This window comes from Roseospira visakhapatnamensis (assembly GCF_014197915.1).
Taxonomy (GTDB): Bacteria; Pseudomonadota; Alphaproteobacteria; order Rhodospirillales; family Rhodospirillaceae; genus Rhodospira; species Rhodospira visakhapatnamensis.
Genome location: NZ_JACIGK010000009.1, coordinates 1 through 57,671, shown reverse-complemented (window position 1 = coordinate 57,671; position 57,671 = coordinate 1). Strand labels below are relative to the sequence as shown.

Annotated in this window: 45 protein-coding genes and 1 tRNA gene; 31 read left to right on the top strand and 15 right to left on the bottom strand. The window is 70.4% G+C overall.

What is annotated here, in order from left to right; genetic code table 11:
• Window positions 1-717 precede the first annotated feature (717 nt).
• From uvrC to GGD89_RS07340, 7 genes are all read left to right on the top strand, one after another.
• Window positions 718-2,637: an excinuclease ABC subunit UvrC gene (gene uvrC / locus GGD89_RS07370; protein WP_184043659.1), complete on the top strand. Its 1,920-nt coding sequence runs from the start codon at window positions 718-720 to the stop codon at window positions 2,635-2,637.
• 33 nt (window positions 2,638-2,670) lie between these two features.
• A complete protein-coding gene (gene pgsA / locus GGD89_RS07365) occupies window positions 2,671-3,234 on the top strand; it encodes a CDP-diacylglycerol--glycerol-3-phosphate 3-phosphatidyltransferase (protein WP_184043657.1) in 564 nt (187 codons plus the stop codon).
• Window positions 3,231-4,490, top strand: a complete 1,260-nt coding sequence (locus tag GGD89_RS07360) for a molybdopterin molybdotransferase MoeA (RefSeq protein WP_184043655.1) — start codon at window positions 3,231-3,233, stop codon at window positions 4,488-4,490. Before pgsA ends, GGD89_RS07360 begins: the two co-directional genes overlap by 4 nt.
• The gene (gene moaD / locus GGD89_RS07355) at window positions 4,487-4,738 is read left to right on the top strand and encodes a molybdopterin converting factor subunit 1 (protein WP_184043653.1); all 252 of its coding nucleotides are present in this window, start codon (window positions 4,487-4,489) and stop codon (window positions 4,736-4,738) included. The genes GGD89_RS07360 and moaD overlap by 4 nt, the downstream gene beginning before the upstream one ends.
• 3 nt (window positions 4,739-4,741) lie before the next feature.
• Window positions 4,742-5,233 (top strand): molybdenum cofactor biosynthesis protein MoaE, encoded by a 492-nt coding sequence (locus GGD89_RS07350; protein ID WP_184043651.1) that lies wholly within the window; start codon window positions 4,742-4,744, stop codon window positions 5,231-5,233.
• Between the two features lie 447 nt (window positions 5,234-5,680).
• Window positions 5,681-5,770, top strand: a tRNA-Ser gene (locus tag GGD89_RS07345).
• A 328-nt stretch (window positions 5,771-6,098) separates the two neighbouring features.
• Entirely contained in the window at window positions 6,099-7,127 is a 1,029-nt protein-coding gene (locus GGD89_RS07340; RefSeq protein WP_184043649.1) for a sodium:calcium antiporter, read from the top strand.
• A gap of 70 nt (window positions 7,128-7,197) precedes the next feature.
• Here GGD89_RS07340 and GGD89_RS07335 read toward each other — a convergent pair whose 3' ends face one another.
• From GGD89_RS07335 to GGD89_RS07320, 4 genes are all read right to left on the bottom strand, one after another.
• Complete coding sequence (locus GGD89_RS07335) at window positions 7,198-8,397, bottom strand: EAL domain-containing response regulator (protein ID WP_184043647.1); 1,200 nt, start codon at window positions 8,395-8,397, stop codon at window positions 7,198-7,200.
• Between the two features lie 68 nt (window positions 8,398-8,465).
• Window positions 8,466-13,859 carry a PAS domain S-box protein gene (locus GGD89_RS07330; RefSeq protein WP_184043645.1) on the bottom strand — a complete coding sequence of 1,798 codons (5,394 nt, stop codon included), beginning with the start codon at window positions 13,857-13,859 and terminating at the stop codon, window positions 8,466-8,468.
• A 26-nt stretch (window positions 13,860-13,885) separates the two neighbouring features.
• Window positions 13,886-16,678, bottom strand: coding sequence for a PAS domain S-box protein (locus GGD89_RS07325; protein ID WP_184043643.1), 2,793 nt, complete (start codon window positions 16,676-16,678; stop codon window positions 13,886-13,888).
• A 31-nt stretch (window positions 16,679-16,709) separates the two neighbouring features.
• Window positions 16,710-17,792 (bottom strand): BMP family lipoprotein, encoded by a 1,083-nt coding sequence (locus GGD89_RS07320; protein WP_184043641.1) that lies wholly within the window; start codon window positions 17,790-17,792, stop codon window positions 16,710-16,712.
• A 215-nt stretch (window positions 17,793-18,007) separates the two neighbouring features.
• Between GGD89_RS07320 and GGD89_RS07315 the strand changes: the two genes are divergently transcribed.
• The 19 genes from GGD89_RS07315 to GGD89_RS07225 all read left to right on the top strand — a co-directional run bounded on the left by GGD89_RS07315 (window position 18,008) and on the right by GGD89_RS07225 (window position 41,831).
• Window positions 18,008-19,255 carry a protein arginine N-methyltransferase gene (locus GGD89_RS07315; RefSeq protein WP_184043639.1) on the top strand — a complete coding sequence of 416 codons (1,248 nt, stop codon included), beginning with the start codon at window positions 18,008-18,010 and terminating at the stop codon, window positions 19,253-19,255.
• A 244-nt stretch (window positions 19,256-19,499) separates the two neighbouring features.
• Window positions 19,500-20,342, top strand: a complete 843-nt coding sequence (gene rpsB / locus GGD89_RS07310) for a 30S ribosomal protein S2 (RefSeq protein ID WP_184043637.1) — start codon at window positions 19,500-19,502, stop codon at window positions 20,340-20,342.
• 175 nt (window positions 20,343-20,517) lie between these two features.
• Window positions 20,518-21,444, top strand: a complete 927-nt coding sequence (gene tsf / locus GGD89_RS07305) for a translation elongation factor Ts (protein ID WP_184043635.1) — start codon at window positions 20,518-20,520, stop codon at window positions 21,442-21,444.
• Between the two features lie 379 nt (window positions 21,445-21,823).
• Entirely contained in the window at window positions 21,824-22,585 is a 762-nt protein-coding gene (gene pyrH / locus GGD89_RS07300) for a UMP kinase (RefSeq protein ID WP_184043633.1), read from the top strand.
• Between the two features lie 55 nt (window positions 22,586-22,640).
• Window positions 22,641-23,162, top strand: a complete 522-nt coding sequence (gene frr, locus GGD89_RS07295) for a ribosome recycling factor (protein WP_221238374.1) — start codon at window positions 22,641-22,643, stop codon at window positions 23,160-23,162.
• A 461-nt stretch (window positions 23,163-23,623) separates the two neighbouring features.
• Window positions 23,624-24,361 carry an undecaprenyl pyrophosphate synthase gene (gene uppS, locus GGD89_RS07290; protein WP_184043629.1) on the top strand — a complete coding sequence of 246 codons (738 nt, stop codon included), beginning with the start codon at window positions 23,624-23,626 and terminating at the stop codon, window positions 24,359-24,361.
• A 337-nt stretch (window positions 24,362-24,698) separates the two neighbouring features.
• The gene (locus GGD89_RS07285; protein ID WP_246422860.1) at window positions 24,699-25,571 is read left to right on the top strand and encodes a phosphatidate cytidylyltransferase; all 873 of its coding nucleotides are present in this window, start codon (window positions 24,699-24,701) and stop codon (window positions 25,569-25,571) included.
• Between the two features lie 41 nt (window positions 25,572-25,612).
• A complete protein-coding gene (locus GGD89_RS07280; RefSeq protein WP_184043627.1) occupies window positions 25,613-26,842 on the top strand; it encodes a 1-deoxy-D-xylulose-5-phosphate reductoisomerase in 1,230 nt (409 codons plus the stop codon).
• Between the two features lie 53 nt (window positions 26,843-26,895).
• Window positions 26,896-28,035 carry an RIP metalloprotease RseP gene (gene rseP, locus GGD89_RS07275; RefSeq protein WP_184043625.1) on the top strand — a complete coding sequence of 380 codons (1,140 nt, stop codon included), beginning with the start codon at window positions 26,896-26,898 and terminating at the stop codon, window positions 28,033-28,035.
• 55 nt (window positions 28,036-28,090) lie between these two features.
• A complete protein-coding gene (gene bamA / locus GGD89_RS07270) occupies window positions 28,091-30,442 on the top strand; it encodes an outer membrane protein assembly factor BamA (protein WP_246422856.1) in 2,352 nt (783 codons plus the stop codon).
• 498 nt (window positions 30,443-30,940) lie between these two features.
• A complete protein-coding gene (locus GGD89_RS07265) occupies window positions 30,941-31,588 on the top strand; it encodes an OmpH/Skp family outer membrane protein (RefSeq protein WP_246422889.1) in 648 nt (215 codons plus the stop codon).
• Window positions 31,589-31,914: 326 nt separating this feature from the next.
• The gene (fabZ, locus tag GGD89_RS07260; protein WP_184043621.1) at window positions 31,915-32,385 is read left to right on the top strand and encodes a 3-hydroxyacyl-ACP dehydratase FabZ; all 471 of its coding nucleotides are present in this window, start codon (window positions 31,915-31,917) and stop codon (window positions 32,383-32,385) included.
• A gap of 160 nt (window positions 32,386-32,545) precedes the next feature.
• Window positions 32,546-33,352: an acyl-ACP--UDP-N-acetylglucosamine O-acyltransferase gene (lpxA, locus tag GGD89_RS07255; protein WP_184043618.1), complete on the top strand. Its 807-nt coding sequence runs from the start codon at window positions 32,546-32,548 to the stop codon at window positions 33,350-33,352.
• A 12-nt stretch (window positions 33,353-33,364) separates the two neighbouring features.
• On the top strand, window positions 33,365-35,491 hold the full coding sequence (gene lpxB / locus GGD89_RS20520; protein WP_343058555.1) for a lipid-A-disaccharide synthase: 2,127 nt from the start codon (window positions 33,365-33,367) through the stop codon (window positions 35,489-35,491).
• 353 nt (window positions 35,492-35,844) lie between these two features.
• Window positions 35,845-36,327, top strand: a complete 483-nt coding sequence (locus tag GGD89_RS07245) for a response regulator (RefSeq protein ID WP_184043616.1) — start codon at window positions 35,845-35,847, stop codon at window positions 36,325-36,327.
• 170 nt (window positions 36,328-36,497) lie between these two features.
• A complete protein-coding gene (locus tag GGD89_RS07240) occupies window positions 36,498-39,698 on the top strand; it encodes an ATP-binding protein (RefSeq protein WP_184043614.1) in 3,201 nt (1,066 codons plus the stop codon).
• 152 nt (window positions 39,699-39,850) lie between these two features.
• Window positions 39,851-40,279 (top strand): response regulator, encoded by a 429-nt coding sequence (locus GGD89_RS07235; protein ID WP_246422853.1) that lies wholly within the window; start codon window positions 39,851-39,853, stop codon window positions 40,277-40,279.
• On the top strand, window positions 40,276-41,496 hold the full coding sequence (locus GGD89_RS07230) for an EAL domain-containing response regulator (RefSeq protein ID WP_184043612.1): 1,221 nt from the start codon (window positions 40,276-40,278) through the stop codon (window positions 41,494-41,496). Before GGD89_RS07235 ends, GGD89_RS07230 begins: the two co-directional genes overlap by 4 nt.
• An 8-nt stretch (window positions 41,497-41,504) precedes the next feature.
• The gene (locus GGD89_RS07225; RefSeq protein ID WP_184043610.1) at window positions 41,505-41,831 is read left to right on the top strand and encodes a hypothetical protein; all 327 of its coding nucleotides are present in this window, start codon (window positions 41,505-41,507) and stop codon (window positions 41,829-41,831) included.
• Window positions 41,832-41,846: 15 nt separating this feature from the next.
• Here GGD89_RS07225 and GGD89_RS07220 read toward each other — a convergent pair whose 3' ends face one another.
• Together GGD89_RS07220 and GGD89_RS07215 are read right to left on the bottom strand one after the other, a co-directional pair.
• Entirely contained in the window at window positions 41,847-42,533 is a 687-nt protein-coding gene (locus GGD89_RS07220; RefSeq protein ID WP_184043608.1) for a ChrR family anti-sigma-E factor, read from the bottom strand.
• Window positions 42,530-43,096 (bottom strand): sigma-70 family RNA polymerase sigma factor, encoded by a 567-nt coding sequence (locus tag GGD89_RS07215; RefSeq protein WP_184043606.1) that lies wholly within the window; start codon window positions 43,094-43,096, stop codon window positions 42,530-42,532. Before GGD89_RS07215 ends, GGD89_RS07220 begins: the two co-directional genes overlap by 4 nt.
• 503 nt (window positions 43,097-43,599) lie before the next feature.
• Between GGD89_RS07215 and GGD89_RS07210 the strand changes: the two genes are divergently transcribed.
• The 5 genes from GGD89_RS07210 to GGD89_RS07190 all read left to right on the top strand — a co-directional run bounded on the left by GGD89_RS07210 (window position 43,600) and on the right by GGD89_RS07190 (window position 49,355).
• On the top strand, window positions 43,600-45,024 hold the full coding sequence (locus GGD89_RS07210) for an NAD(P)/FAD-dependent oxidoreductase (protein ID WP_184043604.1): 1,425 nt from the start codon (window positions 43,600-43,602) through the stop codon (window positions 45,022-45,024).
• Window positions 45,021-45,851: a DUF1365 domain-containing protein gene (locus GGD89_RS07205; RefSeq protein ID WP_184043602.1), complete on the top strand. Its 831-nt coding sequence runs from the start codon at window positions 45,021-45,023 to the stop codon at window positions 45,849-45,851. The genes GGD89_RS07210 and GGD89_RS07205 overlap by 4 nt, the downstream gene beginning before the upstream one ends.
• A 77-nt stretch (window positions 45,852-45,928) precedes the next feature.
• Complete coding sequence (locus tag GGD89_RS07200) at window positions 45,929-47,314, top strand: SAM-dependent methyltransferase (RefSeq protein ID WP_184043600.1); 1,386 nt, start codon at window positions 45,929-45,931, stop codon at window positions 47,312-47,314.
• Window positions 47,311-48,705 (top strand): MFS transporter, encoded by a 1,395-nt coding sequence (locus GGD89_RS07195; RefSeq protein WP_343058554.1) that lies wholly within the window; start codon window positions 47,311-47,313, stop codon window positions 48,703-48,705. The genes GGD89_RS07200 and GGD89_RS07195 overlap by 4 nt, the downstream gene beginning before the upstream one ends.
• Window positions 48,699-49,355 (top strand): DUF3833 domain-containing protein, encoded by a 657-nt coding sequence (locus GGD89_RS07190; protein ID WP_343058553.1) that lies wholly within the window; start codon window positions 48,699-48,701, stop codon window positions 49,353-49,355. Before GGD89_RS07195 ends, GGD89_RS07190 begins: the two co-directional genes overlap by 7 nt.
• Window positions 49,356-49,370: 15 nt before the next feature.
• Here the strand turns inward: GGD89_RS07190 and GGD89_RS07185 are convergent, their stop codons facing one another.
• The 9 genes from GGD89_RS07185 to GGD89_RS07145 are packed head-to-tail and all read right to left on the bottom strand — an operon-like array spanning window position 49,371 to window position 57,522.
• The gene (locus tag GGD89_RS07185) at window positions 49,371-49,733 is read right to left on the bottom strand and encodes a type II toxin-antitoxin system RelE/ParE family toxin (protein ID WP_184043598.1); all 363 of its coding nucleotides are present in this window, start codon (window positions 49,731-49,733) and stop codon (window positions 49,371-49,373) included.
• Entirely contained in the window at window positions 49,730-50,032 is a 303-nt protein-coding gene (locus GGD89_RS07180) for a type II toxin-antitoxin system ParD family antitoxin (protein ID WP_184043596.1), read from the bottom strand. Before GGD89_RS07180 ends, GGD89_RS07185 begins: the two co-directional genes overlap by 4 nt.
• Before the next feature lie 59 nt (window positions 50,033-50,091).
• On the bottom strand, window positions 50,092-50,763 hold the full coding sequence (gene scpB, locus GGD89_RS07175) for an SMC-Scp complex subunit ScpB (protein WP_184043594.1): 672 nt from the start codon (window positions 50,761-50,763) through the stop codon (window positions 50,092-50,094).
• A gap of 6 nt (window positions 50,764-50,769) precedes the next feature.
• Window positions 50,770-51,585 carry a segregation and condensation protein A gene (locus tag GGD89_RS07170; protein ID WP_184043592.1) on the bottom strand — a complete coding sequence of 272 codons (816 nt, stop codon included), beginning with the start codon at window positions 51,583-51,585 and terminating at the stop codon, window positions 50,770-50,772.
• A gap of 44 nt (window positions 51,586-51,629) precedes the next feature.
• Window positions 51,630-52,319, bottom strand: a complete 690-nt coding sequence (locus GGD89_RS07165) for a site-2 protease family protein (RefSeq protein ID WP_184043590.1) — start codon at window positions 52,317-52,319, stop codon at window positions 51,630-51,632.
• Window positions 52,316-53,344 (bottom strand): beta-N-acetylhexosaminidase, encoded by a 1,029-nt coding sequence (nagZ, locus tag GGD89_RS07160; protein ID WP_184043588.1) that lies wholly within the window; start codon window positions 53,342-53,344, stop codon window positions 52,316-52,318. The genes GGD89_RS07165 and nagZ overlap by 4 nt, the downstream gene beginning before the upstream one ends.
• Complete coding sequence (locus tag GGD89_RS07155; RefSeq protein WP_184043586.1) at window positions 53,337-54,440, bottom strand: SPOR domain-containing protein; 1,104 nt, start codon at window positions 54,438-54,440, stop codon at window positions 53,337-53,339. The genes nagZ and GGD89_RS07155 overlap by 8 nt, the downstream gene beginning before the upstream one ends.
• Entirely contained in the window at window positions 54,440-56,215 is a 1,776-nt protein-coding gene (argS, locus tag GGD89_RS07150) for an arginine--tRNA ligase (protein ID WP_184043584.1), read from the bottom strand. The genes GGD89_RS07155 and argS overlap by 1 nt, the downstream gene beginning before the upstream one ends.
• Before the next feature lie 41 nt (window positions 56,216-56,256).
• Window positions 56,257-57,522 (bottom strand): deoxyguanosinetriphosphate triphosphohydrolase, encoded by a 1,266-nt coding sequence (locus GGD89_RS07145; protein WP_184043582.1) that lies wholly within the window; start codon window positions 57,520-57,522, stop codon window positions 56,257-56,259.
• Window positions 57,523-57,671 lie beyond the last annotated feature (149 nt).

Below are 57,671 nucleotides of genomic sequence, written 5' to 3'. Positions count from 1 at the left end.
GCTGGCGGCCGTGGCGGCCATGACGAGTCGGTCCCGTCCAGGTCCCGGGGCGGTGCCGCTTTCCCAGGTCGGGCATCCGGTCATTCCATCGGATTCGTTCTTTCGACACGATGGGACACACCCAAAGCAATAGGGCGAAATACCAGGACTTTTCCGGATGCGTCATCGTCCGGGGTGCCCAGGCGCCACTGTCTCGTGGAACTTGTGCACAGGCGCGCCCCTGTCACGAATGGGTCTTTCGACTGTCAAGAACCGAATCGGCATGTCCCCCGCAATCTTGGTTCAAAAAATTTTTTCTTTTTATATCAACACCTTAACAAGCCTGCACATTTTGTGGGCAAGGGGATGAAAACGGCGGAATCCCTTGTGATCGGGACATCGCCTCACGCTCCGTCCACAAAGTTATCCACATGTTCCGTGGATAGATTTTGGCTTGATCTGGCGCGCGCATCGGCCCTTGGGGGTGATTCGGGGCGCCGGTGGCGCGGGACAAAACGCAGGGTTTCAGAACCGCCGGCCGCATGTGCGGTGCGATGCGGGGCGCGAATGATACGCTCTCCGCCCTTCGGCGTGGCCAACCCCTTGCCGCCATGCCCCAGGCGGTCGCTTGGGGCCGGTCCTTCGGGGCCCGGCATTCAGGGGGTGGCATCCCCGGGGGCCGCGCCCCATTGTCCTCGGCAGGCCCTCACTCCACGACCAGACCGATCGACCGCTCCGATGACCCAGTCTCTCCCCCAGCCCGCCGAGGCCACGCCCGACCCCACCCCCAACCCGGGGGATCCGGCGCCGGACGATGGCGTCGCGGTGATCCTGGCCACCTGGCGCACCCTGCCCAACGTGCCTGGGGTCTATCGCATGCTCGACCGCCACGGCGACGCCCTCTACGTCGGCAAGGCGCGGGACTTGCGCAAGCGGGTGGTGACCTATACGCGGCCGGAGCGCCTGCCCCCCCGGTTGCGGCGCATGGTGGCGACCACCGCGCGGATGGAGATCGTCACCACGCACACCGAGGCCGAGGCGCTGTTGCTGGAAAGCAACCTCATCAAGAAGCTGAAGCCCCGGTTCAACATCCTGCTGCGCGACGACAAGTCGTTCCCGTTCATCCTGCTGACCGGCGACCACGCCTATCCGCAAGTGGTCAAGCATCGCGGGCCGCGCAGCCGGCCGGGTCGGTACCATGGGCCGTTCGCCTCCGCCGGGGCCGTCAACCGCACCCTGGTGGCGCTTCAGAAAGCCTTCCTGCTGCGCAGTTGCTCCGACACGGTGTTCGCCAACCGGTCCCGTCCCTGCCTGCTGTTCCAGATCAAGCGCTGCTGCGCGCCCTGCGTCGACCGCATCGACCGCCCCGCCTACGACGCCCTGGTGGACCAGGCCCGCGCCTTCCTGGAGGGCCGCAGCCAGGACCTGCAACGCGACCTGGCCCGGCGCATGGAGGAGGCCAGCGCCCGCCTGGCCTTCGAGGAGGCCGCCGACTACCGCGATCGCATCCGCGCCCTGACCACCGTGCAGGCCCACCAGGATATCGCCCTGCCGGGCCTGGGCGAGGCCGATGTGATCGGCCTGCATCAGGCGGGCGGCCAGACCTGCGTGCAGGTGTTCTTCTTCCGCGCCGGCGCCAACCACGGCAACCGCGCCTACTTTCCGACCCATGCCCGGGACGACGCGCCGGGGACCGTGCTGGAGGCGTTCCTGGGCCAGTTCTACGCCCGCCAGCAGCCGCCCAAGGCGGTGCTGCTGTCCGAACCGGTGCCCAACGCCGCCCTGGTGGAGGAGGCCCTGTGCATCCGCGCCGACCGCCGGGTGCGCCTGCTGGTGCCGCAACGGGGCGACCGCCGCAAGGTGGTGGACCACGCGGTGACCAACGCCCGCGAGGCCCTGGCCCGGCGCCTGGCCGAGACCGGCGCCCAGCGGACGTTGCTGGAGGGGCTGGCCGAGGTGCTGGGGCTGGAGGCGCCGCCGGAGCGGGTGGAGGTCTACGACAACTCGCACATCTCCGGCACCAACCCGGTGGGCGGCATGATCGTCGCCGGCCCCGAGGGCTTCCAGAAGAACGCCTACCGCACCTTCAACATCCGCCAGGCCGAGACCACCGCCGACGACTACGCCATGATGCGCGAGGTCATGGAACGCCGCTTCGGCCGCGCCCTGAAGGAGGACCCGGAGCGCGCGCGCGGCCAGTGGCCCGACCTGGTGTTGATCGACGGCGGCCAGGGGCAGCTTTCGGCCGCCCTGGGGGTACTGGCCGACCTGGGCATCGAGGATCTGCCCCTGGTGGGCATCGCCAAGGGGCCGGATCGCGATGCCGGGCGGGAGCGCTTCTTCATGTCCGGCAAGCCCTCGTTCCTGCTGCCGCCCAACCATCCCGTCCTGTACTTCGTTCAGCGGTTGCGCGACGAGGCCCACCGCTTCGCCATCGGCACCCACCGGGCGCGCCGCAAGAAGTCCGCCGGCGCCAACCCCCTGGACGGCATTCCCGGCATCGGCGCCACCCGCAAGCGGGCCTTGATGCACCATTTCGGGTCGGCCAAGGCGGTCTCCCAGGCCGGCCTCGCCGACCTGGAGGCGGTCGACGGCATCAGCGCGGCGCTGGCGAGGACGATCTATGAGAGCTTCCACGGGGCGGGCGACAGGCGGTAGGATCGGCGCGCCTGCCATCGCAAGGGACCTCCGATGCACCGCCAGATTCCGAATGTCATGACCCTCGGGCGGATCGTGTTGATCCCGCTGATCATGGTCACCTTCTTCGTTCCCGGGCCGGAAGCCCGCTGGGTGGCCGCCGGCCTGTTCGCCCTGGCGGCGGCGACCGACTGGGTCGACGGCTGGCTGGCGCGGCGCTGGCGGGTGCTGTCCGACTTCGGGCGGGTGCTGGATCCCATCGCCGACAAGCTGCTGGTGGCCGCCGTGCTGCTTCTGCTGGCCGGTTTCGACCGGTTGTCCGACCCGGGGCTGGTGGCCGCCGTGATCATCCTGGTCCGCGAGATCCTGGTCTCCGGCCTGCGCGAGTTCATGGCCGAGCGCGGCGTGGGCATGCCGGTGACCACCTTGGCCAAGTGGAAGACCACCACTCAACTGGTGGCGCTGCCGCTGCTGCTGGTCGGCGACGCGGTGTCGATCGGCGGTCTGTCGCTGGCCTGGGTGGGGGAGGCTTTCCTTTGGCTGGCGGCCGTCCTCACGGCGCAGACGGGGTATCTCTATACCCGCCAGGCCCTGGCCCACATGGGGCGTCCCTCATGAGCGCCGCCGCCGGAACCGACTGCTTCGCCGTGGGGGACCACCTGATGCCGCTGGATGAGGCGCTGGCCCTGCTGGCCGGGCGCCTGGCGCCGGTGGTGACGCCCGAACCGGTGCCGCTGCGGGCCGCCACCGGCCGGGTGCTGGCCCAGGACGTGGCGGCGCTGTGCGCCCATCCGGCCGAGGACCGCTCGGCCATGGACGGCTATGCGGCGCGCCACGCCGACCTGTCCGCCGACGCGCCGGTGACCCTGCCGGTGGCCGCGCGGGTGGCGGCCGGCCATCCCCTCGCCGCGCCCGTCCCGCCGGGCGCGGTCGTGCGCATCTTCACCGGCGGCGTGGTGCCCGGGGACCTGGACACCGTGGTCATGCAGGAGGACTGCACCGGCCATCCGGACGGCCGGGTGACCCTGCCCGCCGGGGTTCCCGCCGGCCGCCATGTGCGCGCCGCCGGTGGCGACTTCCGCGCGGGCGATCCGATCCTGCCCGCCGGCCGCCGCCTGCGGGCGCCCGACATCGCGCTGGCCGCCTCGGCCGGGCATGCGACCCTGCCGGTGTTCCAGCGGGTGCGGGTGGGCGTGTTCTCCACCGGCGACGAGGTGCGCGAACCGGGCGAGCCCCTGGGCGCGGGCGGGGTCTATGACGGCAACCGGCATGGCATCATGGCCGCCCTGGAGACCCTGGGCGCGGCGGTCACCGACCTGGGCCGCGTGCCGGACGATCCCTCGGTCCTGCGGACCGCCCTGGACGCCGCCGCCGACGGCCACCACCTGCTGGTGACCTCCGGCGGCGTCTCGGTGGGTGGCGAGGACCATGTGCGCGATGTGGTGGCCGACCTGGGCGCGCTGCATTTCTGGCGGCTGGCCATCAAGCCGGGCAAGCCGGCGGCGCTTGGGCATGTGGGCGACGCGGCCTTCGTGGGCCTGCCGGGCAACCCGGTGTCGGCCATGGTCACCCTGCTGCTGATCGCCCGCCCGGTGCTGCAACGGCTGTCCGGCGAGACCGTCACGCCGCCGCGCCGGTATCCATTGCCGGCCGGCTTTCATCATCGCGAGTCCGGGGGCCGGCGGACCTTCCTGCGGGCCTGGGTGGAGGATACGCTCGACGGCCCGGTGGTGCGCCTGTTCCGCTCCCAGGACAGCGCCATGGTCTCGTCCCTGGGCGCCGCCGGCGGTCTCGTGGACCTGCCCGCCGAGGCCGGGACGATCGCGCCCGGCGACCCGGTCGCCTACCTGCCGTTTCACGAGGTGCTGGCATGAGGGTCTTGTACTTCGCGTGGGTGCGCGACCGCGTGGGCACGGGCGAGGAGACGGTGGAGCCCCCCCAGGACGTCGCCACGGTGGCCGACCTGATGGCCTGGCTGGCGGGGCGCGGCCCCGGCCATGCCGCCGCCTTCGCCGATCCGGGCCGGGTGCGCTGCGCCCTGGACCAGGACTACGCCACCGCCGATGCCCCGCTGGGAACGGCCCGCGAGGTGGCCTTCTTCCCGCCCGTGACCGGGGGCTGACCCGTGATCCGGGTGCAGGCCGAGCCCTTCGATCCCGGCGCCGAGATCGCCGCCTTCACGGACACCAGCGGCCGGGTGGGGGCCGTGGCGACCTTCCTGGGGCTGGTGCGGGATCATCAGGGCGCGCCCGGCGAGGATCCGGCCCGGGTCCAGGCCCGGATCCAGACGATGACCCTGGAGCACTACCCGGGCATGACCGAACGCCAGCTTCGGACGCTGGAGGACGAGGCCCGCGCGCGCTGGCCGGCGCTGGCCGACGTGCTGGTCATCCACCGCCACGGTCGCATGGCCCCGGGCGAACCCATCGTGCTGGTCTGTGCCGCCTCGGCGCATCGGGCGGCGGCGCTGGATGCCTGTGCCTTCCTGATCGACTGGCTGAAGACCAGGGCGCCGTTCTGGAAGCGGGAGGACACCGCCGAGGGCGGGCGCTGGGTCGAGGCCCGGGACAGCGATGACGCGGCCGCCGCGCGCTGGACGCGACCCGAGTCGGACTGATCCGCGCGCGAGTCGGGGGTTCACGGCGCCGCGCGACCGCCGGGAGCGCGGCCGTTTGCGCACAATGTGCGCTTTCTGGAGGCGGCGAGCCCCTTGCCATGCGATTTCTGCATTGCAATAACGATTTTTGTTGCTGTTTCTGCATGGCTCGTGGCATCACAAGGCCACCACGCAAGTGGACCGGGGAGGACCGTCTAGGGCGCAGCGAAGCAACAAAGCCGGCGCGTCTGACGAGAGGGGCTGCACGCGAGGGCGTGCGGCCCCTTGGCATGATGGGGGACATGGTCCGGGTCATGGTCCTGGGGCCGCCCGTCCGACCCCGATGATCGCGGATACCTTGGTTGACGGGTCGGCCCGGGAGCGTGTAGAACCTCGTCCCACGCCGCCTGATCCGGGGCCGCGCGCGGCGGTTTCCGGCACGAGTCCGGCGCCGCATCCCCCTCTTGCGGAGGGCGGGCAGGACGGTAATGCAGCGGATTGCTAATCCGTACACCTGGGAAACTGGGTGACAGGGTTCGACTCCCTGGCCCTCCGCCACTGATGCCCAAGGCCTTGCGATTCCAATAAGGCCTTGGGCCTTCAGCCCAGAATCTTCTCGATGCGCCGTCCGCCTGCTACAGTGGACGCGGGCAGAAGAGGGCTGGATACCCCCCAACGCTGCCGCCGAGGCGCCGTCCCCCAGCATCGCGGCCGTGACCGTCGACAGGACGGGCACCGATCCCAGAAACACCGCGTCGCGTCGCGTCCTGGACCAGCGTCGGGCCATGATGCGCGGTCGCGTCGCGCGGGCGGAGGGGCGCTCCCGGGACAGCGCGTCGCCGGCCATCGGTCCCGCCGCCGTCCCGTCCCGCGCCAGAGGTCGCCCATGATCGACTCGTTGTCCCTGCCCATGGTGCTGGCGCTGTTCGTGGTGGCGGGCCTGTTCATTGGCGTGCTGGGCGTGCGCATGACCGCCTTGGCGGATCGACTGGGGGATTGCACCGGCCTTGGCGAGGCGGTCGTCGGCGGCGTCCTGCTGGGCCTGGCCACGTCGCTCTCCGGGGTGGTCGTGTCCGTCACGGCGGCGCTGGATGGGCGGGCCTCCCTCGCGTTCGCCAACGGCGTCGGGGGCATCGCCGCGCAGACGGCGTTCCTGGTCCTGGCCGACCTGATGTTCCGGCGCGCCAACATGGAGCACGCGGCCGCCGAACTGGCCAGCATCGTGCAGGCGGCGCTGCTGTCCCTGATGCTGGCGGTGGCGCTGTTGGCGGCGACCGGGCCGGACATCGCGCTGTGGGGCGTCCATCCGGCGTCGGTGGCGCTGGTGGTGATCTATGGACTGGGCGTGCGGACCACCGCGCGGGTCCGCCAGACGCCCATGTGGCACCCCGAGACGACCCCGGAGACACGCACCGACACGCCCGATGACGAGGCCGGCGAGGGCGAGCGGCTGTGGCTGCTGCTGGTCCAGTTCGCGGCGCTGGCGGTGATGCTCGGCGTCGCGGGGTGGGCCATCTCCAAGGCTGGCGGGCGTCTGTCGGATATGCTGGGCATCTCCGAGACCACCGTCGGTGCCCTGATGACGGCGGTGACCACCTCGCTGCCCGAGCTGATCACGACGCTGGCGGCGGTGCGGCGGGGTGCCCTGCAACTGGCCCTGGGTGGCATCATCGGTGGCAACACCTTCGACGTCCTGTTCCTGACCGTCTCCGATGTGGCCTACCGGGACGGGTCGCTCTATCACGCCGTGGGCAGGGGGGATCTGTTCTGGCTGACGATCGGTCTGGCGATGACCGCCGTTCTGCTGCTGGGCCTGGTGGTGCGCGAACGTCGGGGGATCGCCGGCATCGGCTTCGAAAGCGTGACGGTGCTTGGACTGTACGGACTGGCGATCCTGGTGCAGGCGATGCAGTGATGCCGACGGCGGCGGCATCGGGCTCGTCCGCCGGGCCGAAGAACCGGCCGTCGTCCGGACGCGTCGATGCCTACGCCTCCCACGCGGTCAGCCAGGCGTCGAACTGGTCCGCCGGCATCGGTTTGGCGACGACGTAGCCCTGCACCATGTCCACGCCGAGGGACTCCACCAGATCCCAGTCTTCCTGGGTTTCCGCGCCCTCGGCCACCGTGCTCATGCCCAGGCTGCGGGCCAGGCCGACGCTGGAGTCCAGGATGGCGCGCGCGGCCGGGTCGCGGGCGGCGCCGAACACGAAGGCGCGGTCGATCTTCAGTTCTGTGAACGGGATGCGCTTGAGCTGGTGCAATGAGGAGTGGCCGGTGCCGAAGTCGTCGATGGACAGGCCCACGCCCTTCAGCCGCAGCCGCGTGAGGATTTCCAACGAACTGCGGATGTCGTGCATCAGGCGGCTTTCGGTGACCTCCAGGACGATGTGCGAGGGGTCCAGGCCCTCGGCCGCCGCCGTGGCGACGATCATCTCGGGCAGGTCGAAGCGGGTCAGCGAGTCCACCGAGATGTTCACCGCCACCTTGATGTCGTGGCCGGCGGTCAGCCAGCGCCCCCCCTGGCGCACCGCCTTGGCGTAGACGGAATCGGTCAGGGCGTCGATCAGCCCCAGGTCCTCGGCGACCGGGATGAAGGCCATGGGCGGGACCAGGCCCCGCGTCTGGTGTTGCCAGCGCACCAGGCTTTCCACCCCCACCACCTTGCGATCGCGCACCCGGACCTTGGGCTGGAAGAACACCACCAGGTCGTCGTTCTCGATGCCCCGTCGCAGGTCGTCCTCGGTGATGCGGTCCACGGGCCCCTGGCGCCGCCGCCCCGCGAGCCCGTCATCGCCAAGCTTCGCCAGCAGGTCCGACAGTCCGGCCGGGGTGATCGGCTTCGACAGCGCCCCCAGGACGTTGAGATCATGGGCCTTGGCCAGGTTCTCGGCGGTGCTCAGGACCCGCTGATCCTCGCCGCTGATCAGCACCACGGCGCCCATGAAGGGCGTCTGGGTCAGGTGCCGCAGGAACTCCACGCCATCCATGCCCGGCATGTTGAGATCGCACAGGATCACGTCGGCTCCGGTGGGCACGATGTCCAGCGCCGCGCGGCCGTCCTCGCAGGGGATCACGGTGGCGGCGCCCAGTCCCTTGAGGACGCGGCTGATGAGGGTGCGCATGAAGGCCTCGTCATCGACCACCAGGAATGTCAACGGGGCCAGGGCGTCGGGGGCAAGGGGCATGAAGGCGTCTCCAGGGCCGGGGGGCGGGGCGGGGCAGGTCGGGCGGCACGGCGGGGCCACGGGTGGTGTCATGGACGGGGCGGGGCGCGATGCTCCTGAATCTGGGCCTCGACGGCGGCGAAGGCGGGGCCGAGGCGGGCGTGCAGACCGTCGAGCACACCCCAGTCCCGGGCCGCGCCGGCCTGCTCCAGGCCCTGGCACAGGTCGGCCAGGACCTCGGCGCCAACGGTCCGGGCCGAGGCCTGCAGCCTGCGGGCGGCCCGCACGACGTCGGTGGGGATACGCTCGGCCATGGCCCGGTCGATGTCGGCGACGACGGTTCGGGAGGGCTCCAGGAAGTCGGCGAGCACGGCGCCCACCGCCTCGCTGTCGTCACCCAGCACCGTCGCCAGGGCCGCCGGATCGATAGCCGGCCTTGAGCCCGGTTTTGGGGCCGGTGTTGGGGTCGCCCGTGGCGTGAGAACGGCGGGACCGGGCGCGGGGGGTGGGGCGGCGGATGGTGGCGCGGCGGGTGTCTCGGCGGGCGTCCCCGCCGCCGTGTCGACGACCTTGCCGGGATCGCGGACAAACGCCTCGACCGCCGCGAAGGCGGGGGCCAGTTGGGGGGCGAGGTCGGCCACGCGGCGGATGTCCCCGGCCTTGCCGGCCTGCTCCAGGTCCTGGCAGAGGTCGGCCAGGCGATGGGCGCCGATGGCGCGGGCCGCCGACTTCAGTTTATGGGCGGCCTGGGCGGCGGCCTGGGCCTGCCCATGGGCCACGGCGGTCTGCACCTCGGTGACGATGGTGCCGGCCGGCGCCACGAAGTCGGCCAGCACCTCCTTGATGGTGTCCGTGTCGTCGCCGAACACGGCCGCCAGGGTGGAGCGGTCGACCGCCGGCGCCGTGATCCGGGCCCCGGCGCGGTCGTCATCCATGGGCGGGGGCTTGGCCGCCGCCGTGCCCGGGGCGGTCGCCGGCGCCCCGGCGGCCAGGTCGCCCTTGGCGCCGCGCGGCATCCATTTGGACAGCATGGCCTTCAGTTTGCCCATCTCCAGGGGCTTGGACAGGTAGTCGTCCATGCCCGCCGCCAGGCATCGATCGGCCTCGCCCTGCAAGGCATTGGCGGTGATGGCGATGATGGGCAGGCGCCGGGCCGGGCCGTCGTCGCGCCGGTCGTGTTCCAGCGCTCGCACGGCGGCGGTGAGCGCGAAGCCGTCCATGCGGGGCATGTGGCAGTCGCTCAGAAGCAGGGCATGGTGGCCTGTCCGGATGAGCGCCAGGGCCTCGACGCCGTCCTGGGCGACCTCGCAGGCGAACCCCAGCAGGGCCAACTGGCGGCGGATGACATCCTGATTGGTGACGTTGTCCTCGGCCACCAGGATCAGGTGCCCGGCCGCCCGGGCCGCTTCCAGCGAGGGCGCGCGCCGCGTTCCCGCGCTGGCCTGCTGGGTCTCGTCGTCCATGTCCGGGCTGGCGCGCCCGGCGGCCACGGCGACCGCGCGCAGGAAGGTGGAGCGCCGGATCGGTCCGGTCTCGACCGTGACGGCATCGGTGCGCGCCGGACCCCCGCTCACCCCGCGACCGCCGGTCAGCACCACGAACCGGGTGGCCGGCGCGCGCTCCTGGACCGTGGTCATGACGTTCCGGCGCGCGGCCTGGCCCCAGGCATCCGACAGCACCAGGATATCGATCGGCTCCGTCATCCTGGCGGCGTCGGCCAGGGACGCGAGGGGGAAGGCCGTGGCCCCCCGGGCCGTGCAGTACCGGGACACGGCCTCGGCGTCGTCCTCGTCGCGCACCAGGCAGCCGATGTGCAGGCCGGAGAGGTCGGGATCCTCGGCGGGGGCGTCGGCGACCGCGGGCATGGGCAGGGTGACGGTGAAGGTGGAGCCCGTGCCCTCGACGCTCTCCACGTCGATGGTGCCGTCCATCATGTCCGTCAGGGTGCGGCAGATGGACAGGCCCAGGCCGGTGCCGCCAAACCGTCGCGTGGTGGACTGGTCGGCCTGGGAGAAGGGCTGGAACAGCTTGGAGACCGTGTCCGGCGACATGCCGATGCCGTTGTCCCGGATGACGAAAGCCAGGCGGATGCGGCCGTCCTCGGCGTCGTCCAGGCGGTCCGCGCGCAGGCGCACCTCTCCCCGGCGCTCGGGCGAGGTCTGGGTGAACTTGATGGCGTTGCCGGCCAGGTTGAACAGGATCTGGCGCAGGCGCACATGGTCGGACAGCACCCGGGGCGGGATCGCCGGGTCGACGAACAGGAACAGCCGCACCTCGGTCTTGGCGGCGTCGGCCAGCAGTGTTTCGGTCACGCCTTCCAGGATGTCGCGCACCGAGACGGGGATGGACTCGAGCGTCAGGCGGCCGGCCTCGATCTTCGAATGATCGAGGATATCGTTGATGATCTGAAGCAGCGAGAAGGCCGATTCCCGCACGGTGTTCATCATGGACCGCTGGTCGGCGCTCAGCGGGGTTTCCCGCAGCAGGTCGATCATGCCGACCACGCCGTTCATGGGCGTGCGGATTTCGTGGCTCATGGCGGCCAGGAAGTTGGACTTGGACCGGTTGGCCGCCTCCGCCCGCACGCGTAGGTCGTCGGCGCGTTTGCGCTCCTCGGCGAGGTCGAACATCATGTTGAGGGAGGCCCGGCGCGCTTCCGCGAGATCCTCCACGCGGGCCGACAGTTCCTCCTCCATGGCCTTGCGGTCGGTGATGTCGGTAGAGATGCCGCAAATGCCTTCCGCCTGACCGCTGGGGTCGGGCAGGGGCACCTTGCGGGCCAGCAGCACGGCTTCGACTTCCGTCTCGCCGTCGCCGTCGCGGAACAGTTCCTCCTGCTCCAACGGCTGGTTGCTGGCCATCACGATGAGATCGTTGTCCCGATACTGGCGCGCCAGATCCTCGGGGAACAGGTCCATGTCGGTATGGCCGATGACCTGGTCTCGCGAGCGGTTGAAGCGTCTCTCCCACTGCCGGTTGACGAAGATGTAGCGGCCCTGGCGATCCTTGGCATAGATCAGCGCGGGGCTGTTCTCCAGCACGCCCTCCAGAAGCTGCCGGTTGCGGCGCAGTTGTTCTTCGGACTGGCGGCGGTCGGTGATGTCGCGACAGATGCCGAACAGGCCGACGATCTGGCCACTGCCGTCGCGGATGGGCTGCTTCTTGGTGTCCATCCAGCGGACCGCGCCGTCGGCGCCGATCCAGGGCTGCACCACGTCCAGCGTCGACAGGTCGCCGGCCAGCAACAGGCGGTCCTCGGCGACGGTGATCTCCGCCCGCTCGGCGGGCATCAGGTCGCGATCGGTGCGGCCCAGCAGGTCCCGCCAGGAGGCATGCCCGGTGAACTGGGCCAGCGTCTGGCTGGCCGCCTGGTAGCGGTGCCGGGTGTCCTTGATGAGCACGAAATCGCGGGTGTTTTCCAGCAGGGCCACGAAGTTGCGGGTCTGGGCGGCCAGGGCGCTGACGTCGCGCGTCCAGACCATCAGCAGGTCCACGTCGCCGTAGCGGGCCGGGGACATGGTGATCTCCACGTCCAGCCAGGTTCCGTCCCGGGTTCGCTGGCGGCGCTCCTGGGTGGTCGGCGGGGTCGTGGCCAGGGAGGCGTGGATATCGCGCAGGTGGTCGGGCGTCAGGGTGTCGTCCAGATCGGCGGCGCACAGGCGCACCATCTCGTCGCGGCTGTAGCCCAGGCGCCGGCAGACAGAGTTGTTGGCGTATTCCAGGCGCCCGGTGTCGATGCGGACCCAGAGGATGCCGTCGATGGCGTTGTCCATGGCCTCCTGGGTGAACCGCAGGCGGTCCTCGGCCTGCTTGCGTTCCGTGACGTCGGAGGTGGAGCCCCCGGTGCTGATGGCGCAGCCCTCCGCGTCGCGCACGGATCCCGCGCGGCTTCGCATCCAGAGATAGGACCCGTCCTTGCCCAGCACCCGGTATTCGATGTCGTAGGGGACGTCGGACTGAAGGTGGGCGTAGAAGGCGTCGCGCACCCTGTCTCGGTCGTCCGGGTGCGTCAGGCTGTCGACGGTCTCGAACGTTTCGGGCAACTCGCCCGGACTGTAGCCCAGCATTTCCAGGTACCGGGGCGAAAGCCAGTTGTCGCGCGTTCTGGAATCATAGAGCCACAAGGCGTCGCCGCTGCCGCGCACGGCCAGTTCGAAGCGGTCCTGGCTTTCGCGCAGGTTGGCCTGGGTCCGGCCCAGGGCCTCGATCATGGCGTTGGCCGAGTGGGCGAGGGCGGCGAATTCCGAGAACGAGACGCGGGACAGGTCGATGGCGCTGGCGGTCCGGGACGCATCCTGGAAGAACCGCAGGAACAGGTCCAGGTTGCGCCGCATCAGGGTCTGGCCGCGCCTGACGAGGAGGGCGGCGGCCGCCGACATGAGCAGCATCAGCAGCAGGATCTGAAGGATCGTGGCCCGCACCGTGGCGCTGGTGGCCTCGCGGATGGCGTCCAACTGGCCCTGGACCGCGTCCATGCCGACGGTCGCCTCCACCGACCAGCCCCAGTCCGGGACACCCGCCACGTAGGACAGGCGCTTGCCGCCGTTGACGGCCGATCGCGGGTCCTGTTCGTAGAGCAGGAAGCCGCCGCCATGCTTGGAGACGCGAATCGATTCCTCGATGATTCGAAAGCCGTTGACGTCCTCCAGGTCGAGGATGTTGGTGCCCGGGGTCCGTCCGATCAGGGCCTGCCCGTCCCACTGGGTGACCAGGACGGCATCGACATCGGGCCGGGGGAAGCGGCGGATGTCGTCCAGGATCCGGGCCTGCGTGTCGGTCTCCATGTCGACAAGGTATTCGCTGCTGCCGATGACCCAGTCGAAGGGCTCGAACAGGTGGACGTAGGTGATCTTCTCGAAGCGTTCGGTCGGGTCCTTGTCGGGATGGGGCCAGATGTACCTGTAGAAATCCGCGCCCTTGCGTCTGCCGACATCAATGATGTCCCCGATCGGCAAATCCGGCCGCTCGCCGTCCGCGTCTCCTTGCGTGGTCGCGGCGGGCGCGCCGTCCAGCCCGGCCGGCGGCGGTCCAAGCTGGTCGACGCCATCGGTGGTCGCGGCGAAAAGATACCCGCGTCCATCGGCGGCGCGGATCGGGCGCAGGGTCTCGCGCACCAGGTCCTTGATCTCGTCAAGGGGCATCCGATCGCCGTAGGTGGCGTGAAGATGACGCGCCATGGCCACCGCTTCCTCGGTGCGGGCGCGCACCAGGGTTCTGACACGCGGCACGGTCTGGTCGCGATGAACCTGGATGGTGCGGACGATCTCCTGCACGGTGTCGCGGACGCGCCCGCGCTGGCGATCCAGGAACGCGGCCTGGGCGCGCACGATCTCCCGGTCCTGTTCGGCCAGTTCGGTGACGATCGTCATGGAGCCGGTGACCAGGATGCCGACCAGCGCCACGCCCAGCAGGGCCGCCGAGGCGAGCCCGATGATCGAGGGGCGGGTGCGCGCCGGCACCGTCACTCTCGCACGATCGTTCATGCCCAGATGCCCATGACGCGGTCCCCTTACTCGGCGATCTCGTACGGGGGACCCTCACCCAGGCGGGTGCGCAGGGCGTTGATCTCCCGCTTCAGGCCGATCATGCGCAGTTCCCGGCCGACGGCGATGCGGCTGAACTGCTCCAGTTCCTCCATCTTTGCTTTGACAGCGTCCTCGGCCATCTTGCGTTCGGTGATGTCATAGATCCAGCCGAAGAACCCCTCGCCCTCGGGTGTCGGCACCAGGGTCAGCAGGGCGTTGATGGGTCGGCCGTCGCGGCGCTTCAGGACCACGTCCTCGTCATGGATGGGCTGGCCGTTCACCAGGCGCTCGACGATCGCGTCGCGGTCGGCGGGGCGCATGTAGATGTCGCGGGCGGTCGTGTTGAGCATCGCCTCCCGGCTCAGGCCGAGCATGGCCGCCGCCGCGCCGTTGGCGAACAGGAACTGGCCGTCGCGGGTGACCACGGTGGCCCCCACCGGCGACGTCTCCAGGATGGCGCGCAGGCGTTCCTCCTGCGCGCGCACCACCTGCTCGGCCGCCTTGCGTTCGGTGATGTCGTAGACCCAGCCGAAATGGCTGCCCCATTCGCCCGCCGGGATCAGGGTCAGCAGCACGTGCGCCGGCGTGCCGTCGCCGCGCTGGATGGTGATTTCCTCCTCAAGGATCACCTCGCCCGACCGCAGCCGCTCCAGCAGGCCCTGGTCATCGACCGTGTCCCCGGTGTTGTCGGTGCCGGCCGGCAGCGCCATCAGGTCCGCCGGGCTGAGCCCCAGAAGGGAGGCCATGGCGGGATTGGCGAAGGACAGGCGCCCGTCGGACTGCACGATGCCGGCGCCGACCGGCGAGGAGTCCAGGATCGCCCGAAGGGTCTCCTCGGTGCGCCGCAGCGCGTCTTCCGCCAGCGTGCGCTGGGTGACGTCGAGCAGCATGCCGTCCCACAGCCACCGGCCCTCGGGCGACCGGTAGGCGCGCGCGGCCGCCTCCAGCCAGCGAACGCGGCCGTCGGCGTCATGCACCCGGAAGGTCTGGTGCAGGTCCTCGCGGCTGGCCAGGCGGGCGCGGAACGCGTCCTCCAGCGCCGGCAGGTCCTCGGCGTGGACCCGGTCGAGGAGCGGGCGCGTGCGGTCGTCTTCCAGCTCCTGGCTGTCGCCCGAGAAGCCGAACACGGCCAGCATGTCGGGGCTGGCGTACAGAACATGCGGGCGGCCATCGTCGCGCATCTCGAACTGCACCACCATGGCCGGCAGGTTGGCGGTCAGGTTGCGGAAGCGGTCCGTCTGGCGCTGGTTGTCCTCCAGGGCGCGGGTCAGGGCCTCCTCGGTCCGCTTGCGGGCGGTGATGTCGGCGAACAGCGAGACGAAGCCACCGCCCGCGATGGCACCCCGCCGGATCTCGATGTAGGTGCCGTCGGGCCGCCGGCGTTCCGAGGCATGGGGCGCGAAGCGGCGGGCCTCGGCCAGCTTGCTCTCCAGGATGACCGCCGGATCGCCGTCGCCGAACTCCCGGCGGGCGACGTCGTGGGCCATGAAGGCGGCATAGGGCGTGCCGTCGCGGGCCAGGTCGGCCGGATAGTCGCGGATGTCCAGGTACTGCTGGTTCCAGGCGATGAGCCTCAGGTCCTTGTCGAAGGCCGCGACGCCGACGGTCATGCTGTCCAGCACGGCCTTGATCAGGTCGCGCTGGCGCTGCACCTTCCCGGTCTGTTCGTCCACGGCCTCCACGAAGTGCCGGAAGCTGCGCGCCATGTCGGCGATCTCGTCGCCGCCGCCCACGTCCAGCGGCGGCCGGTTGCCCCTGACGTGGTCCTGCATCACCTTGCGGACCCGGCGCATGCGTCCCACGACCCGCGAGTTGACGTAGCCCAGGGCGATGACCGCCAGCAGGATCGACAGCAGCGCGGCGATCAGCAGCACCGGCGAGCGGGTCATCGCCGTGCGTTCGACGCGATCGATGGCCTCGCGGGTATGATCGCCGATGCGGTCGGTGAGCGCGTTGACGTGGATGATCAGGCGGTCCAGGGCGACCAGCCTCTCCACCGCGACCCGGATCCGCAGGTCCAGGCGAAGCGCATCCAGGCGCATCTCGAACACCGGCCCCAGGCGCGCGTGCGTCGTGCGCAGCGCCGTGCCGATGGCATGCGGCAGACCGGGGTTGGCGAGGAACTGGTTCACGGTCCGATCGAACTGACGGCGGTGCAGGACCACCCGCGTCGGATTGGGGTCGAGCAAGGCCATCTCGGCCAGGTCCGCCACATGCAGCAGCGCGATCAGGCGGGACTGGCCCGGCGCGTCGGGCGGACGCGCCGCCGGTCCGACCAGGGACTGGCGGCCGGCCTCGGCCATGACGGCGCGGCGCAGGCGCGCGCGGGCGTCATCCAGGGCACTCATCGCCAGGCGCATGGTGGCGCGCTGGGCCTCCCGGGCGACCATCAGGCCGTGCAGGTGATCGATGGCCGTCTTCACGAGGGTCAGGTCGTGCCGCGCGGCCTCCTTCTCGGTGGGCTCGACCAGCACGCCGTCCAGGGCATCGATGGCGGCGTGCAGCTCCGCGGTCAGGGCGCCGATCCGGAACATCAGCGCCTCCAGTTCGAAGGCGCTGGCGGTGTTGGGAATCCGGTGCGCGATCCGGTCGATGTCGCGGGCCAGATCCTTGATGATGTCCGCCTGCTTGAAGGTCGGCAGCACGTCGTGGGTCACCACCGTGACCCGGGACGCCATCTGCTGGAACGACAGCGCCGACAGGCCGGACGACACCAGGATGAGGACGAGCATTCCCACCATCGAGATCCGAAGCGAGTTGGAAACCGTCGTGCGCATGAGCCGTGTCCCGCCGTTCCGTCCGCTCCGGTCATTCCCCGGGGGCGTAGAGCCCGAAGTCGTGCTCCGGGCATCCGGTTGCGTCGTCGTACGCGGCGACCCGCGTCCGACCGATGCGGATGTCGAATTCGGCATCCTCCACGGCGCGATAGGTGTCCTCCGACAGGAGGTGGACGTTGTGCTCGTCCAGCGCCCAGCCGACGCCGCCCGTGGCCAGGCCAAGAAATTGCGTGCCGGGAGTCCAGGTTCCGGCCGCCAGCGCCTTGAGCGCCGCGAACACGGCGATATCCATGCGCTTGAGCATGGACGTCAGGACATGCCCCGGGGCCGCTCCATTCTGATTGTAGTCCACGCCGATTGCCAGCGACCCCTCGCGTTCGGCCGCCGCCCGGATCACGCCGGCGCCGGTGGCCCCGGCGGCCTGGAAAACGATGTCGGCCCCTCGGGCGAACTGTTCGTTGGCCAGGCGATAGCCGATCTCCGGTGCATTGAAGGCCGACGGATCCCACCCGGCCATCGACACGTCGATGGTCAGGTCGGGGGTCACCGAGCGGGCCCCCTGGATGTAGCCGCAGGCGAAACGGCGGATGAGCGGCGAATCCCAGCCGCCGACGAAGCCGATATGGTCGTGCCGGGTGGTGGTGGCGGCCATGACCCCCATGAGGTAGGCGCCTTCCTCCTCGCGGAACACCATCGATTGCACGTTGGCGCCGGCCACCACGGAGTCGATGAGGACGAAGCGGACCTCGGGATGCCGGGGGGCCAGGGCGGCGAACACCGGGGCGAAGGAGAAGCCGACGCCGACCAGCGCGGTATAGCCCTCGGCCAGGGCGAACCGAGTCGTCGCCTCGGCGACGTCCAGGTCGGGACGATCGGCGGTCGCGCCGACGATCTCGGCCACGGGCTGGCCGCTCAGCGAGGCGAACGCCCGCGCGCCCCCGGCGGCGACCGCCTGGAAGCTCATGCCCGAGTCCGGAATTGGCTGATCCACGTCGAACAACAAGGCTGGCCGGAAGCCGGAGGGAGACTCGGCCGCCTGGACCGGCCCTCCAGACGACATGAGCAGCACGGCCGTCACCAGGATGACGGTCGGCGGGAACAGGAACACGCGCATGGATCGGGGGTCCTCCCGCGCTGGCCTGGCCGGCCGGTTGCCCTGACCGACAGGCCGGGCGACCGCCGACCAAGGGGTCTCCCAAGAAGACCATGATGCACGGGTGTGGCGCAGCCCCTAAAAGGACTATTCAGATAACTTCATGGTGCGCAGGGCGGCCCACGGGTCGGGCGGGTGGCCCGGGCGGACGCCACGAGACGGAGGAGACGAGGGTCATGCCATCCCCGGCGGCTCTGTCCACGGCCGATCGACTGACGGCGGCGCTGGAGGCCCATCGGCGCGGCGACATCGCCACGGCCGCGGCGGGATACCGCGCGGTCCTGGCGCGGGCGCCGGCCGAGGCCGACGCCCTGAACTTCCTGGGTCTGACCCATTATCAGGCCGGCCGCGTCGACCCGGCGCGCCGGTGGCTGGAACGCGCCTGCCATGCCCGTCCGGGGGCGGCGCCGGCCCGGATCAACCTGGCGACCCTGTGCCAGGATCTCGGTGACCTGGAGACCGCCGAGCGGCACTATCGGCGCGCGCTGGCGCTGGCGCCGGCGGCGGTGGCGGCGTTGAACAACCTGGGCAACGCCTTGACCGACATGGACCGGCCCGGCGAGGCCCTGGCCCTGTTCGACCGGGCGCTGGCGCTGGCCGGCGGCGCCGAACGGGGGGCGGTGCAGTACAACCGGCACGCCTTGCTGCTGGACCGGGACGGCCTGGCGGCGGCCGAGGCCGCGCTTGCCGATGCCCTGCGGGCCGACCCCGGGCATGCCCTGGCGCGTGGACTGGCGGCGGCGCTGGCGCTGGCGCGCGGGGCCGGGGCGGTGGCCGACGCGCATCTGGAGCGGCTGGCGGCGTGTCCCGACGCGGCGCCGGTGCTGGACAGCCTGGCGTGGATCCGCCCGGCCCTGGCGGACGGCGCGCGTCTGCTGGGGACCACCATCGCCGGCCTGGCCTTCGCCCTTGATCAGGCCCGCCGCCCGGGACTGGTGCTGGAGTTCGGCGTGCGGTTCGGGCATTCGCTGCGGGCCATCGCCGCCCGCGCCGGCCAACCCGTGCACGGCTTCGATACCTTCACCGGCCTGCCCGGGGCCTGGCACGGCCACGCGCCGGGCCTGTATTCCACCGGCGGCCGGCTTCCGGCCATGCCGCCGGGCGTGACCCTGCATCCGGGCCTGTTCGCCGACACCCTGCCGGCGGTCCTGGCCGCCCACCCGGACCGCGCGGTGCGCTTCGCCAACATCGACTGCGACCTGTACGACTCGACGGTGGATGTGCTGCGGGCGCTGGCCCCGCGCGTGGGTCCCGGAACGGTTCTGGCCTTCGACGAGTTCCTGATGAACCCCGGCTGGCGGGAGGACGAGTTCCGTGCCTTCCACGAGGCGGCGGACCGTCATGGCTGGCGGGTCTCGGTCCTGGGGGTCAGTCCCTTCGCCAAGCAGGCTGTGCTGCGGATCGACGGCGTGGCCGGCGCCTGAGGGCGCCGGCCATCATTCTTCTTTGTCCTTGTCAAGGCCCCTGTGAGCGGGTAGAACCCGGCCGCCAACCCTCACGCGGGACTCGCGGCCCCGGCACCGGTTCGTCTTCGGACGGCGCGGTGCGGCGCGGGGTCGTTCCGGTGTCGATGGCGTGTGACGGAACCCGAGCCGATCGGGGGCCGGCGCATGCCCCGGCTCACATGCCTGCGGCGGATCAACCGGAAAACACAGGGATCACTGCATCATGGTCATGCCGACCTTCACCATGCGCCAAATGATTGAGGCGGGCTGCCACTTCGGGCACAACACGCGCCGCTGGAACCCGCGCATGGAGTCCTACCTCTTCGGGGTGCGGGACAACGTCCACATCATCGACCTCCAGCAGACCGTGCCGCTCATGCATCGCGCCATGGAGGCCGTGCGCGACGTGGTGGCGGGCGGCGGCCGCGTGCTGTTCGTCGGCACCAAGCGCCAGGCCCAGGAGATCGTGGCCGAATCCGCCAAGCGCTGTGGCCAGTACTACGTGAACCACCGCTGGCTGGGCGGCATGCTCACCAACTGGAAGACCATCAGCCACTCCATCCGCCGCCTGCGCGAGCTGGAGCAGAAGCTGGACTCCGGAGAGCTGTCGGCCCTCACCAAGAAAGAGCTGCTCAACCTGACCCGCGAGAAGGACAAGCTGGAACTGGCCCTGGGCGGCATCAAGGAGATGGGCGGCCTGCCGGACATCCTGTTCATCATCGACACGGTGAAGGAAAGCCTGGCGGTCAACGAGGCCAACAAGCTCGGCATCCCCGTGGTGGCGGTGCTGGACAGCAACAGCGATCCCGACGGCGTGACCCATCCGGTGCCCGGCAACGATGACGCCATCCGCGCCATCCAGCTGTACTGTGAACTGGTCGGTGGCGCCGCGCTGGCCGGCATTCAGGCCGAAATGACCGCGCAGGGCGTGGACCTGGGCGCCATGGAGCACGTCGGCGACGAGATGCTGGAAGACCACGACGGCGCCGAAGCCGAACCCGAGGAACCCGCGGCCGCCGCCGCTCCCCCGGCTGATGGAGACGCGCCGACCGCGCCCGCCTCCTGATCGTGCCGGATCGGGGATGACGATGGCGGCGACCCCGGTTGCCGCCATTGTTTTGCGTCCATGCCGCGTCCCGCCACCCCCACTTTCACTCCCACCGTTGTTCCCAGAGTTGCTTCCGGTGTCGCCCGCCCCAGGGTGGCCCCGAGACGACCATCGCCAAGAAAGAGGAAGAGTCATGGCCGAGATCACCGCCTCCATGGTCAAGGACCTGCGCGCGAAGACCGGCGCGGGGATGATGGACTGCAAGAAGGCGCTGAACGAGACCGCCGGCGACCTGGACGCCGCCGTGGACTGGCTGCGCAAGAAGGGGCTGGCCGCCGCCGCCAAGAAGGCCAGCCGCGTCGCCGCCGAGGGACTGGTCGGCGTGCGCGCCGAGGGCACCCGGGGTGCCGTGGTCGAGTTGAACGCCGAGACCGACTTCGTGGCCCGCAACGAGACCTTCCAGGGTCTGGTCGAGACCCTGACCGGCCTGGTGCTGGTGGAGGGCGACGACCTGGAGGCGCTGAAGGACAAGCCCTATCCGGAGACCGGCCGGACGGTCGCCGAGGAGCTGACCCACCAGGTGGCCACCATCGGCGAGAACATGAACCTGCGGCGGGCGCAGGTGCTGTCGGTGTCCAAGGGCGTGATCGCCTCCTACATGCACAACGTCGCCCGCCCCGGCCTGGGGCGCATCGGCGTGCTGGTGGCGCTGGAGTCCGAGGGAGACCCCGCCAAGCTGGCCGCCCTGGGCAAGTCGTTGGCCATGCACGTGGCCGCCGCCGCGCCGCAGTACCTGAACCGGGAGGCCGTGGACACCACCGCCCTGGATCGCGAGCGCGCGGTGCTGGTCGAGCAGGCCCGCGAGTCCGGCAAGCCGGAGAACATCATCGAGAAGATGGTCGAGGGCCGCCTGCGCAAGTACTACGAGGAGGTCTGCCTTCTGGAGCAGATCTACGTCATGGACAACGAGAGCAAGGTCCAGACGGTGGTCGAGGCCGCCGCCAAGGAGATGGGCGTGCCCGTCGCGCTGGCCGGCTTCGCGCGCTTCAGCCTCGGTGAGGGCATCGAGAAGGAAGAGAAGGACTTCGCGGCCGAGGTCGCCGAACAGCTCAACAAGTAGACGCCGGTGACGGCGAGGGCGCCGGGTTTCCTCAGAAACCCGGCGCTTTTTTCAACCCGGCGCGGCGAAGCGGTCCTCGGCCTTGATCCTGATGCGCGAGCAGCCAGGCCGACGGGTCACGAGGATCACGGTCCCGTCGGGGCATGGGGGTGGTTTCCACCGAAATTCGGACATACTCTGGGGGTTCTCTTGAGGTCGAATCCCGGGGCGGCATGGTGTCGCCGCTCCGTCCCGTCCCGACCCCTCCCGCTCCCGGTCGTCCCGTCCGAGCGTCGTGCGTGTTCGCCACCACACGGCCGGAATCGGCTATCAGCATGAGGGGATTATGAACGCGACCGCATCGGCGGGCACGCCAGAGCATGCAGAGGAGACGGGGACCATGACGACGACGACCAAGGACACGTCACCCCCATCCCAGCCCCGGATCGCGCCGTTCCGGCGGGTGCTGCTCAAGCTCTCGGGCGAGGGGCTGATGGGGAAGCAGGCCTACGGCCTGGACCTGGAGGTCGTGCAGCGCCTGGCCGTGGAGATCAAGGAGGTGCACGACACCGGCATCGAGTTGTGCCTGGTGATCGGCGGCGGCAACATCTTCCGCGGCGTGTCGCGGGCCGCCGGCGGCATGGACCGCACCAGCGCCGACTACATGGGCATGCTGGCCACGGTGATGAACGCGCTGGCGGTGCAGAACTTCCTGGAGAAGGTGGGCGTGCCCACCCGGGTTCAGTCGGCCATTCCCATGGCGACGGTCTGCGAGCCCTACGTGCGGCGGCGGGCCATGCGCCACATGGAGAAGGGCCGGGTGGTGATCTTCGCCGCCGGCACCGGCAACCCGTTCTTCACCACCGATACGGCGGCGGCGCTCCGGGCCGTCGAGATGACCTGCGACGCGCTGCTGAAGGCCACCCAGGTGGACGGTGTCTATGACGCCGACCCCAAGGTGGTGCCCGAGGCCCGGCGCTTCGACGACCTGAGCTACACCGAAGTGCTGCGCCGTGACCTGCGGGTGATGGATACGTCGGCGATTGCCTTGGCCCGAGACAATGGGATACCTATCCTCGTATTCTCCCTGCACCAGGAGGGCGCCCTGGCGGCCATCATGCGAGGAGAAGGGGCCTATACACTGATTCGCGAGGAGATCTGACGTGAGCGAGAAACCGGCGGACTTCGCGGCCCTCAAGAAGGACCTCAAGCACCGCATGGACGCCACCATCGAGGTGTTGAAGAAGGAATTCGCTGGCCTGCGCACGGGCCGCGCCCATACGAGCCTGCTGGAGCCGGTGATGGTCGAGGCCTACGGGTCGCCGACGCCGCTCAACCAGGTGGCCAATGTCAGCGTTCCCGAGCCGCGCATGCTGACCGTCCAGGTCTGGGACCGGACCATGGCCAAGGCTGTGGAAAAGGCCATTCGCGATGCCGGCCTCGGGCTGAACCCCGCCGCCGAGGGACAGACCATCCGCGTGCCCATTCCGCCCCTGAACGAGGAACGCCGCGTCGAGCTGACCAAGGTGGCCGGCAAGTACGCCGAGCATGCGCGCGTTGCCATCCGTAACGTGCGTCGGGACGGCATGGATCACCTAAAGAGGATGGAAAAAGACGGCCAGATCTCGCAGGATGAGCATAAGAAGCACACCGTTGAGATCCAGACCGTGACCGACGAGGCCATCAAGTCCGTGGATGACGCCCTGCATCAGAAGGAACAGGAGATCATGCAGGTCTGAGGGCGCGTCCGGAGCCCCTCGATACCGCGCGATGGCACGGTCTCTGTCGGGGTTTGCGCCGTTTGGTGGTGTGGTGTGTGTCGGAGACGTCCGGAGACCCGCCGAAGGGCCCGTCCTGGGTGTTGCGACGGATCCACGCGCGACCGGTGCTGGTCCTGGTCGGCGGGACGCCTTGGTTGGCGGGAGACGATGCGGGATGGAACAGGCCCGGAGCAAGCCTCGACATGGCGAAGCGCTTGCGTTGCCCGGGTCGCTCCCGGGGGGTGGCGGTCAGGCGCCCGGCACGGTCCCGCGCCCATGAGTACTCTGACCCGGGTCGTGGCGTGGCCCGGGGAGGATCCCGGTCGGTCCGGCGGGACGGATACCGATGGGGGCGCCGTGATCGGCCGCGCTGCCTTTCGGGGCATGCCGGCGGAACGCCGTTCGTGTCCCTCGTTCCTTGTCAAAGCCTGGACCCGCGCATGCCGCACCTGATTCCCCCCCAGCCCGACCTTCCCGACGGCACGCTGCACGTCGCCATCATCATGGATGGCAACGGGCGCTGGGCGCGGGCACGCGGCTTGCCGCGCACCGCCGGTCACAAGAAAGGGGCGGAGGCGGTGCGCGCCACCGTGAAGGCGTCCGCCCGTCTGGGGGTCACGCACCTGACGCTGTTCGGCTTTTCCTCCGAGAACTGGCGCCGGCCGGCGGACGAGGTGAATGCCTTGATGGGCCTGCTGCGCATCTACCTGCGCAACGAGGTCGATGAACTGGAGCGCGAGGGCGTGTGTGTCCGGGTGATCGGCGATCGCGACCGCTTCAGCGACGACATTCGCGCACTGATCGCCACCGCCGAGGCGCGCACCAGGGACAACCGAAGGCTGGTCCTCACCGTCGCCCTGAACTACGGTGGCCGCGCCGAGATCGCCACCGCCGCGCGCCGGATCGCGGAGGCCGTGGCGGCGGGCGACATGACTGCCGAGCAGGTGAGCGAGGCCACCCTGGCCGATCATCTGTTCACCGCCGACCTGCCCGATCCCGACGTGCTGATCCGGACCAGCGGCGAACAGCGCATCAGCAACTTTTTGTTGTGGCAAATCGCCTACACGGAGCTGGTGTTCACGGATGTGGCCTGGCCTGACTTCGCGGAAGAGGACCTGGCCGACGCCCTGCGCGACTTCCGGGGACGGGAGCGGCGGTTCGGAGCGGTGTCCGGCTAGCGCGGCGAGACCGTCACGGGAGCCATCGGTGACGGCATCGGCGCGCTCGATCATGTGGGTGGTGTCCGTTCGATCCAGACAACAAGAAAGCGGACGGCATCTTTTGATGGGGTCGGTAGGCGAGAGCAGAGTATGAAATGAAGAGCCGCGTCACGCTCGACATCGGATCAGGCCGGGGGGTCCGATGTCGAGCGACCGGCTCTGGTGGCGCGACGCATTCAAGGGGTGCACCCTTGAATGCAAATGTCGCGGCACAGAACAATGTTTTTAGTGCGCTGATCCAGATCATAACAATGCAGACCGCGTCTTTGTATGGATCAGTGCGCTAGGGGGACGCATGGACACGAACGCCATCGACAAGGGGACCATGGACGCCCCCGCGCGTCCGCCCACGGACTCGTCCACGCCGGCCGCGCGTCCGGCTGTGTCGGCGTTGCGGCGGCGGGTGATCTCGGCGCTGGTCATGGTGCCGCCGGTGGTGGCGGTGGTGGCCGTGGGCTGGCCCTGGTTCGATCTGCTGGTGGCGGCCGCCGCCGTGATGATGGCCTGGGAGTGGAGCACCGTCTGTTGCGGTCGGCACGGCCGCATGGGCGCGCTGCTGATGCTGGTGGTGGCGGTGGCGCCGCTGGCGGTGGTGCCGCTGGGCGGCTGGGCGGTGCTGGTGCCCTTGGTCGGCGTGCTGCCGGCCCTGTATCGCGAGGAGGCGCATCGCCGGCGGCCACTGTGGATCGCCGCCGGCAGCCTGTACATCGGCGTGCCGGCCATGGCCCTGTCCTGGATCCGCGTGGAGGCGGGCTGGGAGGCGGTGCTGTGGCTCCTGGTGGTGGTCTGGGCCACCGACGTGTTCGCCTATGTGTTCGGACGGACCATCGGCGGACCGCACCTGTGGCCCCGGGTCAGTCCCAACAAGACCTGGGCCGGCCTGATCGGCGGGGTTGCCTGCGCCGCCCTGCTGGGCACGCTGGCGGGGATCGCGCTCGGGGCACAGGGGCTGGCGCCGGTGGCGGGCCTGGCGCTGTTTCTGGGGCTTGTGTCGCAGGCCGGGGATCTGTTTGAGTCGGCCTTCAAACGACGATTCCGCGTGAAGGACAGCGGCGACCTGATCCCTGGACACGGGGGATTGCTGGATCGCGCCGATGGCCTGGCGGCGGCGGCGCCGCTTCTGGCGCTGGTCATTCTCATGACAGACGGGGGCATCACGACGTGGTAGGCAACCTGGGCAAGGGACCCGGCGGCGACGCGAACGGTATCATGGGGGCGGACACACACACACAGACGGGCGCGGGGACGCGCGCCCATCCGCGGAGAGGGGGGGATGCGCCGCGCTCGGTCACGGTGCTGGGGTCCACCGGATCCATCGGCACCAATACCCTGGACCTGATCGCCCGCGACCCCGAGCGCTACCGGGTCGAGGCCCTGACCGCCAACGCCAACGTGGACCTGCTGGCCACGCAGGCCCGCCAGTTCAACGCGCGCCTGGCCGTGGTCGGCGATCCGGCCCGCTATGGGGCGCTCAAGGACGCCCTGGTGGGCACCGGCACCGAGGCCGCCGCCGGTCCCGAGGCCCTCAAGGAGGCCGCCGCGCGCCCCGCCGACTGGGTGATGGCGGCCATCGTCGGCGCGGCCGGCCTGGAGCCCACCTTGCAGGCGGTGCGGCGCGGCGCCACGGTGGCCCTGGCCAACAAGGAGTGCCTGGTGTGCGCCGGCGACCTGTTCATGCGCGAGGTGGCCACCCACGGCGCCACCCTGCTGCCGGTGGACAGCGAGCACAACGCCATCTTTCAGGTGTTCGATTTCGAGCAGAAGGCGCGGGTGCACAAGATCATCCTCACCGCGTCGGGCGGGCCGTTCCGCACCTGGGATCGCGCCGCCATGACGTCCGCCACCCCGGACCAGGCGGTGGCCCATCCCAACTGGTCGATGGGCGCCAAGATTTCCGTTGACTCGGCGACCATGATGAACAAGGGCCTGGAGTACATCGAGGCTCACCACATCTTTGCCATGCCGCCCGAGCAGATCGACATTCTCATTCACCCCCAGTCGGTGGTGCACAGCATGGTGGCCTACGTGGACGGGTCGGTGCTGGCGCAGTTGGGCACGCCCGACATGCGGACCCCCATCGCCTTCACCCTGGGCTGGCCGGAGCGCATGCCGGCGCCGGTGGCGCGCCTGGACCTGGGGGCGGTGGGCACCCTGCAGTTCGAGGCCCCGGATGACGCGCGCTTCCCGGCCGTGCGCCTGGTGCGCGACGTGTTGAAGAGCGGGGGCGCCGCGCCCACCATCCTCAACGCCGCCAACGAGGTGGCCGTGGCCGCGTTCCTTGACCGGCGCATCGGCTTCCTGGACATTGCGGCCCTGGTGGACCGCACGGTGTCCCGCCTGCAGCCGCGCGCGGCCCCGACCTGTCTGGACGACGTGCTGGACATCGACCGGGCCGCGCGGGCGGCCTGCACCGAACTGGTGGCCGCCGCCGCCGCCTGACCGGTGCCCCTGTCGGCCGCGCCGGCACCACCGCCTTGACCCGCGAGGATGCCTTGGACGTACTGCTGTCACTCGCCGCCGTCGATCCGCTGGATTTCGCCGTGAAGGCGCTGGCCTTCATCGTCGTCATCAGTCTGGTCGTGTTCGTGCACGAAATGGGTCACTTCCTGGTGGCGCGCTGGTGCGGGGTGCGGGTGGAGGTGTTCTCCATCGGCTTCGGTCCCGAGCTGATCGGGCGCGACGACCGCCTGGGCACGCGCTGGAAGCTGGCGGCCGTTCCGCTTGGAGGCTACGTCAAGTTTTTCGGCGACGCCGACGCCAGCAGTGGCCGCGCGGACGACGCGGTGGAGATGACCGAGGAGGAGAGGCGCGTCTCCTTCCATCACAAGTCGGTCTGGAGCCGCATCGCCATCGTCTTCGCCGGCCCGGCGGCCAACTTCCTGTTCGCGATCGCGGTCTTCGCCGGTGTCTATGGCCTGTTGGGCCAGACCGCCATTCCCCCCGTGGTGGCCGATGTGCAGGCGGGCAGCGCCGCCGCCGAGGCCGGCATCCGCCCCGGCGACCGCATCCTGGCGGTGGACGGGCGCCGGATCACCCGGTTCGAGGATCTCCAGCAACGGGTGCCGATCGCCAACGGCGCGCCCATGACCCTGACGATCGCCCGCGACGGACGCGAGGTGACGCTGGACGCCCAGCCCCGCTTCGCCGAGATCGAGGACAGCTTTGGCGAGACGCGCCGGCAGGCGATGCTGGGCATCGTCGCGGATGGAACCACCCAGGAGATCATTCGCCTGGGTCCGGGCGAGGCGCTGGTCACCGCGCTGGCCAAGACCTATGGCCTGGTCGAGGCCACCCTGGTGACCCTTGGCCAGATGATCGGCGGCGAGCGCGGCACCGAGGACCTGGGCGGGCCGCTGCGCATCGCCCAGTTGTCGGGCCATGTGGCGGAGCTGGGATTCGTCAGCCTGTTGATGTTCACCGCCTTCTTGTCCACGAACCTTGGGTTGATAAACCTGTTCCCCATCCCCGTCCTGGATGGCGGGCATCTGGCCTTTTACGCTGTCGAGGCGGTCCGGGGACGACCCTTGGACGAAACCGCCCAGGAGTACGGCTTTCGACTGGGACTCGTGATGATCGTGGGATTAATGGTGTTTGTGACCTGGAACGATATCGTTCGATTGATTAATGGGTGACGTTTGACGTTGAAACGAATAGTGTGGCGTAGCGTCACCGACCTTGGGGGACCCCTTGACAACGCTTCATGAACGCTTGGTGCCGGTTCTGGTCGCGGTGGTGCTGGTTGCCGTGGCGCTGCTCGGGGGGGCTGGTGCGACGGCGTGGGCTCAGGGGACCCCAGCCACGCCTCCATCCGCCGCCGTCGGCGGGGGTACCATTTCCCGGATCCTGGTCGAGGGCGCCCAACGCATCGAGCCGGACACCATCCGGACCTACCTCAAGGTTCAAGAAGGCGATCCGTTCGATCGCGCCCGCATTGATGCCTCGCTGAAGGCCCTGTTCGCCACCGGTCTGTTCGCCGACGTGGCGCTGCGGCTGGAGGGCGGCGACCTGATCATCCAGGTGGTCGAGAACCCCATCGTCAACCGTGTGGCCTTCGAGGGCAATCGCCGCATCGACAACGACATCCTGAGCCAGGAGGTCTCCTTGCGCTCGCGCATGGTCTATACGCGTGCACGTGTGCAGGAGGACACGGAGCGGATCCTGGAGGTCTATCGCCGCAGCGGACGCTATGCCGTGACGGTCGATCCCAAGCTCATCGAACTGCCGCGCAACCGCGTCGATCTGGTGTTCGAGATCGACGAGGGGCCGACGACCTTCGTGCGGCGCGTCACCTTCATGGGCAACAAGGTCTACAGCGACTCAGACCTGCGCAGCGTTATCGCCACCAAGGAAGAGCGCTGGTACCGCATCCTCAGCGCCGGCGACACCTTCGATCCGGACCGCCTGACCTACGACCGCGAACTGCTGCGCCGCCACTACCTGGCCAACGGCTATGCGGATATCGAGGTTCGGTCGGCGGTGGCCGAACTGACGCCCGACCGTGAAAGCTTCTTCATCACCGTCACCGTCGACGAGGGGCAGCGCTACCGCCTGGGCACGGTCGAGATCACCACGACCCTGGAAGACCTGTCGCCGGAGCAATTGAGCGAAGCCCTGGAGATGGAGGAGGGCGACTGGTACGACGCCGACCGCGTCGAGGAGACGGTCCAGAACATCACCGATCTGGTCGGCGCCCTGGGATATGCCTTCGTCGAGGTGCGGCCCAACGTGGACCGCGACCGCGAGGCCGCCATCATCAACCTGACCTTCGACGTGCGCGAGGGGCCGCGCGTGTTCGTGGAGCGCATCGACATCGAGGGCAACGTCCGCACCCTGGACGAGGTCATCCGCCGCGAGTTCCTGCTGGTCGAGGGCGACGCCTTCAATGCCGCCAAGCTGCGCCGGTCGCGTCAGCGCATCCAGAACCTGGGCTTCTTCAAGACCGTCGAGGTCTCCAACGAGCCGGTGGTCGACAAGCCCGACCGCACGGTCATTGTCGTGGACATCGAGGAACAGTCCACCGGCGAACTGTCGTTCGGCGTCGGCTGGTCGAGCGACCTGGGCGCCATGGCCGAGGTGGCGGTGCGGGAACGCAACCTGCTGGGCCGGGGGCAGGACCTGAGCGCCCGCCTGAGCTGGTCGCAGGAACGCACCGAGATCGACCTCAGCTTCACCGAGCCATATTTCCTGGACCGCCCCATCTCCGCCGGGTTCGACCTGTTCGCCACCGAAGAGGACGTGACCGACGAAAGCTCCTACGAAAGCCGGCAGCAGGGCGCGTCGCTGCGCTTCGGGTACCGGTACTCCGACCGTCTGCGGCACGACTTCAACTACACCTTGCAGCGCCAGGAGATCCGCGACGTCAGCTCCGACGCCTCGCTGTTCATCAAGGAACAGGAAGGGGTCGAGGTGGTCTCGCTGGTCGGCCACCGCCTGACCTACGACACTCGGGATTCAAGGCTGGCGCCGACGGAGGGCTTCCTGGTGTCGCTGTCCAACGATGTCGCCGGCCTGGGGGGCGACGCCCGGTTCGTGCGCTCCGAGGTGCGGGGCTCGGCCTATTATCCCATGGGCGACGAGCTGAACTGGGATCCCGAATGGGTGGTTGGCGTCAAGGGACACGTCGGGTATATCTTCGGCCTGAACGAGGACGTGGGCATCCGCCACCGCTACTTCCTGGGTGGGTCCAACGTGCGCGGCTTCGATTCCGCCGGGGCCAGCGCCGAGGATATTTCCACCGGGGATGCGCTGGGCGGGAACTGGATCGCCGACGGGTCCGTGGAGATGCGCATGCCCCTCGGCCTGCCCGATGAGCTGGGATTGACCGGCAAGGTCTTCGCCGACGTCGGCATCGCCGGGCCGCCCGATGGCGTGCCGGATGCCGACATGAACTACGACCCCAGCCTGCGCGCATCCTTCGGCGCCGGTGTGCTGTGGGACTCGCCCATTGGGCCGATGACCGTGGAACTGGCCGTGCCGGTGTTGAAGGAAGAGTATGACGAGGAGGAGTACTTCATCCTCAACGTGGGCTCCACCTTCTGAGCTAGTGTCCTGAATTCGAAGTTCGTTACATCACTTGGCTAGCGCTGGACGAACTTCGGATTCAATCAGGACACTATTAACTATATGATTCTAGTGTGGTTTATGGATTTGAAGTTCCTTCCAACGCTTCCCAACCAGGTCATAGGAACTTTAAATCCACCACACTAGTCCAGACCGTGTTTTCCGCCCCCGCGCGGGGGCGGGATCCGCCGCTGTCGCGGCCGCCTCTTCCCGGGGGCGGGGCGCGAGCCCCCCAGGCCCCTGATGCCCCCGACAAGACGGGCGGAGTCCGCGACGGGGTGTCGCCGCGTCAAAAGGGGCGATCGCGCGGGCCCTGTCGGCGTGGTCCGGCCGGTGCCGCTGGTATGACTCCACCGGTCGAGCCCGTGGCGCCGCGTTTCCCCCGAGGCTCGGCCCGATCCGGCCCCGCGTTCGTCTCTGCAGACCACGGGTCGTCCTGTCGTGGCGCCCCCTTCCAAGGAATTGATCGAGGTGATCATGGTTTTCCCGATGCGCGTTTGGCGCGCCTGGCGCGCGGCCCCGGTCGTAGGCGCGATGCTGCTGCTGGCTTTGATGACGGGCCCCCTGCTCGGGCCGGAGACGGGACCCCTGGTCGGTGTCCGCGCGGCCCAGGCCCAGGACGCCTTTCCCAACCAGGCCATCGGCATCATCGACATGCAGCGGATTCTGCGGGAGTCCACCGCCGCGCGGAGCGTGGACCGGGAACGGCAGGTCTACCTGGAGGCCTACAACAAGGAGACGGCGGCCGCCGAACAGGCGCTTCGCGAGAAGCAGCGCGAGCTGACCCTGGGCGCCGGCCAGCAGCCGACCCCCGAGGACGAGCAGAAGGCCCGGGACTTCCGCCAGCAGGTGGCCGACTTCGAACGTCGCGTGGCCGAGCGGCGGCGCAACCTGGAACGGGCCTTGTCCCAGGCCCTGGCCCAGGTCCAGCAGATGATCACCGTGGTCGCCGACGAGGTCGCCGCCGAACGGGGCATCAACCTGGTGCTGTATCGCTCCCAGGTGCCGCTGTTCGATCCGCGCATGGAGATGACCGAGGACGTGCTGGGACGCCTCAATGAACGGCTCCCGGCCGTGGCCTTCCCCGATCCCGCCAGCCTGCCGCCGGCCGGCGGCGCCCAGTAATACGGCCATTGAGACGGGCCGTTGCAGTCCGTGGCCGGCCCGCGTCCAGTAACCGTGCGGGGTCCCCGCGTGGGCGCCTCGCGGCGGCGGTTCGTTCCGCGACCGGTCCCCTTGCCCTGATCCGCGGGTGTTCCCCATGTGGGGCGCGAACCCGGCGCCAAGGCTCCTTTTGGGGCCGGGCGCGGGCTTGTCTTGTCCGTCGTGTCCAGTATTGTGTGGCCGGGAGGCGCCGGTCCGGCGGGTGTGACCGCCCCTCTGTCTCCCGAGAGGTCCTTGAGGAGGGCCTTGACCGGCGTCAGGGCGTTGACAAGGAAGGCGTGAGCGGGATGGACGATTCAGGCATGGTCCACGGCGGCGGCATGGTGATCGAGGCGGATCGGGTGCGGGACATGATCCCGCACCGATACCCCTTTCTGATGGTCGATCGCGTGATTGATGTCCGGCTGAACGAAGGGGCCGTCGGCGTCAAGAACGTGACCAATAACGAGCCGCACTTCCAGGGCCATTTTCCGACCATGGCGGTGATGCCGGGGGTTCTGGTGATCGAGGCCATGGCGCAGACCGCCGGTGTGCTGGTGGTGGCCACCCTGGGGGCCGACTCCGAGGGTAAGCTTGTCTACTTCATGAGTGTGGACAACGCCCGCTTCCGAAAGCCCGTGGTGCCCGGCGATCAACTGCTGCTGGACGTGACCAAGCTGCGCCATCGCGGCAACGTCTGGAAGTTCGAGGGCAAGGCCACCGTCAATGGCACCGTCGTCGCCGACGCCACCTTTTCCGCCATGATTCTCGACGAATGATGCCACGGGCGTGTCGCCCTGTTTCGGGTCGATCCTTGATGGAGCGCTCCGCTCATCAGCCAGGTTCCCACATCGTGTGGTCGCCGGACCCGGGGGGACATCCCTCCGGTCGACCGACGTGGTCGTCTGGGCGCCACCAACCAGAGGGGCTCGCGCCTGCATGCCGTCCATCCATCCCACGGCGGTGATCGATCCCGCTGCCAGCGTTGCCGACGATGTCACCATCGGCCCCTATTGCGTGGTCGGTCCCGAGGTGGTCCTGGACGCGGGGGTCACCCTGATGTCGCACGTGGCCGTGGTCGGGGTCACCCGCATCGGCGCCGGCACGCGCGTGTTTCCCTTTGCCAGCCTGGGCCACCCGCCGCAGGACCTGAAGTTCCAGGGGGAGCGGACGGACCTGGTGATCGGCGCCCGGAACACCATCCGCGAGCACGTCACCATGAACCCCGGCACCGCCGGTGGCGGCGGCGTGACCCGCGTGGGCGACGGCGGCCTGTACATGGTGGGCTGCCATGTGGCCCACGACTGCCAGTTGGGCGACCATGTGATCCTGGCCAACAACGTGCTTCTGGGGGGGCACATCACGATGGGCGACTTCGCCATCATCGGCGGGGGCAGCGCGGTGCATCAGTTCGTGCGCATCGGCGCCCATGCCATGGTCGGCGGCGCCTCCGGGGTGGAGACCGACGTCATCCCCTTCGGCTCGGTGATGGGCAACCGGGCGCGGCTGTCGGGGCTCAACCTGGTGGGTCTGAAGCGGCGCGGCTTCTCGCGCGACGAGATCCAGGCCCTGCGCTCGGCCTACCGGATGCTGTTCGAGGACGACGGGGTGATCGCCGACAAGCTGGAAGCGGTGGCCGCCAGTTTCGATGGGATCGCGCCGGTGACGGACATGCTGGCCTTCGTGCGCGGGGCGTCCCAGCGCGGCCTGTGCCGGCCGGCCTCGGGCCGCGACGGGCTGGCCTAGGGTCGGCGGGGCATGGGGGAGGATGCCGCCGAGGCCCCGGGGTTGGCGCCGGGCGCGCCGGTGCTGCTGGTCGCCGGGCGGGGCGACCTGCCGGAGCGGGTGGCCGCCCGCTGCCGGGCCGAGGGCCGGCCGCTCCATGTCCTTGTCCTCAAGGACCATGGCGACCCCGCGCCCTATGCCGCCATGGGCCTGCCGCACGGGGTGGTGCGGCTGGGCCAGGGCGGCACCGCCCTCCGCTACGCCCGCGACCACGGCCTGCGCGACGTGGTGCTGGCCGGCGCCGTGCGGCGCCCCAGCCTGACCAGCCTGTGGCCCGATGCCTACACGGCGGCCTTCCTGGCCCGGGTGGGCATGCGGGCGCTGGGCGACGACGGCTTGTTGCGGGCCATCATCGCCCAGATCGAGGCCGAGGGCCTGCGGGTTCATCCGGTGCCGGCCGTGCTGGCCGAGGCCGTGGGCCGGGCCGGCGGGCTGGGCCGTGAGACGCCCGATGACGCGGCGTGGGTGGACATTCGCCGGGGCCTGGCTGTGGGCCTGGCGCTGGGTCGCGCCGACGTCGGTCAATCGGTGGTGGTGCAGCAGGGCGTGGTGCTGGGCGTGGAGGCCATCGAGGGCACGGATGCCCTGCTGGCCCGCTGCGGCGACCTGCGCCTGACCGGGCCGGGCGGGGTGCTGGTCAAGCTGTGCAAGCCCGGCCAGGATGACCGCGCCGACTTGCCGACGCTGGGCGTGGCCACCGTGGAGGCGGCGCACCGCGCCGGCCTGCGCGGCATCGCCTACCAGGCCGGCGCCGCGCTGGTACTGGCGCCCGAGGCGATGGCGGCCCGCGCCGACGCCCTGGGCCTGTTCGTGATCGGGCTCCACGGTCCGGACCTGTCCATCGCCGAGCGGCCCGCGTCGGACCCGGCCGCCGAGGAACCGCCGGCGTCCTTGGCGGCGCCGGCCTCCCCCGAGGATCCGGACGATGCCCCCCTGGTGTTCCTGATCGCCGGCGAGCCGTCGGGTGATGTCCTGGGCGCGCGCCTGATGGTCGCCCTGCGCCGGCGTCTGCGCGGGCGCGTGCGTTTCGCGGGCATCGGCGGCGAGGCCATGACCGAGCAGGGCCTGGACACCCTGGTGCCGCAACGCGAACTGGCGATCATGGGGTTCCTGGAGGTCGTGCCCCGGATTCCGGCGCTGCGCCGCCGCCTGCGCGACACCCTCCAGGCCATCGAGACCCTGGGGCCGGCCGCGGTGGTGACCATCGATTCCTGGGGCTTCACCGGCCGCGTGGCCAAGGCGCTGACGGCGCGGGGATCGACGGTTCCGCGTGTGCATTACGTGGCGCCCATGGTCTGGGCCTGGAAGGAGAACCGCAAGCACGCGGTGGCCGCCCGGGTCCATCACCTGATGACCCTGTGGCCGTTCGAGGCCGCCTATTTCGAGCCGCTCGGCCTGGCCTGCACCCATGTCGGCCACGGCGTCATCGAGTCCGGCGCCGACGCCGGCGATGGTCCGGGGTTCCGCCGCCGCCACGGCATCGCCGAGGACGCGCCGGTGCTGGTGGTGCTGCCCGGCAGCCGCCGCACCGAGGTGAGCCGCCTGCTGCCGGTGTTCCGCGCGGTGGTGGCGCGCCTGGCCGGACCCCGGCCGGGGCTTCGCGTGGTGGTGCCGACGGTGGCGACGGTGGCCGAGACGGTGGCGGGGGCGGTGGCGGACTGGCCGGTGCCGGTGACCGTGGTGCGCGGGGCGACCGCCAGGGCCGATGCGTTCGCCGCCGGCGACGCGGCCCTCGCGGCCTCGGGCACGGTCAGCCTGGAACTGGCCATGGCGGGGGTGCCCCATGTGATCGCCTATAAGGTCAATCCGCTGTCGGCCCTGCTGTTGCGCCGGATGACGGCGTTGCGCTTCGCCGGCCCGGTCAACATCCTGCTGGATCGCGAGGCGGTGCCCGAGCGCCTCCAGGACGCGTGCGTGCCCGAGCGCCTGCTGGCGATCCTGGCGCCGCTGCTGGACGGCGGACCGGCGGCCGAGGCGCAGCGGGCGGCCCTGGCCGAGGCCCGGGCGCGCCTGTCCGGCGGCGACGGCCCCCCTCCCAGCGATCGGGCGGCGGCGGTGGTGGCCGGGACCATGACCGCCAACGGCCCGAAGGGGCGATGACCGCCAACGGCCCGGAGGGGTGATGATCGGGGGGTGTCCCGCGCGCCGCCGGAAAACGTCCGCGTGCCCCGGCCCCGATTCGGACACGCGTGCCGGCCACGTGTGGGGATAACGCGGATGTCGGGAGAGCGAAATACCCACGCAACCTTTGTGCTGGCCTGCTATTGCATTGACGCATATGGTGTCTTTCCTCTTTGGCGGTGAATCGGGACCCAGGCGCCTCATAATTTGTTCTTAAGGCACTGGCACGATCTCATCGGCTGTCACATAGTGGGTCGTGCCCGCCCCGAGGGAGGACTGGTCGGGCCGTGAGCGCGGACACGGACAGACGATCACAAGACAGGAGGTCGACGATGGTCCGGGTGCTGTTGGCCGAAGACGATGCCGACTTGCGCGCCGTGATGGCGCGGGCGCTCGAACGCGCCGGGCATACGGTGTCTCAGGTTCCCGATGGCGGTGTCGCCCTGGAGCGGGTCCTGGGTCCGGATGGGTTTGACCTGTTGCTCACCGACCTGGAAATGCCGGGCCGCACCGGCCTGGAGGTCATCGCCGCGTGCAAGCGGGAGCATCCGGACCGTCCGGTGATCGCCACCTCGGGCAAGGGGCGGCCGGTGGACGTGGCGCTGGATCTGGCGCGGCGCACGGGCGCCGACGCGGTCATCGCCAAGCCGTTCAAGCTGTCGTTGCTGGTGGATCTGGTGGCGCGGGTGGCGGCCGGCGAACGGCCGGAGGACGAGGCGCGAGCGGAAGACTACGACGATGGGGACGTGGTGGTCATCATGCCGCCCAACCTGCTGGCCGCCAAGGTGCGGGCAGGCTCCGGCGCCACCGATTGACGCCGTGGGGCCGTGAGACGAGGCACGCCGCCGGTGGGACGGGGGCGTGCGGACAATCCGACAGGAGAGGGGAGAGCAACGGCACGGCGAAAGCCGGAAGCGCCGGACAGGGCGGCTGTCGGCGGCGATGAGCCCGGGCGTGGGGCTCCAGAGAGTGGATAGGAACGCGGATGATGACCATCCCAAGCCATGGCCGGCAGAGCATGCGGCTCCAGGACTGGTCGCTGGGCAGCAAGGTGGCTCTGGTCTTCGCGATCTACTCGGTCGTCATGCTGCTCGGCATCACGACCGTGGCCTACCTGGACGGTCTGAACCGCGCCCGGGAACTGGCCTCCGAACGGGTGCACGGCCTGGCGCTGGCCGCCGAGGGGTACGTGCATGAGTACGTCAACGGCATCGCGCAGGATACCCTGACCCAGACGCTCAGCCCGGCGATGCTGGCCTACCGCGACGCGATCCTGACGGGGGATGCAGAGGCCATCGCCGGCGCCAAGGCCGCTCTTGAGGCCCATCTGACCGTCCACGCACAGACCCGACCCTATGTTTACCAGGCGCGCGTGCTCGACGCCGCGTCGGGGCGGGAACTGGTGCGCGTGGTGCGGGACACGCGCTTCGGGGACCTGCGGTCCGCCGCGCTTCAGGACAAGGGCCACCGCGAGTACGTGGCGGAGATGCGCCGGCTGAAGCCCGGCCAGCTCTATGTCTCGGCGGTGACGCTGAACCGGGAACACGGGGTGATCGAGCAACCGCATCGCCCCACCCAGCGCTTCGGGCGGCTGATACACGACGAGGACGGCGACCCCGTGCTGATGCTGGTCCTGAACGTCGGTTTCCGTCACCTGGTGTTCCGGCTGCAGCGGCTGTATGGCGAGTCGACCGAGTTGATGGTGTTCGACGAGGCCGGGTACGTGCTGGCCCATCCGAACACGGACCTGGAGTTCGATTTCGAGACCGGACCCGGGACCAAGGCGGTCGACCTGTTTGGGCCGGAGGCCGCCCTGTTCGGCCAGCAATGGTCCAGCAACTCGGGGAACACGCTGACCGTGGAGACCGAGGACCGTCTGGTGGGCTTGCGGCGCATTCGCCTGAGCCCGCTGGCGCGGCAGGATCTCATCATCGGGGCCGCGCAGGATCCCGCGCATTACGTGGCCAGTCTGACGAGCATCGGCGAGCGGTCGTGGATGCTGGCCGTCGGCTTCCTGGCCGTCGGGTCCCTGATGTTCGGGGTGGTGGGAAGCATCCTGGTGCGGCCCGTCAACCACATGCTGGCCCAGATCGACGCCTACGAGCCCGGGGGCGGCGGCGCCAAGCCGGGCCGGCGGATGCTGGACCGCCGCGACGAGTTCGGCACCCTGGCCCGCGCCGTCTACGGCCTGGCGTTGCGGACCGAGGCGCAGATGCGCTCGGCCAAGGGCGCCCGCGACGAGATGGAAAGCATGTTCCAGACCGCCGCCGACGCCATCGTGTTCGTCGACGAGGACGGCCTGATCGAGGACGTCAACACCGCCGCCGAGACGCTGTTCGGCTGGACCCGCGCGGAACTGCTGGGGCGGCGGGCCTCCATCCTGCTGGTTCCCGAGGACCCCACGCTCACCCTGGGCCGGGAGCGGGAGGACGGCAGCCCGCTTCAACTGGTGGCCGGCCGCTCGTCCGAGGCCGTGCGCCGTGACGGGTCGCATGTTCCGGTGGTGCTGGCGATCAGCGAGGTCGGCACCGGACGGGGGCGCCGCTTCGTGGTCATCATCCACGACGCCTCGCATGTGTTCGCCCTGGAGGCGGCCCGCTCCGCCAGCCTGGCCAAGACCCGCTTCCTGGCCAACATGAGTCACGAACTGCGCACGCCCCTCAATGCCGTGGTGCTGCACGCCGAGATGATCGCCGACGAGGCCCAGGACGTGGGCAACGCCCAGATGATCGAGGACTCGACGAACATCAAGGACGCGGCCCGGCATTTGCTGGACCTGATCAACGGCATCCTGGACCTGGCGCGGATCGAGGCCGGGCGCACCGAACTGTCCCTGGAACCCATCGACCTGGAGCTGTTCGTCTCGGAAATCCGCTCCATGGCCCAGGCGCTGGCCGTGGCCAAGGGCAACACCGTGCGGATCGAGACCTGGGGGCTGCCGGCGACCATCACGGCGGATCGCGTCAAGCTGCGCCAGTGTCTGCTCAACCTGATATCCAACGCCGCCAAGTTCACGGAAAAGGGAATCATCACGGTCGAGGTCTCGCATCGGCCCGACCGGCTGAACATGGCCGTCACCGACACCGGCATCGGCATGACGGACGAGCAGATGACCCGTGTGTTCGACTTGTTCGAACAGGCCAACAGCTACATTCATGGACAGTTCGGCGGGTCCGGCATCGGTCTCGCCCTGACCCGCAGCATCATGGACCTGATGGGCGGCACCGTCATGGTGGAGAGCGAAGTGGGCAAGGGCACGCGCTTCTCGCTGAGCGTGCCGCTGGCGGTGGACGAGGCGGAACAGGAGGACCAGCCGCACACGGTTGTCGCCGCCGGTTCGACGCTCGCCCTGATCGTGGATTCCAACAGCGAGCGGCGGATCGCGCGCATGACGTCCCTGGCCGATGTGGGGCTTCGGGTGGTGGGCGCGGCCAGCGTTCGGGACGCGATCGAGCGCGTGGTGCTGCACGGTCCCGACATGTTGCTGGTGGATGCCTCCGAGACGGTGGATGGCGCGGTCTCGGGGTTGCGGCAGGCCCTGCTCGCCGAACCCGCGACGGCCGCCGTCCCCATCCTGTTCCTGTCCGAGGGCGCGGAGCCGGACACCCTGCAGATCACCGGTCCCTGTGGCCGCCTGCGCACCCTGCGCATCGATGCCGCCGTCGCCGGTGCCATGACCGGCTGCCTGGGGTGCGGCGTGGACCGGACGGTGATGGTGGTGGAGGACGATGCCGGCATGCTGCGGGCCATTGCCCGGGCGGTGGAGCGCGAGGGGCTCCCTGCGGTTGTGTTCGGAAATGGCGACGACGTCCTGGTCCACCTGCGGCATCACGCCCCGGCCGCGGTGCTGCTGGACCTGTCGTTGCCCGGCGCCAACGGTTTCGAGATCATCAAGGCCCTGAAGGCATCGCCGCGCACCGCCGCCGTGCCGGTCTTCGTGGTCACCGGCATCGACCTCACGGTGGCGGAAAGCGTCTGGCTGGCCGAACAGGCCGACGCCGTGGTGCGCAAGGCCGACATGGACTTCGAGGCGCTGATGGCCCTGGTGGTCTCGACCGTCTCGGCGGCCAGCAAGTCTTGTGCGCTGGATACGCTCGCCCTGTCGGGGGCGCCGCATCAGGATGCCCTCGGGACCGGTGGGGCGGACGATGCCGCGATCGGTCATCGGCGGGCCGTCGCGGAGTAGGCGCGGCGGAAACGATCTTGGGGTGGGCGATCACGGGGGACGAAAATCGCTTCGGACGAAAATTGCTGGGGACTACAACCAATTGGGGAGGAAAAGAAACGACAGGGGTGTGACGGGGTGGCTCGCCCACCACGTCGGGCGGACGATGTCCCATGAAGGGACCGGTAACGGTATGGAAGAAGACCATGACGAATGTGCTGCTGGTGGAAGACAATGTTGATAACGCCCGGGCGCTGTCCCGTCTGCTGACACGACGGGGGTACACGGTCACCACGGCGGCCACGGGGGCCGAGGCCGTGGAGAAGGCCGGGGAGATCATGCCGGCCGTGGTCTTGATGGACATCGGCTTGCCCGATTTCGACGGACTGGAGGCCACGCGTCGGATCAAGGCCGACCCGGGCACGGCGGCCATTCCGGTGATCGCCCTGACGGCGCATGCCCTGGTGGAGGATCGCAACTCGGCCCTCGACGCGGGATGCATCGACTTCGCCGTCAAGCCCGTGGACCTGACCGTGTTGTTGGGAAAGATCGGCGCGGCCATGGAGGCCGCGCCGGCTGACGCGAAGGGACCGGGGTCATGACTCAGCAGCCCCCCCACCCCGTCCCGTCGTCCACCGCGCGCGACGACCGCTTGCGGGTCATGGTGGTCGATGACGACGACGCGTTTCGCTCCTTTTTCCTGCGGGTCGCCGGGCGCGCCGGATGGGTGGCGCTGGCGGTGGACAGTCCGGACCGGGCGCTGGCGGCGCTGTCCAGCTTCGTTCCCCATCTCATTTTCCTGGATCTGTCCTTCCCGGACATGGATGGCCTGGCGGTGTTGTCGGAACTGGCGCCGCGCTGCGCCGACGCGGCGGTGACCCTGACCAGCAGTTGTGATCCCGAGGTGTTGCGATCGGCCCATCGGGTCGGCGGTCGCCTGGGCGTGCGCATGCTCACGCCGCTGCCCAAGCCGGTCACCATGGATGACCTGACCCAGGCCCTGCGTGCCTTCGAGTCCGAGGGACCCGCCCTGACCCCGACGGCCGTGCGCGAGGCTCTCGACGACGGCCTGATCAACCTCGTCTACCAGCCGAAGATCTGTCTGAAGTCCATGGCCTACCGGGGGGTGGAGGCCCTGGCCCGCTGGTCGGCGAACGGCACCGCGATTCCGCCGGGTCAGTTCGTGCCGGTCGTGGAGCGGGACGAGAGCCTGTCGCTCCAGCTTCTGACCCACGTGGTGGCGCGGGCCGTCAGCCAGGCGTCGTCCTGGCGGGGGGCGGGGGCGCGCTGCGCCGTCAATATGTCGGCGCTGTGCCTGGCCGACGAACGGCTGCCGCAGCGGCTGACGGATACCCTGCGGGGGACCGGGTTGAGTCCCCACGACTTCGTGCTGGAACTGACCGAGACCGCTTCCTTGCAGAACCCCGATCGGGTGGAACGGATTCTGACCGGGCTGCGCATTCGCGGCTTCACGGTCTCCCTGGATGACTTCGGCACCGGGCATTCCTCGCTGATGCATCTCCAGCGCATGCCGGTCAACGAGATCAAGATCGATCAGACCTTCGTCGCCACGCTGGAGGACGATCCGCGCTCCGACCAGATCGTGCGGCTGATGGTCACCCTGGGGCAGACGCTGAACGCCACCACCGTCGCCGAGGGCATCGAGACCGAGGCCCAGGCCGAGATTCTGCGCGGCATGAGTTGTGACGAGGGTCAGGGCTACTACTTCGCCCGGCCGATGGACGCCGAACACCTTGAGACGTGGAGGGGCATGTGGGCGAACAAGCAGCCGAAGGATCCGCCGACGGCGGAGGACTGAGCGAGGCCATGGCCGCCCTGCGGGTGTGCGTGGAAGCTCTTGTCGTCGCCGCCCATGACAGCCCGGCGGCCGAGGACGCCGCCGTCGTGAGCCGCCGCATGATTGAGGCGGACGAACTGTTCGAGGTCATGGAAGGCGCCGCGTCGGACGGCCGGATCCGGACCGTGCGACACGACCTGATGAACGCCTTGGGCGCCGTCGACAACTACGCGGAGTTGATCATGGTGGACGAGGGGATGGCCGAGGCGGGCGCGGTCCGCGAGGCGGTTCGCCGTGTGGTCAACGGGGTACGGGACGGCTCGGGAGCCACCTATGTCGACGGACAGGCGCCATGATCTCGCCGGCCAGACCTAGAACCCGAGCATCGGCGCCATCATGCGAGGCACCAGGCCGGAAAACCGCAGCGGCGCGTCCGTGCCGATCAGGCAGATGCAGTCCTCGCCGGAATCGGCGATGGGCTGATGCTGCGCGTCACTGTCGAGTTCGGCGAGATCGCCGCGCGTGAACCGCCCCTGCTCGTCGGTGAACGAGCCGCTCAGGACCACCGTCATCTCCAGGCCGGCATGGCCGTGATGGGGCAGCACGCGTCCCGGCGCGATGCGCAGCAGCTTGGCGGAGTCGCGCCCCTGGGCCCGGTGCACCAGATCAAGCTGGCGGACGCCCGGCGCCACCCACTGCCAGCGGGCGCCGGACAGATCGCCGACATAGGCACTCAGCACCGAGGGCAGGGGGGGCGTGTCCGTGCTCCTGGCCGCGCTGGCGGGCGTGGGTCGCGGTGGCGCCGGCGTCGCGGCCCGATTCGGGACGGGCGCGCCATCCAGGTTGGCGAGCACGCGGTCCAGGCTGTCGGGCCGCACCGCGACGGGCGCGATCTCCTCCATCATCACGCCGCCCACGGCCTCGGCCTCGGCCACCGACCGGCGGCACGACGGACAGAAGGACAGGTGCGCCGCGACCAGCAGCGACAGGCCCTCCCCCAGACCGCCGGCGGCGTAGGCAAAGAGAACGGCCTCGCTGGGGTGATGTTTGACGGTCATGCGAACGCGTCTCCGACCTGGGCCTTCACCTTGCGGAATGCCAGGCGAAGGCGGGACTTCACGGTGCCGAGCGGGATGCCCAGCCGCTCGGCGATTTCGGAATGGGCCATGTCCTCGTAGAAGGACAGCGTCACCACCTGGGCCTGATCGGCCGGCAGGGTGGCGATGGCCTCGCGCATCCGCGCCTGCACCTGCGCGCCGCTCAGATGCGCCTCGGCCGACGGCTCCGGCTCCCCGGCGAGCAACGGGTCGTCGGCATCGGGCTCCGGACGCCGCTCGCGGCGCAGGACGTCGATACGCCGGTTGCGGGCGATGGTGAAGATCCAGGTGCTGACGGCGGCCTTGGCCGGATCGAACTGGGATGCCTTGCGCCACACGGTCAGCATGACATCCTGAACCAGATCCTCGGCCTCGGTGTCCGCCGCGCCCTGTCGCATCAGGAATCCCTTCACCCGGGGCGCGAAATGCTCGAACAGGGCCACGAACGCCGACTGGTCGCGCCGCTGGGCGATGGCCAGCACCAGATCGGCCAGGGCCTCTCCCTCCACCGCGACACTCGTCATCGCCCTGTCCCCGGTCCGGCGCGCGAAACGCCATGGTCTGTGCATCGGCGGCGGGTTGCGCGCGACGAGGATGCCGGGTGTGGCGCTCTGGTGACACTGCTCATCCATGCCCTCTCTTACGTCGTGGTGCGTCGGTGGATCATGCAGACTCGAAAAATCGGCGATTTTACGCCCTTTGCACAGGGATCGCTGTCCCACGGTGTCGCGACTCCGCCGTTCGGAGGGGCAAGCCTCTCTCTTGAGGGGTGTCTGGAGCGATATGGAGTCATTCCAATGAAGGGCTTCAGGTCCACCGTATGTGCGGTGCCGGTCCCGCCTCCACAAGAGGCCGGGGCGGCGTGTCGGGGCGCACCGGCGGCGGATCGGTGATCCACCCTGGTGTCCGGGGCGTAGGGAACCGCAGACCAGCGTGACGCGGCTCCGGTTGCCGCGTCCATTCTCACAGGGCCGTGCATCTCCGCGCGTCGAGGCTCGGGACCAGCGGCAGAGGAGCCGAACAGACCATGTCCGCCATCACACCCACTCTTCGCCCGGCCGCCGACGACCGGGCGCGGGACACATCCGGACGGCCACGCCGCATCGCGGTGATCGGCACGGGGATCGCCGGCATGGCCGCGGCCTGGCTGTTGAGCCAGCGCCATCACGTCACGGTGTTCGAGCGCGGCGACTACGTGGGCGGCCATTCCAATACCGTCGAGGCGCCGGGGCGGGACGGCCGGCCGGTTCCCGTGGATACCGGCTTCATCGTCTACAACACGGCCAACTACCCCAACCTCACGGCGCTGTTCGATCATCTTCAGGTGCCCACCCAGCTCAGCGACATGAGCTTCGCGGCGTCCCTGGACGACGGTCGCCTCGAATACGCCGGCAGCGGCCTCGGCGGACTGTTCGCCCAGCCCGCGAACATCGCCCGGCCGCGCTTCTGGTCCATGCTGCGCGATCTGCTGCGCTTCTACCGCGAGGCGCCGGCCTTCCTGGCCGACCCGAGCGCGCGCGTCACGACGCTGGGCGAGTACCTGGATGCCAATCGCTACGGCAGGCCCTTCGTCGAGGACCACTTGCTGCCCATGGGGGCGGCCATCTGGTCCACGCCCACGGCCGACATGCGCGCCTATCCGGCGGCGGCCTTCATCCGCTTTTTTGAGAACCATGGCCTGCTGCGCCTGCGCGACCGCATCGACTGGCGCACCGTGACCGGCGGCAGCCGCGAGTATGTGCGCCGCCTGACGGCCCCCTTCGCGGACCGAATTCATCTGAACACCAAGATCATGTCCATTCGCCGCGCGAACGGGAGTGTGATGATCGAGGACCTGCGGGGCGAACTGCATGTGGCCGATGACATCGTGCTCGCCTGCCACGCCGACGAGGCGCTTGCCCTGCTGAGCGATGCCGATGATCGCGAGCGCACCATCCTGCAAGGTTTCCGCTATACCCGCAACAGGGCCATCCTGCATACCGATGCGTCGCTGATGCCTCGCGCTCGCCGGGCCTGGGCCGCCTGGAACTTCCTGGGCACCCGCGACGCGGAGGGAACCCGCCAGGTCTGCGTCACCTACTGGATGAACAAGCTTCAGGGCATCGACGAGCGCACGCCGCTGTTCGTGACCCTCAATCCACCGCGCGAGCCCGCGCGGAACACGGTGATCCGGGGGTTCCTGTACGACCACCCCCTGTTCGACCGCGAGGCCCTGGCCGCGCAGCATCAGGTCTGGCGCCTTCAGGGCCATCGCAACACCTGGTTCTGCGGCGCCTACATGGGGTCGGGCTTCCACGAGGACGGCGTCCAGGCCGGCCTGGCCGTGGCCGAGGCCCTGGGGGGACTGCGCCGGCCCTGGCAGGTGCCCGACGAGAACGGGCGCATCGTCGTTGGCGACATGATGGCCGGCCGTCCGGTGGCCGCGCCCGCCGGTCCGGGAGACCCGGCATGAGCGGGGGCGTCGACGGGGCCTCCGCCCTCTATCGCGGCGCGGTGATGCATCGGCGCCTGCGGCCGCGCCGGCATCGCCTGGACTACCGGGTGTTCTCGGCCCTCCTGGACCTGGACGATCTGCCGGACATGAGCCGGCGCCTGCGCTGGTTCGCCCACAACCGGTTCGCGCCCGTCAGCTTCCACGACCGCGACCACGGCCCCGGCGACGGCGCGCCGCTGCGGCCCTGGGTCGAGGCGGAACTGGCGCGCGCGGGGCTGGACCTGGGGGGCGGGCCGATCCGCGTGCTCTGCTATCCGCGCCTGTGGGGTTACGTCTTCAATCCGCTGACCGTCTACTTCTGCCACCACCCGGACGGCCGCCTGGGCGCCGTGCTGCACGAGGTCAACAACACCTTCGGGGATCGCCACTGCTACCTGATTCCGGTCGCCGACGCCGACGGCCACGCCCCGGTGGTCCGCCAGACCTGCGACAAGCGCATGTACGTCTCGCCGTTCATGGAGATGGAGACCACCTACCACTTCCGCATCCGCCCGCCGGCGGAGACGGTGAGCGTGGTCATCCGCCAGACCGACGCCGAGGGGACCATCCTGGTGGCCTCGTTCACCGGGGATCGCGCCCCCCTGACCGACCGTGCGCTGGCCGCTGCCGTCGCCCGCCATCCGTTGATGACCGTGAAGGTCATGGCCGGCATCCACTGGGAGGCTCTGAAGCTGTTCGCCAAGGGAATGCGCCTGCGGCCCCGGGGGACCGCGCCGGCGGATCTGGTGACCGTGGTGCGGCCGGCCGACGGCGTCGGGACGCCGCGCGTGACCGCGCCGTCCTGAGCACGGCCCCCGGCTGCCGTCCGCCCCCCGGTCGCGGGGGTGCCCCCCGGATCAAGACACACGAGGATCTCGCGCCGATGTCCGACCGTTCAGTGCCCGCGTCCGATTCCGAGTCCACCCCGGCATCGTGGTCCGAGTCCGCTCGCGTGCCGCGATCCGACCACGCCCTGAGGCTGGCCCTGGCGGAGGGGCCGTCCGCCGGCCGCGAGTCGCCGTCGACGCCGATCGCCGGGCCGGCCGCGCCCCGTTCCTCGCGGCGGCGGACCTGGACCCCGCCCGGCGCCGATGCCCTGTCCCTGGCGGGCCTCAATCTGCTGCTGGGGCGGTTGCGGCGCGGGCGTCTGACCCTGATCCGTCCGGATCGGTCCGAACGCGTGTTCGAGGGCGCGGCCCCCGGTCCCGAGGCGGCGGTGATCCTGCGGGATCCCCGGGCCGCGCGCCGGCTGGTGCTGGGGGGCGCGGTGGGCTTCGGCGAGGCGTACGTGGATGGCCTCTGGGATACGCCCGACCTGGAGGCCGTGTTGCACCTGGCGGCGGCCAACAACGACGGCATCTCCGTGGGACGCACGGGCGCGGCCCTGAGCCACTGGCTGCGCGGCCGCAACCATCGCCGCAATGCCAACACCCGCGACGGCAGCCGCCGCAACATTGCCTACCATTACGACCTGGGGAACGACTTCTACGCCGCGTGGCTGGACCCGTCCATGACCTATTCGGCGGCCCTGTGGGAGACCCCCGACCAGCGCCTGGAGGACGCCCAGACAGCCAAGATCCGCCGCCTGTGCCGGACCCTGGACCTGACGCCCGGGCAACGGGTGCTGGAGATCGGTTGCGGCTGGGGGGGCTTCGCCGAGATCGCCGCCCGGGAGTTCGGATGCCACGTCACCGGTCTGACGCTGTCGCGCGAGCAACTGGACTGGGCGCGGGGCCGCATCGCCGCCGCCGGCCTGTCGGACCGCGTTGACCTGCGGTTGCAGGACTACCGGGACGTCACCGGCACCTTCGACGCCGTCGCCTCCATCGAGATGTTCGAGGCGGTGGGCCAGGAGCATTGGCCGCTGTTCTTCGAGCGTCTCGGCGCCTGCCTACGATCTGGTGGGCGGGCCGGCCTTCAGGTGATCACCATCGCCGAGGACCGTTTCGAGGAATACCGCGCCTACCCCGATTTCATCCAGACCCACGTGTTCCCGGGCGGCATGCTGCCGACCACCCGCCACCTCGCCGAGGGGCTGACGGCGGCCGGGTTGACGGTGGGCGAGCGGCTGGCCTTCGGCGCCGACTATGCCCGCACCCTGGGTCTGTGGCGTGACGCGTTCCTGACGGCCTGGCCCGGGATCCTGGACGGCGGGCGAGGCTTCGACGAGCGCTTCCGGCGCCTGTGGACCTACTACCTGGGCTACTGCAAGGTGGGCTTCGAAAGCGGCGCCATCGATGTGGTGCAGATCGCGGCGGCGCGGCCGTGACGCCGCCGCCGGCCATCGCCGCGCCCGGCGACCGGGTCGCGCGGTCGCCGTCCTGGCGTCGCACGGTGACGCTCTATGGCCTGCCCGGGCTGGCGCTGGCCATGCCCACCATCCCGGTGTTCGTGTTCCTGCCGACGCTCTACGCCGAGACGCTGGGGCTCGGTCTGGCGGCCGTGGGCGGCGTGCTGCTGCTGGCGCGGCTGGTGGATGGCGTGACCGATCCGCTGGTGGGCCTGCTGAGCGATCGCTGGCCCACCCGCTGGGGCCGGCGCAAGCCCTGGGTGGCGCTGGGCGGGCTGATGGCGGCGCCGGCGCTGCTGATGCTGTTCCTGCCGCCGGAGGGCGCCGGCCTGGGTCACCTGATGCTGTGGACCCTGGTGCTGTACCTCGGCTGGACTCTCGTCAACGTGCCCTACACCGCCTGGGGCGCCGAACTGTCCGGGGACTACCACGAGCGCGCGCGCATCACCGGCTGGCGCGAGGGCCTGATGATCGTCGGCATCCTGGTGGCCGCCGCCATGCCGGCGCTCGCCTCGGCGCTGGGGTGGGCGGAGCAGGCCGGCCTGGCGCTGGTCGCCGTCGCCGCCGTGGCCCTGGGGACGCCGGCCATCGTGCTCCTGCTGGCGCGGGTGCCGGAGCCGGCGCCGGACCGCCCGCCGCCGACGCGGCTGGGGGCCTCGCCCTGGGGTCAGGCGCGCGCGGTGCTGGGCAACCGCCCGTTCCTGCGGCTGCTGGCGGCCTGGGTGCTGAACGGCCTGGCCGGCGGGCTGCCGGCGGTGCTGTTCCCCCTGTACCTTCAGCATGGCCTCCAGGTGGACGCCGGGACCCGTGACGCGCTGATCCTGCTGTACTTCGTCGCCGCCGTGGCGGCCATTCCCGGCTGGCTGGCGCTCAGCCGCGCCTGGAGCAAGCATCGCGCCTGGGCCGCCGCCATGGCTCTGGCCTGCGCGGCCTTCGTCTGGGTGCCGCTGCTGGACCCCGGGACGGCCGGGGTGGCCGCCTTCGCCGTTATCTGCCTGCTGACCGGCGCCGCCCTGGGCGCGGACCTGGCGTTGCCGCCGGCCATGCAGGCCGATGTCATCGACCTGGACGCGCTGCGCACCGGACATCGCCGCGAGGGTGTCTTCTTCGCCCTCTGGGGCATGGGCACCAAGGGGGCGCTGGCGCTGGCGGTGGGCCTGGCCTTCCCGATCCTGGACGCCGCCGGCCTGGACACCGAGGCCGCCACCCAGACGCCTCTGGCGCTGGGCATGCTGGTGACCCTGTACGCCCTGGTGCCCGTGGCCCTGAAGCTGGGGGTGATCGCGCTGGTCTGGAACCACCCCCTGACCCGGCGCCGCCAGGGCATCATTCGCAAACGCCTGGATCGCACCGGAGCCGCCTCATGCTGACCCCCAGACACGCCCCCGCCAAGGACTCTCCTCCGGGCCGCCGCCGGCGCGGCCGCTGGACCCGCTGGCTGGCGGGCCTTGCCGTGGTCGTCGTGCTGATGGCCGCCATCGCCACCATGACAGGATTCGACGCCATGAAACCCAAGGACTTCGCGAACACCGAACCCAAGCTGGTCCTGGAGGAGTACTTCCTGGGCCGCACCTTGGCCTGGGGAATCTTCGAGGACCGCTTCGGCTCACTGCGCCGTCAGTTCGTGGTGGACATCGAGGGCACCTGGGACGGCGAGACCCTGACCCTGGACGAGCACTTCGACTATGCGGACGGGGAGACGGACCGGCGCGTCTGGCGCATCCGGCGCCTGGACAACCACACCTACGAGGGCCGGGCGGACGACATCATCGGTACCGCCGGCGGCCAGGCGTACGGCAACGCCCTCAACTGGGCCTATGACCTGGACCTGAAGATGGGCGAGCGGTCCCTGAAGGTGCACTTCAACGACTGGATGTGGTTGCAGCCGGGCGGCGTGCTCGTTAACCGCGCCACCATGTCCAAATGGGGCATCACCCTGGGCACGGTGACGCTGTTCTTCCGCAAGGCAGAGGCTGACGAGCCGATGCCGCGTTCGGGCGAGTCACGTCTGGGTCAGTGACGCGGGGCGACCGCGTTACGTGATCTCGTCGTCGGTCAGGTGCCGGGGCAGGTCCATGGACTCGTGGAGGATGCGCAGGACGTCGACGGTGGGGTGGTGGTCGTCGGGGACGATCCGGAAGACGATGAGATGGCGCCCCGTCCGCCCGCCGCGCGCCACGGGGAGGGTCATCAGGCCGGGGGCGATGTCATCACGTGGCCGGACACCCAGCGCCGAGGGGCCGGCGCGGAGAGTCCGAAGGGCGTCGAGGATTGTGTCCCCGTAACGGCCGGCTTGGGTCGGGCCGAAATGGTCGGCCGTCCATTCCACGATACCATCGAAGTCATGCACGGCCGCCGGAGTGAGGCGGACGTCCCATCGTCCCGTGCGTGTGTTCAAGGTTTCGAGTTGCCGTCTTTGGGGCTTTGCAAGATTGTGTTGGCGCGCCTGGACAAGTAATCCGCCGCATCGTCGGCGCTGTCAAACCTTATGGACCGTCCTTCCTCGATATCGCGGATGCCGATCGCCACGGCGTCGCGCAAGGCTTGCAGGCGCGCGGCCTCCTCGGCCTCGCGGGTCTCGATCAGGCGCAGACCGTCGCGCAGCACCTCGCTGGCGTTCTGGTAGCGGCCGGAGGCCACCAGGTGCTCGATCATCGTGGCCTGGTGGTCGGTGATGACGACGTTGCGGGTGGGCATGGGCGTGTTTCCGGGACTGGGGGACCGATACTGGCAGAATATGCCAGTGCGGGCCCCGTCTACAAGCCGCCGTCCGGATCCAGGGGATCGGGCGGGGTCGCGCTCTCCAGGTCCGCGTCGTCCACGTCCTCCAGCGCGCCGTCGTCCGCGCCCGCCCGCGCGCCATAGGCGGCCAGGGCCGGTCGCGCATCCAGCAGGCCGGCGGCGCGCATCTCGGCGATGCCCGGCAGGTCCTTGAGGCTCTCCAGCCCGAAGTGATCCAGGAAGGCGTCGTTGGTGCCCCAGGTCAGCGGCCGTCCGGGGCTTTGCCGGCGCCCGCGCGGGCGGATCCAGCCGGCCTCCAGCAGCACGTCGAGGGTCCCCTTGGAGACGGTCACGCCCCGGATTTCCTCGATCTCCGCGCGCGTGACCGGCTGGTGATAGGCGATGATGGCCAGCGTCTCCACGGCCGCGCGCGACAGCTTGCGCGGCTCCACGGTCTCCAGGGTCAGCGCTTCCGCCAGGTCGGGGGCGGTGCGGAAAGCCCAGGTGCCCCCGCGCCGGACCAGGGTCACGCCGCGCCCGCTGTACTGGGTCGACAGGGTGCGCAGCAGGCCGGCCACGTCGGCCCCGGCGGGCAGACGGGCCTTCAGGTCGGTCTCGGTCAGCGGCGCGGCGGCGGCGAACAGAAGGGCTTCCAGGCGGCGCAGCAGGTCGAACTCGTCCGGGGGTGGCGGCGGGGCGTCGGTCATGAGGCGTTACCTCCGGCGCCGCAACGAGATGGGGGAGAACGGTCCGCCCTCCTGGCGCAGGTCCACGGCGCCCCGGCGGGCCAGTTCCAGGCTGGCGACGAAGGTGGCGCTGAGCGCCGAGCGCTGATGAAGGTCGTCGCGCAGGTCGTCGGGCAGGAAGCGGACCAGCACGGTCCAGTCCACGGCCAGGCCCAGCCGGCGCGTGATGCGCGTCAGGGCCTGATCCACGGAGTCCAGGTCCACGGGCTCAATGGTCAGGTTGCGCACCTCGCCGCGCCGGTACAGGCCGGCATAGGCGGTCAGCAGGTCGTGCAGCGTCAGGTCGTGCACGGTGTGGCGATGCACCGCCAGCACCTCGGGCCGGCCGCGCGCGAACACCCGGTCCCCCAGGCGCGGTTGGGCGATCAGCGCCTGTCCGGCCGTGCGCATGGCCTCCAGCCGCCGCAACTGGAACTGCAGGGCGGCGGCCATCTCGGCGCCGCTGGGCTCGTCGTCCGTCTGCGGGACGGGCAGCAGCAGGCGCGACTTCAGGAAGGCCAGCCAGGCGGCCATGACCAGGTAGTCGGCGGCCAGATCCAGATGGCGGTCGCGGGCGGCGCGCACGAAGGCCAGATACTGCTCCGCCAGATGCAGGATGGACAGGCGTGCGAGATCCACCTTCTGCTCGCGGGCCAGGGCCAACAGCACGTCGATGGGGCCGTCGAAGCCGTCCAGGGCCAGGACCAGGGCCGCCGGATCGGTGCCGCCGGGGGCGGGGTCCTCCTCGAAGGGGAGCCCGCCGTCGGCGCGGGGGCTGGCCGGGGGGAGAGTGTCGTCGGTCATCCGCCGTCCCTTCCTGGATGCCGCGCCGGCCGGTCTCTCGGCCCTTACCCCAGCAGGGCCAGCCGCGACATCACCTCGATCAAGCCGTCGACCGCCGGCAGGATGACCCAGGCGAAGGGGTTGATGTCATAGCCGATCTGGGCCGCGCCGAAGGGAATCAGGAACAGGCCCAGGATCAGGATGATGAAGCCATAGGGTTCCACGCGCGCCAGCGGCAGGGCCAGCGACCGGGGCAGCAGGCCGACCGCCACCCGGCCGCCATCCAGGGGCGGCAGCGGGATCATGTTGAACACCGCCAGCAGCAGGTTGAGCACGATCAGGTTGGACAGCGTGCGGGCCGTCCATTCCATGGCCACCGCCGGCACGAACGGGACCAGATGGAACAGCAGCACGGCCGCGAAGGCCATCACAAGGTTGCTGGCGGGGCCGGCGGCGGCCACCAGCACCATGTCGCGGCGGGGGTTGTGCAGCCGCCGGAAATTCACCGGCACCGGCTTGGCCCAGCCGAACAGGAACGGCGCCCCGGTGAAGAACAGCAGCCCCGGCACCACCACCGTGCCCATCGGGTCCACGTGACGGATGGGGTTGGCGCTGACCCGCCCCAGACGGTGTGCGGTATCGTCGCCCAGGCGCCAGGCGGCCCAGCCGTGCGCGGCCTCGTGCAGGGTGATGGCCAGCAGCACCGGAATGACCCAGGTGGTGGCCGTGACCAGGATTTCGGGATCGAAACTCATGCCGGCATCAGCTCCCGCAGGCGGGTCACGGCCGTGTCGGCGTCGAACGGGGCCGGTCGGCGGCGGGCGGCGTGGCAGCGGTCCAGCCGCGCCAGGGCGGCGGCGTCCATGGGCCGGCAGCCGGCGACCACGGCGCGCATCTCGGCCAGATCGCCGTTGCAGTGGAGCACGACATCGCAGCCGGCGTCCAGCGACAGTCCGGCGCGGCGGGTGAAGTCGCCGTTGAGCGCCTTCATGGAGATGTCGTCGGTCAGCAGCAGGCCGTCGAACCCGATGTGGCCCCGGATGATCTCCGTGATCACCGTGGGCGACAGGGTAGCCGGACGATCGGCGTCGATGGCGGTATAGACCACGTGGGCGGTCATGCCGAGGGGCGCGTCCGCCAGGGCCCGGAACGGCGCGAAGTCCGTCCGCTCCAGGTCGGCGCGGGGTGTGGTCACCACCGGCAGTTCCTCGTGGGAGTCGGCCCGCGCCCGCCCGTGCCCGGGGAGATGCTTGACGACCGGCAGCACGCCGGCCTCCAGCAGGGCCTCGGCGCACACGTGGCCCAGGTCGGCGACGGTGGCCGGATCGGTGCCGAAGGCGCGGTCGCCGATCACCGCGTGACCATCGGCGCTGGGCACGTCGAGGAGCGGCAGGCAGTTCACGTCGATGCCGAGGGCGACCAGATCGGCGGCGATCAGCCGCGTGTTCAGGCGCACCGCCTCGCGCGCCAGGGCGGGATCGCGGGAATACAGCGAGGCGACCACCCCTTGCGGCGGCACGGCGCGCCAGTGCGGCGGCGCCAGGCGGCAGACCCGCCCGCCTTCCTGGTCGATCAGGACCGGGGCGTCGGCGCGTCCCACCAGGGCGCGCAACTCCGCCACCAGATCGGCGACCTGGGTGGGGGTGTCCACGTTGCGGCGGAACAGGATGAAGCCGAGCGGATTGGCGGCGGAAAACAGCGCGCGTTCCTCGGCGGTCGGTCGCGCCCCGGCGCATCCCAGGATGGCGGCCAGGGGAGCCCCGAGGGGCGCTTTACTCACGGACAACAAGACACTCCACGTCGCGCTGCTTCAGGGACCGGCACAGGGTTTCCGCCGCCTCGCCGGACGGCAAGGGGCCGGCTCGCAACCGGTAGAACTGGCCCAGGTCTCCCAGGTCGGCGAACACCACGGCGTGGGGCAGCGGTCCCAGCAGGTCAGGATGCGCCTTGGCCAGGCGTTGCCAGGTGGCTTCGGCCGCCGGCCGCGCGCGGAAGGCGGCAAGCTGGACCTGCGGTCCCCGCAGGGCGGCGGCCGTCACGTTTTCCGGGGCCGGCGTGGGCGCGGCGGCGGGCTCGGGGGCGGCCGGGGTTGGGGCGGCCGGGGCTGGGGCGGCGGGCGGCGGTGCCGACGCCACGGTGGACGGGCCGTCGGCGGGCTCGGGAGCCGGCGTCTCGGGCGCCTCCGGCGCGCTTGCCTCCGGTGACGGGTCCGGCTGCGGGACCGGTGGGGGTGGCGCGGCGGCGTCGCCGGTGGCGGGCGCGGCGGCCGCCACGCGTGGCGGCGGGTCCGGCGCGGGCACCGGGGTCGGCGGCGCCACCGGGGCGGCGGGCCGCGGCAACAACTGTTCGACCCGGGGGCCGTCGTTCTCGGCCGGGTTGTCGCCGATGCGATCGTAGACGCGGATGTCGGTGTTCTGCACCTGGAGGCCGCCCGGATCCTCGGGGCGAACCTTATAGGGCTCGGTGTCGGCGGCGACGACCGGCAGGACGGGGCCGGCGGGGATGGAAACGGCGGTGTCCGTGGTCTCGGCGGGGGCCTGCGCGACCGGATCGGGGGGCGGCGCCAGCAGCAGGTACCAGACCACGCCGCCGACCACCACCAGGATCACCAGCGCGGACAGCAGGGTCATGACCGAGCGGCGCTCCCCGAACCGGGTCGCGGGGTCGGGGCCGTCCTGGGGACCGAGGTCGTCGAGACCGAAGGCGCCGTCGTCGCCGCGAGTCCTGGAGCGATCCCGCGCATGGCGGCCCCGGATGCGCGCGTCCTCCCCGTCGAGGGTGGGGTCCGTGTCTTCCGGAAGCAGCCGGAACATTTCGTCGTCGAGGGAAACCGGTTCCTCATGCCCGTCGCGCCGGAACCGACTCATGCCTGGCATCAGCGAAGTTCCCTTACTGGCTGAACGCCGAAGACTCCAAGGCCCGAGGCTATCACCGTCGCCACCCCTTGAACAAGCGCGAGTCGGGCCAGCGACAACGTTTCGTCGTCGGGCCTCAGGAAGCGCAGGGCGACGTCGTCCTTGCCCTTGGTCCACAGTCCGTGGAAGGCGGCGGCCACGTCGGCCAGGTAGAAGGCGACGCGATGCGGCTCGTGCGCCTCGGCGGCGCTTTCCACCACCCGGGGCCAGCCGGCCAGCAGGCGGATGAGGGCGCGTTCCTCCTCGGCTTCCAGGCGCTCCACCGCCGCGTCGGCCAGCGCCGCCGGCGACAGGTCCCGTCCCGGAAAGATCTCGGCCGCGTGACGGGCCACGGAACAGGCGCGCGCATGGGCGTACTGCACATACCACACCGGGTTGTCGCGGCTCTGCTCGGTCACCTTGGCGAAGTCGAAGTCCAGGGCGGCGTCGTTCTTGCGCGTCAGCATGATGAAGCGCACCACGTCGCGGCCGACCCGGTCGACCACCTCGCGCAAGGTGACGAAGGTGCCCGCGCGCTTGGACATCTTCACCGGCTCGCCGTTGTCCAGCAGCTTGACCAGTTGGCACAGCTTCACGTCCAGGCTGGCCTGGTCCTCGCCGACGGCCCGCACCACGGCCTGCAACCGTTTGACATAGCCGCCATGGTCGGCGCCGAACACGTTGATCAGGTCCTGGAACCCACGCGCCACCTTGTCGCGGTGGTAGGCCATGTCGCCGGCGAAGTAGGTCCAGGCGCCGGTGGACTTGCGCACCGGCCGGTCCACGTCGTCGCCGAAGTCGGTCGCCCGGAACAGGGTCTGCGGGCGCGGTTCCCAGTCCTCGGGGGTCTTGCCCTTGGGGGGCTCCAGGACGCCGGTGTAGATCAGGCCCTTGTCGCTCAGGAACGCAAGGGTGTCGTCCACGCGGCCGGCGGCCACCAGGGCCCGCTCGCTGGTGAACACGTCGAAGGCGATGCCCAGGGCCGCGAGATCGTCGCGGATCAGGTCCATCATCATGGCCACGGCGCGCTCGCGGATCGCCGGCAGCCACTCGGCCTCCGGCGCGTCGACCCAGCGGTCGCCCATCTCGTCGGCGAGCACCCGGCCCACCGGGATCAGGTAGTCGCCGCCGTACTCGATCGCCTTGGTCGCCAGCAGGGTGTCGAGGGCGTCGTCGCTCAGCCGTCCCAGCGCCTGCCGGTAGCGGGCGTGAACGGCCCGCGCGAGCGCGTCCACCTGGGCGCCGGCATCGTTGACGTAGTACTCCCGCGTCACCCGGTAGCCGGCCTTCTCCAGCAGGCCGGCCAGCACGTCGCCGACCACCGCGCCGCGCGCGTGGCCGACGTGCATGGGGCCGGTGGGGTTGGCGGACACGAACTCCACGTTGACCCGGCGGCTGTTCCCGAGGGTGGAGTCGCCGTAGCGCTCGCCCTTGCGCAGGCAGGCGCGCAGGCTGCCCAGCCATACCGCCGGCACCAGACGCAGGTTGATGAAGCCGGGTCCGGCCACCGCGGCCTCGGCCACCCCGGCTTCCGCCGTCAGCCGCGCGCACAGGGTCTCGGCCAGATCCCGGGGCTTCAGCCCGGCCGGCCTGGCCAGCACCATGGCGGCGTTGGTGGCCAGGTCGCCATGGGCGGGATCGCGGGGCGGCTCCACGGTGACCCGCGACAGGTCCAGGCCCGCCGGCAGGGTTCCGTCGCCGGCCATGGCGTGCAGCAGGTCGAGAAGGCGGTCCTTGTAGGCGTTGAAAACGTTCATGACGGGAAACGGTCCGGTGCAGTCGGGAAAACGGGGCGCGGTCAGGGCTTGACGGAGGGATCGAACAGCCGGGCGTGCTCGTCAAGGGCGAAGCGGTCGGTCATGCCGGCGATGTAGTCGGCCACCACCCGCGCCCGGCGGCTGGTATCGTCGCCGGCGGCGGCGGCGCGCCGCCCCCAGTCGTCGGGCAGCAGGGCCGGTTCGGCCAGCAGCAGGTGGAACAGGTCGTGCACCACGCGACGGGCCTTGCTGGTCATGCGGTTGACCCGGTGGTGCCGGTACATGTTGGGAAACAGGAACGCCTTGAAGGCGCGGTCGTGGTCCCGCATGGCGTCGGAGAAAGCCACCAGGGGCCGGTCCATGGCGCGCACGTCCTCCACCCGCTCGGGGCGCGCCTCGGCGAAGCGGCGGGCGGTCTCGGCGCACAGGTCGGCGATCATGGCGTTGATCAGGCGGCGCACCGACTCGTGAATCAGGCGGCTTCGCTCCAGGCCCGGGTGGGCGTCGGCCAGGGCCCGGAACACCGGTCCGGCCAGCGGCACGTCGCGCAGGTCGTCTTCGGAAAACAGACCGGCGCGCAGGCCGTCGTCGATGTCGTGGGCGTTGTAGGCGATGTCGTCGGCCAGCGCCGCCACCTGGGCCTCGGGGCCGGCGTGGGTGTGCAGGTCGAGGTCGTGGGTCTCGGCGTACTCGGCGATGGCCAGGGGGAGCGGCCGGCTGTCCGGCCGGCCCACCAGGGGGCCGTTGTGCTTGACCAGTCCCTCCAGCGACTCCCAGGTCAGGTTGAGGCCGTCGAAGGCAATGTAGCGGTGTTCCAGCTTGGTGACGATGCGCAGGCTCTGGGCGTTGTGGTCGAAGCCCTGATGGTCGCGCATGCAGGCGCGCAACACCTTTTCCCCGGCGTGACCGAAGCAGGTGTGCCCCAGGTCGTGGGCCAGCGCCAGGGCCTCGGCCAGGTCCTCGTCCAGCCCCAGCACCCGGGCCACCGAACGCGCGATCTGCGCCACCTCCAGGCTGTGGGTCAGGCGGGTGCGGTAGTTCTCGCCCTCGTGATAGACGAACACCTGGGTCTTGTACTGCAAGCGGCGGAACGCGCCGCAATGAATGATGCGGTCGCGGTCGCGCTGGAAGGCGGTCCGGGGCGGGGACTCGTGCTCGTCATGGAGGCGTCCGCGCGACCGCGCCGGATCGCTGGCGCAGGCCCGAAGCAACCCCACGGGCGGTGCCGGGGGCGTCGCCGCGGCAGGCGTTGGGGCCGACACGGGAGGCGGCGGCGTCACGGGGGCGGAGAGGGGGGGAACGGTCATGATCGGCACCCTATCCCCGCGCTGTCAGGCTGGCAATCATCCGCGCCCCTCGACCAGCAGTTCTCAGGATGGGGTTGGAGTGTGTCGCAACCGGGTCTGGTGATTGAAGGGACAGGTGAGGAGGGGCGGGCTCAGGGTGGCTGGGGCGG

What these genes read in the sequence shown, in the direction of transcription:
- uvrC (WP_184043659.1), top strand. Translation starts at nt 718, where the DNA reads ATGACCCAGTCTCTCCCCCAGCCCGCCGAGGCCACGCCCGACCCCACC.
- pgsA (WP_184043657.1), top strand. Translation starts at nt 2,671, where the DNA reads ATGCACCGCCAGATTCCGAATGTCATGACCCTCGGGCGGATCGTGTTG.
- GGD89_RS07360 (WP_184043655.1), top strand. Translation starts at nt 3,231, where the DNA reads ATGAGCGCCGCCGCCGGAACCGACTGCTTCGCCGTGGGGGACCACCTG.
- moaD (WP_184043653.1), top strand. Translation starts at nt 4,487, where the DNA reads ATGAGGGTCTTGTACTTCGCGTGGGTGCGCGACCGCGTGGGCACGGGC.
- GGD89_RS07340 (WP_184043649.1), top strand. Translation starts at nt 6,099, where the DNA reads ATGATCGACTCGTTGTCCCTGCCCATGGTGCTGGCGCTGTTCGTGGTG.
- GGD89_RS07335 (WP_184043647.1), bottom strand. Translation starts at nt 8,397, where the DNA reads ATGCCCCTTGCCCCCGACGCCCTGGCCCCGTTGACATTCCTGGTGGTC.
- GGD89_RS07330 (WP_184043645.1), bottom strand. Translation starts at nt 13,859, where the DNA reads ATGAACGATCGTGCGAGAGTGACGGTGCCGGCGCGCACCCGCCCCTCG.
- GGD89_RS07325 (WP_184043643.1), bottom strand. Translation starts at nt 16,678, where the DNA reads ATGCGCACGACGGTTTCCAACTCGCTTCGGATCTCGATGGTGGGAATG.
- GGD89_RS07320 (WP_184043641.1), bottom strand. Translation starts at nt 17,792, where the DNA reads ATGCGCGTGTTCCTGTTCCCGCCGACCGTCATCCTGGTGACGGCCGTG.
- GGD89_RS07315 (WP_184043639.1), top strand. Translation starts at nt 18,008, where the DNA reads ATGCCATCCCCGGCGGCTCTGTCCACGGCCGATCGACTGACGGCGGCG.
- rpsB (WP_184043637.1), top strand. Translation starts at nt 19,500, where the DNA reads ATGGTCATGCCGACCTTCACCATGCGCCAAATGATTGAGGCGGGCTGC.
- tsf (WP_184043635.1), top strand. Translation starts at nt 20,518, where the DNA reads ATGGCCGAGATCACCGCCTCCATGGTCAAGGACCTGCGCGCGAAGACC.
- pyrH (WP_184043633.1), top strand. Translation starts at nt 21,824, where the DNA reads ATGACGACGACGACCAAGGACACGTCACCCCCATCCCAGCCCCGGATC.
- frr (WP_221238374.1), top strand. Translation starts at nt 22,641, where the DNA reads ATGGACGCCACCATCGAGGTGTTGAAGAAGGAATTCGCTGGCCTGCGC.
- uppS (WP_184043629.1), top strand. Translation starts at nt 23,624, where the DNA reads ATGCCGCACCTGATTCCCCCCCAGCCCGACCTTCCCGACGGCACGCTG.
- GGD89_RS07285 (WP_246422860.1), top strand. Translation starts at nt 24,699, where the DNA reads ATGGACACGAACGCCATCGACAAGGGGACCATGGACGCCCCCGCGCGT.
- GGD89_RS07280 (WP_184043627.1), top strand. Translation starts at nt 25,613, where the DNA reads ATGGGGGCGGACACACACACACAGACGGGCGCGGGGACGCGCGCCCAT.
- GGD89_RS07265 (WP_246422889.1), top strand. Translation starts at nt 30,941, where the DNA reads ATGGTTTTCCCGATGCGCGTTTGGCGCGCCTGGCGCGCGGCCCCGGTC.
- fabZ (WP_184043621.1), top strand. Translation starts at nt 31,915, where the DNA reads ATGGACGATTCAGGCATGGTCCACGGCGGCGGCATGGTGATCGAGGCG.
- lpxA (WP_184043618.1), top strand. Translation starts at nt 32,546, where the DNA reads ATGCCGTCCATCCATCCCACGGCGGTGATCGATCCCGCTGCCAGCGTT.
- lpxB (WP_343058555.1), top strand. Translation starts at nt 33,365, where the DNA reads ATGGGGGAGGATGCCGCCGAGGCCCCGGGGTTGGCGCCGGGCGCGCCG.
- GGD89_RS07245 (WP_184043616.1), top strand. Translation starts at nt 35,845, where the DNA reads ATGGTCCGGGTGCTGTTGGCCGAAGACGATGCCGACTTGCGCGCCGTG.
- GGD89_RS07240 (WP_184043614.1), top strand. Translation starts at nt 36,498, where the DNA reads ATGATGACCATCCCAAGCCATGGCCGGCAGAGCATGCGGCTCCAGGAC.
- GGD89_RS07235 (WP_246422853.1), top strand. Translation starts at nt 39,851, where the DNA reads ATGAAGGGACCGGTAACGGTATGGAAGAAGACCATGACGAATGTGCTG.
- GGD89_RS07230 (WP_184043612.1), top strand. Translation starts at nt 40,276, where the DNA reads ATGACTCAGCAGCCCCCCCACCCCGTCCCGTCGTCCACCGCGCGCGAC.
- GGD89_RS07225 (WP_184043610.1), top strand. Translation starts at nt 41,505, where the DNA reads ATGGCCGCCCTGCGGGTGTGCGTGGAAGCTCTTGTCGTCGCCGCCCAT.
- GGD89_RS07220 (WP_184043608.1), bottom strand. Translation starts at nt 42,533, where the DNA reads ATGACCGTCAAACATCACCCCAGCGAGGCCGTTCTCTTTGCCTACGCC.
- GGD89_RS07215 (WP_184043606.1), bottom strand. Translation starts at nt 43,096, where the DNA reads ATGACGAGTGTCGCGGTGGAGGGAGAGGCCCTGGCCGATCTGGTGCTG.
- GGD89_RS07210 (WP_184043604.1), top strand. Translation starts at nt 43,600, where the DNA reads ATGTCCGCCATCACACCCACTCTTCGCCCGGCCGCCGACGACCGGGCG.
- GGD89_RS07205 (WP_184043602.1), top strand. Translation starts at nt 45,021, where the DNA reads ATGAGCGGGGGCGTCGACGGGGCCTCCGCCCTCTATCGCGGCGCGGTG.
- GGD89_RS07200 (WP_184043600.1), top strand. Translation starts at nt 45,929, where the DNA reads ATGTCCGACCGTTCAGTGCCCGCGTCCGATTCCGAGTCCACCCCGGCA.
- GGD89_RS07190 (WP_343058553.1), top strand. Translation starts at nt 48,699, where the DNA reads ATGCTGACCCCCAGACACGCCCCCGCCAAGGACTCTCCTCCGGGCCGC.
- GGD89_RS07180 (WP_184043596.1), bottom strand. Translation starts at nt 50,032, where the DNA reads ATGCCCACCCGCAACGTCGTCATCACCGACCACCAGGCCACGATGATC.
- scpB (WP_184043594.1), bottom strand. Translation starts at nt 50,763, where the DNA reads ATGACCGACGCCCCGCCGCCACCCCCGGACGAGTTCGACCTGCTGCGC.
- GGD89_RS07170 (WP_184043592.1), bottom strand. Translation starts at nt 51,585, where the DNA reads ATGACCGACGACACTCTCCCCCCGGCCAGCCCCCGCGCCGACGGCGGG.
- GGD89_RS07165 (WP_184043590.1), bottom strand. Translation starts at nt 52,319, where the DNA reads ATGAGTTTCGATCCCGAAATCCTGGTCACGGCCACCACCTGGGTCATT.
- GGD89_RS07155 (WP_184043586.1), bottom strand. Translation starts at nt 54,440, where the DNA reads ATGCCAGGCATGAGTCGGTTCCGGCGCGACGGGCATGAGGAACCGGTT.
- argS (WP_184043584.1), bottom strand. Translation starts at nt 56,215, where the DNA reads ATGAACGTTTTCAACGCCTACAAGGACCGCCTTCTCGACCTGCTGCAC.
- GGD89_RS07145 (WP_184043582.1), bottom strand. Translation starts at nt 57,522, where the DNA reads ATGACCGTTCCCCCCCTCTCCGCCCCCGTGACGCCGCCGCCTCCCGTG.